Origin of the sequence: Paenibacillus glycanilyticus NBRC 16618 (assembly GCF_004000805.1) — a bacterium.
GTDB classification, from domain to species: Bacteria; Bacillota; Bacilli; order Paenibacillales; family Paenibacillaceae; genus Pristimantibacillus; species Pristimantibacillus glycanilyticus.
In genome coordinates this window covers 1-57,671 of the sequence record NZ_BILY01000009.1, presented here as the reverse complement: position 1 = coordinate 57,671, position 57,671 = coordinate 1, and the positions used below count along the sequence as shown (strand labels likewise).

Annotated in this window: 37 protein-coding genes (1 of these 37 running past the window's edge); 8 read left to right on the top strand and 29 right to left on the bottom strand. The window is 52.2% G+C overall.

What is annotated here, in order from left to right; all coding sequences use genetic code 11:
- Window positions 1–503 carry the beginning of an FAD-dependent oxidoreductase gene (locus PGL01S_RS09035; protein ID WP_127493672.1) on the bottom strand. Its footprint begins 871 nt before the window's first position, so only the first 503 of its 1,374 coding nucleotides appear in the window; its start codon is at window positions 501–503; its stop codon lies beyond the left edge, outside the window.
- A 260-nt stretch (window positions 504–763) separates the two neighbouring features.
- Here PGL01S_RS09035 and PGL01S_RS09030 point away from each other — a divergent pair, with 260 nt between their 5' ends.
- Window positions 764–1,222, top strand: coding sequence for a cupin domain-containing protein (locus tag PGL01S_RS09030; protein WP_127493670.1), 459 nt, complete (start codon window positions 764–766; stop codon window positions 1,220–1,222).
- A 488-nt stretch (window positions 1,223–1,710) separates the two neighbouring features.
- Here PGL01S_RS09030 and PGL01S_RS09025 read toward each other — a convergent pair whose 3' ends face one another.
- The 4 genes from PGL01S_RS09025 to PGL01S_RS09010 all read right to left on the bottom strand — a co-directional run bounded on the left by PGL01S_RS09025 (window position 1,711) and on the right by PGL01S_RS09010 (window position 22,881).
- The gene (locus PGL01S_RS09025) at window positions 1,711–5,241 is read right to left on the bottom strand and encodes a Tc toxin subunit A-related protein (protein ID WP_127493668.1); all 3,531 of its coding nucleotides are present in this window, start codon (window positions 5,239–5,241) and stop codon (window positions 1,711–1,713) included.
- Between the two features lie 218 nt (window positions 5,242–5,459).
- Complete coding sequence (locus tag PGL01S_RS09020; RefSeq protein ID WP_127493666.1) at window positions 5,460–13,043, bottom strand: neuraminidase-like domain-containing protein; 7,584 nt, start codon at window positions 13,041–13,043, stop codon at window positions 5,460–5,462.
- Window positions 13,044–13,506: 463 nt separating this feature from the next.
- Window positions 13,507–21,675 carry a SpvB/TcaC N-terminal domain-containing protein gene (locus PGL01S_RS09015; protein ID WP_218032361.1) on the bottom strand — a complete coding sequence of 2,723 codons (8,169 nt, stop codon included), beginning with the start codon at window positions 21,673–21,675 and terminating at the stop codon, window positions 13,507–13,509.
- 798 nt (window positions 21,676–22,473) lie between these two features.
- Window positions 22,474–22,881, bottom strand: a complete 408-nt coding sequence (locus tag PGL01S_RS09010) for a hypothetical protein (RefSeq protein ID WP_127493662.1) — start codon at window positions 22,879–22,881, stop codon at window positions 22,474–22,476.
- 323 nt (window positions 22,882–23,204) lie between these two features.
- Between PGL01S_RS09010 and PGL01S_RS09005 the strand changes: the two genes are divergently transcribed.
- From PGL01S_RS09005 to PGL01S_RS08995, 3 genes are all read left to right on the top strand, one after another.
- Window positions 23,205–24,089 carry a pirin family protein gene (locus PGL01S_RS09005; RefSeq protein ID WP_127493660.1) on the top strand — a complete coding sequence of 295 codons (885 nt, stop codon included), beginning with the start codon at window positions 23,205–23,207 and terminating at the stop codon, window positions 24,087–24,089.
- Between the two features lie 112 nt (window positions 24,090–24,201).
- Window positions 24,202–25,464, top strand: a complete 1,263-nt coding sequence (locus PGL01S_RS09000; RefSeq protein ID WP_244935550.1) for an oxalate decarboxylase family bicupin — start codon at window positions 24,202–24,204, stop codon at window positions 25,462–25,464.
- Between the two features lie 68 nt (window positions 25,465–25,532).
- The gene (locus tag PGL01S_RS08995; RefSeq protein WP_244935549.1) at window positions 25,533–26,243 is read left to right on the top strand and encodes a cupin domain-containing protein; all 711 of its coding nucleotides are present in this window, start codon (window positions 25,533–25,535) and stop codon (window positions 26,241–26,243) included.
- A gap of 70 nt (window positions 26,244–26,313) precedes the next feature.
- Here PGL01S_RS08995 and PGL01S_RS08990 read toward each other — a convergent pair whose 3' ends face one another.
- From PGL01S_RS08990 to PGL01S_RS08980, 3 genes are read right to left on the bottom strand one after another with little or no spacing between them, the layout of a single operon-like run.
- Entirely contained in the window at window positions 26,314–27,399 is a 1,086-nt protein-coding gene (locus PGL01S_RS08990) for an ABC transporter ATP-binding protein (protein WP_127493658.1), read from the bottom strand.
- Window positions 27,396–29,090, bottom strand: a complete 1,695-nt coding sequence (locus PGL01S_RS08985) for an ABC transporter permease (RefSeq protein ID WP_127493655.1) — start codon at window positions 29,088–29,090, stop codon at window positions 27,396–27,398. Before PGL01S_RS08985 ends, PGL01S_RS08990 begins: the two co-directional genes overlap by 4 nt.
- Entirely contained in the window at window positions 29,090–30,229 is a 1,140-nt protein-coding gene (locus PGL01S_RS08980) for an ABC transporter substrate-binding protein (RefSeq protein WP_127493653.1), read from the bottom strand. Before PGL01S_RS08980 ends, PGL01S_RS08985 begins: the two co-directional genes overlap by 1 nt.
- 168 nt (window positions 30,230–30,397) lie before the next feature.
- Between PGL01S_RS08980 and PGL01S_RS08975 the strand changes: the two genes are divergently transcribed.
- Window positions 30,398–31,285: a LysR family transcriptional regulator gene (locus tag PGL01S_RS08975; protein WP_127493651.1), complete on the top strand. Its 888-nt coding sequence runs from the start codon at window positions 30,398–30,400 to the stop codon at window positions 31,283–31,285.
- Between the two features lie 81 nt (window positions 31,286–31,366).
- Here the strand turns inward: PGL01S_RS08975 and PGL01S_RS08970 are convergent, their stop codons facing one another.
- The 5 genes from PGL01S_RS08970 to PGL01S_RS08950 form a co-directional block, all read right to left on the bottom strand.
- Entirely contained in the window at window positions 31,367–32,224 is an 858-nt protein-coding gene (locus PGL01S_RS08970; RefSeq protein WP_127493649.1) for a TolB family protein, read from the bottom strand.
- Between the two features lie 85 nt (window positions 32,225–32,309).
- Window positions 32,310–32,915: a pentapeptide repeat-containing protein gene (locus PGL01S_RS08965; RefSeq protein ID WP_127493647.1), complete on the bottom strand. Its 606-nt coding sequence runs from the start codon at window positions 32,913–32,915 to the stop codon at window positions 32,310–32,312.
- An 83-nt stretch (window positions 32,916–32,998) separates the two neighbouring features.
- Entirely contained in the window at window positions 32,999–34,111 is a 1,113-nt protein-coding gene (locus PGL01S_RS08960; RefSeq protein WP_127493645.1) for a GerAB/ArcD/ProY family transporter, read from the bottom strand.
- The gene (locus PGL01S_RS08955; RefSeq protein WP_127493643.1) at window positions 34,108–35,295 is read right to left on the bottom strand and encodes a Ger(x)C family spore germination protein; all 1,188 of its coding nucleotides are present in this window, start codon (window positions 35,293–35,295) and stop codon (window positions 34,108–34,110) included. Before PGL01S_RS08955 ends, PGL01S_RS08960 begins: the two co-directional genes overlap by 4 nt.
- A 2-nt stretch (window positions 35,296–35,297) precedes the next feature.
- Window positions 35,298–36,827: a spore germination protein gene (locus tag PGL01S_RS08950; RefSeq protein WP_244935548.1), complete on the bottom strand. Its 1,530-nt coding sequence runs from the start codon at window positions 36,825–36,827 to the stop codon at window positions 35,298–35,300.
- Between the two features lie 98 nt (window positions 36,828–36,925).
- Here PGL01S_RS08950 and PGL01S_RS30795 point away from each other — a divergent pair, with 98 nt between their 5' ends.
- A complete protein-coding gene (locus PGL01S_RS30795; RefSeq protein WP_164775418.1) occupies window positions 36,926–37,090 on the top strand; it encodes a hypothetical protein in 165 nt (54 codons plus the stop codon).
- Between the two features lie 153 nt (window positions 37,091–37,243).
- Here PGL01S_RS30795 and PGL01S_RS08945 read toward each other — a convergent pair whose 3' ends face one another.
- From PGL01S_RS08945 to PGL01S_RS08915, 8 genes are all read right to left on the bottom strand, one after another.
- Window positions 37,244–37,630 (bottom strand): GIY-YIG nuclease family protein, encoded by a 387-nt coding sequence (locus tag PGL01S_RS08945; RefSeq protein ID WP_127493641.1) that lies wholly within the window; start codon window positions 37,628–37,630, stop codon window positions 37,244–37,246.
- Window positions 37,631–37,814: 184 nt separating this feature from the next.
- A complete protein-coding gene (locus tag PGL01S_RS30790) occupies window positions 37,815–37,982 on the bottom strand; it encodes a hypothetical protein (protein ID WP_164775417.1) in 168 nt (55 codons plus the stop codon).
- Between the two features lie 160 nt (window positions 37,983–38,142).
- Window positions 38,143–38,598 (bottom strand): SRPBCC domain-containing protein, encoded by a 456-nt coding sequence (locus tag PGL01S_RS08940; RefSeq protein ID WP_127493639.1) that lies wholly within the window; start codon window positions 38,596–38,598, stop codon window positions 38,143–38,145.
- Between the two features lie 106 nt (window positions 38,599–38,704).
- Window positions 38,705–43,051, bottom strand: a complete 4,347-nt coding sequence (locus tag PGL01S_RS08935) for a pectate lyase-like domain-containing protein (protein WP_127493637.1) — start codon at window positions 43,049–43,051, stop codon at window positions 38,705–38,707.
- A 145-nt stretch (window positions 43,052–43,196) separates the two neighbouring features.
- A complete protein-coding gene (locus PGL01S_RS08930) occupies window positions 43,197–44,048 on the bottom strand; it encodes an NAD-dependent epimerase/dehydratase family protein (RefSeq protein WP_127493635.1) in 852 nt (283 codons plus the stop codon).
- Between the two features lie 30 nt (window positions 44,049–44,078).
- The gene (locus tag PGL01S_RS08925; protein WP_127493633.1) at window positions 44,079–45,191 is read right to left on the bottom strand and encodes an AbrB family transcriptional regulator; all 1,113 of its coding nucleotides are present in this window, start codon (window positions 45,189–45,191) and stop codon (window positions 44,079–44,081) included.
- Window positions 45,192–45,218: 27 nt separating this feature from the next.
- Window positions 45,219–45,869, bottom strand: coding sequence for an MBL fold metallo-hydrolase (locus tag PGL01S_RS08920; RefSeq protein ID WP_127493631.1), 651 nt, complete (start codon window positions 45,867–45,869; stop codon window positions 45,219–45,221).
- A gap of 192 nt (window positions 45,870–46,061) precedes the next feature.
- The gene (locus tag PGL01S_RS08915; RefSeq protein ID WP_127493629.1) at window positions 46,062–46,463 is read right to left on the bottom strand and encodes an Rrf2 family transcriptional regulator; all 402 of its coding nucleotides are present in this window, start codon (window positions 46,461–46,463) and stop codon (window positions 46,062–46,064) included.
- 142 nt (window positions 46,464–46,605) lie between these two features.
- Here PGL01S_RS08915 and pdxR point away from each other — a divergent pair, with 142 nt between their 5' ends.
- Window positions 46,606–48,039 (top strand): MocR-like pyridoxine biosynthesis transcription factor PdxR, encoded by a 1,434-nt coding sequence (pdxR, locus tag PGL01S_RS08910; protein ID WP_127493627.1) that lies wholly within the window; start codon window positions 46,606–46,608, stop codon window positions 48,037–48,039.
- Between the two features lie 170 nt (window positions 48,040–48,209).
- Here the strand turns inward: pdxR and PGL01S_RS31440 are convergent, their stop codons facing one another.
- The 8 genes from PGL01S_RS31440 to iolD all read right to left on the bottom strand — a co-directional run bounded on the left by PGL01S_RS31440 (window position 48,210) and on the right by iolD (window position 56,779).
- On the bottom strand, window positions 48,210–48,338 hold the full coding sequence (locus tag PGL01S_RS31440; RefSeq protein WP_265525124.1) for a hypothetical protein: 129 nt from the start codon (window positions 48,336–48,338) through the stop codon (window positions 48,210–48,212).
- 148 nt (window positions 48,339–48,486) lie between these two features.
- The gene (locus PGL01S_RS08905; protein WP_127493625.1) at window positions 48,487–49,494 is read right to left on the bottom strand and encodes a LacI family DNA-binding transcriptional regulator; all 1,008 of its coding nucleotides are present in this window, start codon (window positions 49,492–49,494) and stop codon (window positions 48,487–48,489) included.
- A 111-nt stretch (window positions 49,495–49,605) separates the two neighbouring features.
- Window positions 49,606–50,421, bottom strand: coding sequence for a 5-deoxy-glucuronate isomerase (gene iolB, locus PGL01S_RS08900; RefSeq protein WP_127493623.1), 816 nt, complete (start codon window positions 50,419–50,421; stop codon window positions 49,606–49,608).
- Between the two features lie 15 nt (window positions 50,422–50,436).
- On the bottom strand, window positions 50,437–51,477 hold the full coding sequence (iolG, locus tag PGL01S_RS08895) for an inositol 2-dehydrogenase (protein WP_127493621.1): 1,041 nt from the start codon (window positions 51,475–51,477) through the stop codon (window positions 50,437–50,439).
- A 24-nt stretch (window positions 51,478–51,501) separates the two neighbouring features.
- Window positions 51,502–52,947 (bottom strand): CoA-acylating methylmalonate-semialdehyde dehydrogenase, encoded by a 1,446-nt coding sequence (locus tag PGL01S_RS08890; RefSeq protein WP_127493619.1) that lies wholly within the window; start codon window positions 52,945–52,947, stop codon window positions 51,502–51,504.
- A 28-nt stretch (window positions 52,948–52,975) separates the two neighbouring features.
- Window positions 52,976–53,977, bottom strand: coding sequence for a 5-dehydro-2-deoxygluconokinase (gene iolC, locus PGL01S_RS08885; RefSeq protein WP_127493617.1), 1,002 nt, complete (start codon window positions 53,975–53,977; stop codon window positions 52,976–52,978).
- The gene (iolE, locus tag PGL01S_RS08880) at window positions 53,974–54,891 is read right to left on the bottom strand and encodes a myo-inosose-2 dehydratase (protein WP_127493615.1); all 918 of its coding nucleotides are present in this window, start codon (window positions 54,889–54,891) and stop codon (window positions 53,974–53,976) included. Before iolE ends, iolC begins: the two co-directional genes overlap by 4 nt.
- Before the next feature lie 22 nt (window positions 54,892–54,913).
- Window positions 54,914–56,779, bottom strand: coding sequence for a 3D-(3,5/4)-trihydroxycyclohexane-1,2-dione acylhydrolase (decyclizing) (iolD, locus tag PGL01S_RS08875; protein ID WP_127493612.1), 1,866 nt, complete (start codon window positions 56,777–56,779; stop codon window positions 54,914–54,916).
- Window positions 56,780–57,042: 263 nt separating this feature from the next.
- Here iolD and PGL01S_RS08870 point away from each other — a divergent pair, with 263 nt between their 5' ends.
- Entirely contained in the window at window positions 57,043–57,393 is a 351-nt protein-coding gene (locus PGL01S_RS08870) for a VOC family protein (protein ID WP_127493610.1), read from the top strand.
- Window positions 57,394–57,671 lie beyond the last annotated feature (278 nt).

The following is a 57,671-nucleotide window of genomic DNA, read 5'->3' as shown; positions in this document are numbered from 1 at the left end:
GCTGTCTGTTCCATTAATGAAGTACTAGTGTAAACATGTTTGCTTTCCTGGATCCCATCAATTTCGGGTATGACAGTAGTTGCTCCAGTATTAATGTAGATTTGCTCGCTGTGCAGCATCACATTGCCGGTCTCCGTTTGTACGGAGATTTCATGCTGAGATGCAAAAGAAGCTTTACCGGTAAAAAGTGTTACTGTTTGTTTCTTATCGAGGTTTTCGAAGTTTTTTTGCCGCATGGCAGCGATCAACTCCGTTTTTTTGTTAATGGCTGAACGGTATTCACTGGCTTGATCCTCGAAACTCGATAGTCTCTTCAACTGGGAAAGCTTTGAATGATGCACCAACGCCTTTGTCGGAATGCAGCCGATATTAATACAGGTGCCTCCGTACATCATCTTGGACTGTTCGATCACTGCAACTTTCTTGCCTCGATCAGCCAAAGCTGCGGCCAACGTTTTCCCGCCTTTTCCGAAACCAATAATAATTGCCTCGAAATGCTCCACATGAGTCCTCCTCTTTCTATTCGCTATCGAGTAATATTACCTCTATTCAATTGCTGCATTCACCATAAAGCATCATTATTTTCGGCTACTGCAATCCCGATGAAGGAATATGAAAGATTACATAAAAATTGTTTCTCGTAAAATAGATTACAGAACCGAAAGAACATTACGGCTATAATAACGAACATGAAAGGAAGCTTATATCGGGTCAGAACGAAATATAGCACAAAATACAATACACATTATGGAGGAATACAACTATGTCGACGTTTTTAGATGTTATGGGACCACGTATCAAACTTTTGACTGACTTAGCGGAAAATCGGGAGTACAGCCTTATGGAAGCGGAAGTTCCGCCAGGTGTGGTCGTTCCAGTTCATAGCCACGATGACCGCGAAACCTTTGTCGTTCTCAAGGGTCAACTCGAAGCTTTTACAAATGACAGCTGGCAAACCGTTCATGCTGGACAAACGGTCGATATTCCGGGCCACGTGAAGCACGCTTGGAGAAATTCCACGAATGAAACCGTCAAATTGCTGGTCGCCTCGACTGCGAAAATGGGAGATTTCTTCGTTGAAATCGGCCGTCCAGCTGATACGATTCAACCAGGTCCTCCTTCGCCGGAAGTTTTGCAACATTTTGTTCAAGTCGCTATCGCCTACGGCTACTGGCTTGGAACACCGGATGACAATGCAACAATTGGAATCAAATTGGGCTAAGCACACGAGCAGGCGAATTCTCGCTCAGATGCCGCTTTAGAATAAAAATAGCGATTGAACAGAAGTTTCCTGTTCAGTCGCTATTTTTTTGAGATTACTTTAGTTCTTAGAGGTCATATATTCAAGAGAGTCCACCTTATTAATTATCAGCATAAATTCACTCTTTTCATTTATATTCATGTCCAATCAATTAGATAAGCATACGCTGGTGGTGTGTGGCGTCATAATTACCGAGAAAACAGCAGCGGAAAATCTTGATTTATCAAGGGGCGTTTCCTTAATTAATGAGAAAAATTATTGGACACTTGATCGTAAGTGGGACGAATTTTCATAATTAATGATAATATCCGCAAAAAGCGCCCTTGTATTTTTATACACAAATTGCATACGAGTAATTAAAGCCCCATACAAACACAAAGAACATACAAAATAACCCCCGATGATCAGATCGAGGGTTATTTCACAAATCGCAGCATTGAATATGATTGTTAGGTCGAGGACCATGTCAGAGCAATCCACATGTCGGACATCGATTTTGTATTGAAATAGAGGCTCCAATCTCCAACAGGCGCTGCAGGCAAGCCGTCAGACAAAATTCCGCGATATAAACTCCCTTCTGCCACTAACATGCCCTTCTTCTTATCAGTATTCTTACTTCCATTTTCGAAAACTTCCACAATTGGGGGAAGCGGGTTCTCTGTTTTGCTACGCGCCAATATCTCGACTCTCTCGATTCTCTTATGGCGGTCCCTGCTCCAGAATGGGTAATGCTCGTCTTTGAAACGGATCTCCAATTCGAACCTCTTGGTGTCGCTTGGTTGTTGGCTTTGCAGATTTGCCCACGCTACCGGAAACTCATGACGCACGGAGAATAGACGAACCGAGCCCGGCGCCTGAGCAACTTCAGCCAGACTATTGAGGCTATTCTCGGCTTCTCTACGCAACGAACCGCCGCCCTCGCGAGCCGTATAGCGAAGGTGAAGAATCACATCGCTGATCGTGTCATATTCGAATTGGCGCAGTTTAGTCGGCAGTTCTAGCTCCCATTCGCTAATGGCGCCCATGTTCTCAAATGGAAGATAGCGCTCATCCCGGAGATTGGTCTCGAACATCCCGCTGTCGTTCTGGGCTGTGCTCGTGACAATGGCTTGCGTGCTGCCATAATAATCACTGAATCGGCTGTCTTCCGTGCCAAGCCGCGCATAGCCGTCTCCCACTCCGACTTCCTTGCGAATGGAGCTCTTGGTCAAAATCAATGAGCAATTCACGGAAGTGTAAGGGCCCGCCACGCAAGGAATGCTTATCGCCACGCTTTTTATCCGCCGGAAATAATGTCCAGGTCCGTCCATATCGAACAGGGCTTCAGGCAGTTGTATCGTCGTTCTCCCCGTCGTGCGCAGCTCAATGAGGGCCAGCGGATTCACCTGAATCAAACTGATGTGTTTGGTCAGCTCATACTCGCGCTTATTCAACTCGTGATAAGCCATCTCCATGCGCTTCAGGTCGAAATACAGCTTCTCGCCTGCAAGCAATCCTTCCTTGCCGGACATATAGCCATACTGCAAGAAAGTGAGATCGGGCTTACCCAATTCGTGCTGCAATGCGCATTCGGCTTTCTTCGCCACATCGAAAGCAAACTGGAATACCTGCGCATATAAACCGCGTACCTCGCGCTTTAACCAAGCGTAAAAGGCTTGAGTGGTTTTTTTGCCGTTCTTTTCGTTGGTTAGGAAATCTTCGATTTCCTGCGAATGCTTGATTTGCTGCTGGTGATTGCGCCACTCGCGCTCGGCGATATTTTCGCGAATTTGCGCGGCTCGTAATTGTTTGAAGATCTGATTGATCTCGCCGGCTGCCGTATTGCTTTGTTGAAGCCAATCTTGTTCTCGGCGGGCGTAATTACCTATTTTGGCCGCTCTTCCCGCTTGATAGTTCAAGTGATCGGACCATTCAAGGGCTAAATCAGCAGCAAGACGAGCCGTTCTGGAAAGATCCGTACCGCCCTTGGTGGCATGCCCCCCTAGTCCCCAAAAGTGGAAGTCTATATTGAAATCCGGTAACACGGACAGACCTTCCCCAAGCAGAATAGAGGCTTTTGCTATATCATGCCACATTCTTGAAGAACTAGATTTGTCCAATTCCTCAGCTTCATAGCTGCTCACAATCTTACCTCCTGATTCTCCCAAATCTTGCGCAATATCCACTTCATAAGTTCGGCCGACAACTTCCGGCTCGGAGCTCTTGAACTTAAACTTTTCGAAGCTGTCCGCATCCAGCGCATCCATACCCGGAATCGCGATTTCACTTTCCGGTTTGCCGAGCATGCGTTCATAATAGATGTAACGCTGAGCCGCGTTGAAGAGCGATGTCTCGAGACCTTCCCGGTTTTTGATCGTCTCCTGCCATTGCGCATATTTTACCGTTTCTGCTAGGCCCAGAATGACTTTTTCGTGCCTGGCGCGAAGGATCGACAGTGCCTCGTTATCCTCCTTCTCCATCGCAGAGAGCAAACTGTTACCCAGCGATTTGACTTCCTGGCATATCTCTCCTGCCTTTTGCACAAGTAATTGATAGCGCACCAACGGAAGCGGTTGGTTGATTCCCGCGATGACAGCTCCGATATCCAACCCTGCCGCAGCCGCCCTGGCCAGCAATGCCGGGTCGATTGGCGGCTCGAACAACGGCAGCTGGCGAAAGATGCCTTGCAAGTTCAAACTGTTGCGGATCTTAAATAAGCGGTCGGCGACCGTATCCCAATAGCTCATCATCTTGTCGTTACGCGGCACGCAGAAATGTAACGACGTCCCAATCGTGCTTAAAGTCGCAAATTGATCGATGGCGCCGCCCGTCATGGGAAGAGGGGCTAGATCAAACGGAATCTCGCTCTCCATCTTCTCCAGCGTGTTGCCGAATTCATCCCACTTGCCGCGCGCGGAGGCATAAGTTAGCGGTGCCAGAGACCCTTTCTTAGGCACGGCTTGCGGCCGATCGCCCAGAATCAACGCTGCCAGCACATAAATCTGCGTTGCCTCATTGATGGCTTCGCCGGTATCCTGCCGGAACAGGTCATCTCCCCAGGCGATTAAATTGTCCAAATAAGCCATTACAGCCTTATACATATAAGCTGTATGGCGGTACCGTGCGATGAGATGAGGCCGAAACGGAGAATCCTTCCAAGCCCCAATGCTATTGATCGTGTCATTCTGCAGCGCTGAGTCGGTTCCTGCGGATAGATTCACAAGTATTTCTTCAATCTGTTTGACCTCCGTGTACTGAAACGGCTGCACTTTCCAGAAGCGTTCCGGCGTCGCGCCGTCGCTGCTGTCCGTAGGATCAAAGATAAAGTGGAACCACCGCTGTGCTTCCTCGTAGCGCTGGTTCTTGCTTAGATGTATGGCAGCAGCGATCGGAATGTGGTAGAACAGCTCCCAGTTATAGACGGAATAAGCACCGCTCGAAGTAAAGTCAAGGTCTCTTACAGGGTAAGGCTGCTGCACCAGATCCGTAGGCGAATATTGCGTCTCGGTGAAAATCTCCCGATAGAGCTTCGGGCGCGGCTTGCCGCCCAACAGCTTGATGTTCGTCCCCACTGGCAATTCAACGATGCCGGGCTCGGTTAGCCGGCGCAGTTGCCCATCTTCGCCGATGATGAGAATGGCTTCCGGCAAGGCCACTTTTACCTTTTCGGACTCAAGGATAACGACATCGCCGATTTCAAGATCGGCGGCGGTCCCATTCTGGTGCACGACCCTTATGCCCCGTTGTTGATCAGTGGCAATGACGCTTCCGGGCAGCGTCGTCTTCAATCCGCCAACCAGCCTCACTTCAACACCGTCGGGAATCGCAACCGTTACGCTTCCTTGCAGCGTGATCGGTTCGATCTCCGTCGGTTGGCCCGGCCGCGGTAATTGCAAAGCCAGACCATTCGGCAAGGCAATCTGAAAGCTAAACGGCAGCGTCTGATACGTCCCGTCATTGTTCTTCACATAGTCGGTGTCGGCAGCCTGCAATCCTGCCACCGATCCCTCCATCAACCGCTTTGCCAATTCTCCGACATAGGGATGAAAATGAGGGTAAATATGATAGCGGAGAGTTCGAGATTTGGTAAGAATAAGGTGTTCGCCCATTGTGGTTTCTTCGACCTCGACAAAATTGTTAAGAGGCCCTAACAACTTGACGGCAGCTGAGTCCGCCAATCCGTGAAATGGAGCAGCCTTCACACGTTGGTTATTCAATATCATTTAGCACCTCTATTCCTCAGATTGATGCTGCCGCCGGCGCTGGTGATGACGTGGGATATTTGCTCCGTCTCTTGAATGCGGCCTTTGGCTCCGATGATGACATCGCCGAACTGCATGGCAATGTTGGGCTGAGTTTGCGCGTCTACATTGGGTTTAATGCTATACAGCGAAACGGATCTCATCAATTCGGGTCTAGGTTGAGGCTGCTTCACGAATACCTGGTTATATTTCGGCGGAATCACCGGGAAGAGATCGTGAGGCGGATGCAGAATAAAATCGTTCCAGCGCGGTCGCAGAGACTTCTCGGTATGGATATAGCCCTGCCACGTCTTGACCGTTGTCTCCGTCAAAGACGGCTCTACAAAAAACGTATGCCTATCGTCGGCATAAAAAACAGGACTGACTAGCGGCGCAAACTCCTCATTCGGCCAACTCATTGGATTACTAGCCTGTAATATCGTAAATTTGTCTATATTGGACATAATGGTGTGCGGCGCGCGCGGATCGGCTTGCGTGACGCCGTCTGTCGTTACCACTTGCTGTACGAATGATACCGCTAATGCTGTCTCCCCTTTGTAACGATTAAATGACGTCTCGTTAACCGAGTATGGTGAAGGAGCAGTCGACAAGCTAGTTGGTCCGAACTGGGGAACGCCGTTTTTGCTAGTCAATTTGAAGTCGTGTTCTAAACCGTTCAAATGAATTCGAACCGCATCTGTACCTGCATCCGAATCCTCCTCCTTTGACACGGTTACAAATACTTCGCTTGCAAGAAAGGGCTGAGAAGTGATCGTATTCCCAAAACCACTTGATTCCCGTACCGACCACTCGCCTTGAAAGTATTCGGACCAGCTCAGTTGAATATCGAGACTTCGATTAACCGCACCTTTGGAGACCGTTACGACGTTATTAATTAACGTTGTTAACGGAGTCTCGCCTAGCGGGCTCTTCTCGTTTATAGTCGGGCCTGTCGTAGACTCCTCTACCTTCTCCATGAAGGTTAGCCAGAACAAATGAAGTCGCTCTCTCCACACGACTGCAACAAGATGATCGCCGTCGATATCTGCCGTGACCGGCTCCCAAGGGGTCCACATGTGATGAGCGTAGCTTCGATAGAAATACTGTCGCGGCGACATATAGGTGCGTCCGATCACGTGAATAGTTGGTGGACCTAACGGCTTCTCCTCCACGTACATCGTTACAATTTCTAACCGCGCCAACTGGTCGAGCTTCTTCAGGTATACATAAAGCGCATCCTCGGCGAGCTGATTCGTCACATCGCCTTGCAACAGACTGCTCTCCAGCTCCTGAAACAAATGGGTTTTGTCGTCACGCCACTCCGGCTCAAGCCAGTTCTCGGGGTAAAGGAAAATCTTGCGGTTCGCCTCCCACAACCGATAGCGTTTCATCCAGCTCCAATGCTGCGCGTTCAGTACCGAAGGATGAACACTAGGCTCAAGGTTCAAGAAACAGCGCTGTATAAACGTCTGCACCGATGATATGGCCAGCCGAAGCCGCGAGGTTTGCACAACCGGCTCGGTTCCGGGATCGATCAAGAAGTATTCAAACAGCTTCTCGACGCTAACCAATTGCTCGTTCGTGTGCATGATGTAAGCGACCAGCGCATCGCGCTGACGTTGGCGCAACGGGTCGAAGATCGCTCGTGCGAATCGTTGCCATGTCTCCGGCTCGAAGCGAGCTTTTACCGTCCTACGAATATTCATGGCAACGGTTGCATCCGGCCGAGAGGTGAGCCATTTCTTCAATGTCGACACCGATATCCCGAACCTTTCGACGATTTGCAGCGCTTGCCACAAACGTCCCACCAACTCTTCGTCCGCGAATTGTACGGGTTCCTTCATCTTAAGTTCGGCTGCTGCCAGTTGCACTTCACTACCCTGTCTCCTTGTCAGAGTCGCGATACGTTCACATAACTCTTCTATCCTTGAGTCCTTCTCATTGTCTTCGCAACGCAATCGGGCATATTCGAAGATGGCGATGAGGTCATCACCTCCGCCTGCCAGTGCGCGCTTAAGCGAAGCATAATGTATCAAAGGCCTAAATCCGCTGAAACTCGCCACGGCCGCAGCGAAAGCTTGCTCATCCTGATCTTCCTCACCTGAATCTTCCCTAGCCCTTTGTTTCTCCGTTGGCAACAGACGCCAATTCACGCCGCCAAAGTCCGACGGATTCGTCAGAATGTGGCGAACCTCCCTCTCGCTCAAGCCGAGCCCTAGCACGAGCTGCAGTGCTTTGGCTGTCATGGTGTATGCACGCTCCGCTCCAATACACACTGCCTTCGGGATCGTGACCACAAGCTTACTCAATTGCGCTTTAGGCGTGGTCTCACCTTTGATTAACAATTGGAAAGAACCTTTTTGCAAGTTGGTGGCTGTCAAATGGAAGTCATAAAGCACACCTGGCTTCAAGTTAATAATCGCGAACAGCTCCTCGCCATCTTCCGAAGCAATGCCGCCTTGCGTAAACGCAACGGTTGTCTGGTCAATAGAAAGCTCAACTTTGGCAGCCTTCATGCCCAATTTGGCATAGAAACGGTACTCTCCTTCCTGCGGGACTTCGATAAAGCCCTCCCATACCACTTCCTGGCGTTCGTCGTCGTCCAAGAGTTCAATGTTCCCGATGGTTTGGATCAGATCCTCAGTATCAGAAGGGTTAAGCTTCACACTAAAGCCTCGCTGGCTTAGGCCTTCAAGTATGGACAGAATCGACTTATCGGTTGCATTAGGTAAAGCAAGAAAATTCTCGTTCGTCATCAGTGTTTCGATCAACGTTGGATCGCCGCCGGTCTGCAACGTCATCGCTTGCACGATTGCCTTGCGAGTAAGTTTCGCTTGAAGGAGAGGAAGTATGGTCGCCAATATCTGCTGGCGTTTCGCATCTCGCGATAAATTTACCGTGTCACCATAGAGCTCATTGAATTTCAGTGGTCCATCGAAGTTCTTGCTGAAGAAGACCTCGAATTGAGCACTTGAGTTTATCGAGATCTCATCGAGCAGCTCCGAATACATTTGACGCGCAGCAATGGAATCTTGTTCACCCGGTAACGGTTCCGGGATCGCGGCAAGCAATGCGGTTTTATCAGCAGCGGTCAGAACACCTGTATACGTTACCTTCTGTTGTTGTCGTATGTCGTCATATGAAACATTCACGCCGTTATTCCCATAAATAGCAGGGTCGAGGCGATGCGTTGGGAGCACGTGTTCTTTCGTCGCGCTATACACTGCTTTGTCTAGCAACTGCTCAACGACATCGGGAGCAAAAGCCATCCCCATCTTCTGACGAAGCTCGTCATCGCTCACGCTAGCCGCGTTATCAGGTACGGCGAAGTCGGCAGCAATGGCACGCAGCTGCGCCGCCGATAGCCTGATCCAATCCTTGGAGCTGCCGTCTTCGCGATAGCTGCCGTTCGGATCCATCCGATGCCGGAACAGGTAATTCAGGTCGCTGACTGTGAATGCACTGCCCTTGACTTCCTGCACGAGGCGTACGAAATCAAGCGTTTGCTCGAGCGGATAATCGTCCTCGATGCTGCTCAGCGCATTCGGACTGAGCGGATGAAACGGATTCAATCCGCTAAGCGCCTTTAAGATAATCAATTCGCTGATGGACAACTTCAATGCTTTGGCCAACAGACCATAGCGATAAAGCGTAGAAATGTTGGTTAGCAGTAGTTTGGCTTTATGGATATCTCTCTCTTCATCCTTGTTGCTATCTTTCAGGATCAGGGCAATCTCATCTGCCGTTACGTTCAACGCGGCTTGTATCGCAGGTAAATGATCTGCAAGAAATAATTTCGGGTCGCTTAGATAGTTGTCCAATGGGTCGTCAAATACAGCATCTTCTTTCAGGATGTTGCGAGTTAAGAACAGCTGCGCGTACAACGAGTTTTTACCCTTCGTCGGCATTCGCTCCGACCACAGCATCAGCAGCTTGATTCGCGAATCTTTGCCTGTTTGAAGCCGTTCCGACAGTTCTTTGAGATGCGCCAAATAAACGAGTGCGGTTTGCATCGCATTTCCCAATTTAACATCGGTGATTTCTTCGTTGACGGGAAGATGACAAAAAGTGGTTAGTGCAAGATCAGTCTCCTCCATCGTCCAGCCCAGCCGCTTCCATAACCGAACGAATACATTCAATTTGAGGAAGAACGAGGCATCCACTTCTGAACCGTCCGCATATCTCAGCTCTTGCTGATCTAACCTGCCGGAGTTATCCAGATCTTTTAAAACAACGATTTGCTCGAAATCCCCTGCTTCCCTTGAATGTTGCAACCAAAGTGCGACGTCAGAGTGAGGCCCGAACTTTTCGGTGAGCTCTGTCAGACACCGCTCAAACTCTTCTTCTTCCTCAGGTTTAAGCGGCTCATATTCAGGATGCTTCTTGTAGCGAAACACTTCTTGCAAATCAAGTCCCAGCTTGCGCAGCGTGACCAGAGTGTGCAGTCTCGGGTTTACAAACTCGGTCTGCACAAGCTCAATGAGCTCCTTATAGGTTACATCCAGTCTGCGAGAAAGCATTTTGGCCGATTTTAGTATAGCGATGGCTTCTATTCCGTTCTCCACGTCGTAACCGTATAATCTGGGCCAGCTTGCTATATTCGGAGCGGTATACAGGGCATATTCATCGGGAGTCAATCCAAGATATTCGCTGAAGATATGTACGCGATAGTAGGCTTCTTTCGGTTCTTCCACAGGCACGAACAATTCATGGCTCGGCCGAAATGAATCCAATACTTTCCAAAATGGCGTCTCGAAATAGTCGCAGAAGCGGCGTACCGTCTCCAACCACAAATCAAACGGCAACGACAGCGGATAGATAGCGTCTTTTAATGTTTCGTAGGCCAGGGGGATGATGTTCTGAGGTTCCGCAATCAATTCGGCTGAGGTGGCTTCCCCGGTATCGCGCACCGCTTTGGCATCTATTTGACGATTGGCAACGTAGTATTCCAAAATTTCATTTACGAGATCGATATAGGGCATTGCAGTGTTGGTATTCTCGCAAGTCAAAGGCAGATACGGGATATCCGGGCGGCGCTTAATGAGAGCTTCATATGGCTTTAGATAATTGTAGTTGGCATATGTTTTGCCGTTATGATTCTTCTCCCAATCCTTCAAGGTATGCTCCCAATCTTGTTCGGAGGGATCAACGAAGCGCAACAAGTCGACCAAATACGCGGCAGGACTTAGAACAGAGCGGCAATGCTCGCATTCGCAATAATCCATTGAATCGAAGAGCGATTCCATCGTCGGATAATCTTTCAGCAGCAACTTCAAGTCACTCTTGGCGTTCTCATGGCGTTCCGTTGCGCCAGTGATCGCCGTAATCGTTGGTGCACTGTCCACCTTCTTGGCAAGCGTGTAAATATTAAACGTAGATGAAGTAATTTGTACGCTCTTATCCCAAACAACATCCGTTACGGCTTGCGAACCGAAATCTTGAGCGTACCGTTCGATAAATGCAGCTTTCGGAATTGAGGCAACCTGCCTGGCCGAAGTGAAGCCGAGTTCGAGCAATTTCGCCATTGCATCGTCGCTCGGAGTCATCTGGTAAACGCGCGTCAACAGCTTGACCCCGTCCTCGGCAAGTCGTTTATTGTCCTTGGTGAACCCATCAAACAAAGATTCCCCATGATGCTGAAGGAATTGTTCCACCGGCGTTCGTCCAAGCTGAAATCCCTTGTTCGCCGCATTTTTCAATAAAGATTGAACAGGTTCCTTCATATCATCATGCTGCGGACCCAGACTCAAATCATTCTTCTCCAGCATCCGTTGGATGACATGAGTGGGAAAGCTCTGACGCACCTTGCGCGCAAGGTCGCCGGCGTATGCGTCGCGGCGGTCGTTAAGTTCCTTCTGACCATAAGCGGTCGGGATCAGTCCAGCAAGCTTCTCGGGGATGACGACGCCATCCTCGCTAGCCATGCTATCTAGCCTCGTACTCCATTCTTTTGGCATATATAAATCATTCTGGGCCAAATGCGCCAAGTTCTCTTGCGAGCCGATTTCATTCATCAGAGACTCGGTAAGCGGAGCGTTATTCAAAGTCAAATAGGCCAGTTTGCCTTGCAATTGCAAATCGGCGATAGGGATGCTTTTATTCTTGGCTTCCCTCCATAATTGTTCGTCGTCGCCATCATACTTCATCAACAGCTTCTCAAACTCGTCCTTGTGCGTCTGTTCCAGATTCAATTTGTCCAGCATATCACCAATGCTTGATAATGCGCCCGGAACGATCATCTTACGCCGTGCGGCAAGGGCAAAGGCTTCGAACGATCGGGCTGCTAGGGTGATTTGATCCATATTAAGGGTGATCACACCTGCTTCATGGGCTCGCGTCAAGGCAGTTGCGAATGCCTCCGGCGTAACCATGGCAAGCGCTTCGGGATCATCAGGCAACCCGGCGCGGATTGCGCCATAGAGTGCATCGTGCCGAATACCCGTTATCGTGCTGAGCTTGGCGGCAGACGCGGCTCTAGCGATTAAACGCGCGTCCCAATTGGTGGATTCATTGAGCATCGACAAATCATAGTTGTTTCCTTTCTCTTGCGCCCGAGCGAGCTTGCCAGGGTCTTCGCCGATGATTTTCCCAAGATCGCCCGTCATCAATAAAAATTCGTTGGTCTGAGATTTAATGAAGGAAGGCGCAACAAGGTTGAGCACTTCATATCGGTCTGCGTTAAACTTCGGAATGGAGAGCCGAACTTCTTGAAGATCTGAGTCAACGGTCCTCACTTCGATATGTGCGGCCGAATTGTCCAAGTCATAGGGCAAAACATAGAAGCCTTGATCATCTGTCTCGATCTCGCCGAGCAAAGTCTCGTCCTCGCCGAAGCCTTTGTTCACGATGCGCAGCGTAATCTTCGCAGCGGGCAAGCCGTTTTCCAGAAAGATACGTCCCTCAACTCGTCTCGGAAGAACGGTGCCCCCGACAGCAGTGAGAAGAGCGTTTCGCGTCCCGTCATCCAATACGCCTGTCTGGGCAAGGTCAAATTTAGCTTGCAGCTGCAGCAGCACATCGCGCGTGCCGACGCCGAAGATACCGCTCTCCGTCTCGCCCGCCGGAAGCGTAGCACCTAGGCTCACCAATTTGGCATGAAGGTCTCTGACCGCTTCGCCTTGCATGTTGAGCGAGAGCCGAGCGGCTGCTCTCCCAAGCGAACCGATCTTCTCGTCAATACTCGCCAGATGGTCTGTTCCGGCGTTGATCGAGTTCAATGTTTGAACTTGCGCCTTCAGCGCATCAGCCAATTGAGCCAATCCTTCATTCAATACTCCTAGCTCCTGCAGGATTTCATTGATAGCAGCAGCTGTCGTCTCATCCACGACTCCGCTGTCTGCCAGGTGCCGCTCCTCTTGAAAGATGCTGACCAGCTTAATTGTGCCATCTTTATATACTTGATCAACGCGCTCTTGCTGCATCATTGCAGCTAGCTCTTGCCTGAAACTGTCATTACCAGACATAATAATAGCTTTATCCAGGAATAGCTGCAGCGCGTCTTGCAGATCGCCGACCTCCGGGCTTCGGTCTCCTGGTTTTAGGGGAAAAATAATTTTGTTCATGGAGGGCCTCCTTTTGATACTTTACATTTGAGCTAATCGACTAGGTACACCATCCTGGAATAGTTACTTTTCTTACATCTTACTCAGCGGTAAAGTCGTCATAGCGATACTCTCCACCCGATAATACGTATTGGAAGTAATGAAAAACGCGATCAGTTTGTCCAAGTAGCCCCTTACCGACTTGAACATGTAGGTGCTGCAGTTCGACAGTGAAAACTGTCGCCGATTGCGGATGGCGAGGTTGACGGCGAAGAGATACGTCCTGCCCGCCACGTCCGCGCGTCGATACCGAAACGTTAGTCCTTCCCTTCGTTAGTCGCACCTAACCTCGTTCAAACCGATTTAGGCTGAGTTGATCCTGCGAGCTAAACTTTTTTCGCCACTTCCGTGCCCAGGTGCGTGTTGGGGTTCCTTCGTCACCCCAACGTACACTCGCAATGACCTACGCTTCTCAGGTGACTAACTATCGCCCATGACGACGGGCTGCGTCCTCGAACTTGGCTCTCTCCGACCAAGGTAATGTCGGCAACGGAAGTTTTAGCGGATCAATGCCGAAAGCATGCTTCAGTAATAGCGCTTGCGGCGAATACTTAAGTGAGAGTTCGACAGGCGTGAAGACAGCATCCACCAGTACGGCATGCGTCTCCTCTGGGGTTTCGGCGGTTGCCATTTGACCGAGCAACAGCGCATCGCCGGCGGCACTTAGAACCTTCATGCCGCTTGGCATCCGGCTCTCCAGTGCTGCCTTGGGCTTTGCTTCGGGCACGGTAGGTGCTCGGCCCTCCGTCTCCGCGACTACTTTAGTGGTGTCCGGTTTGGCTGCAACGTCCGTCGGCTCGGTATTTGACCTGGCAGCAGTCGTTGCCGTATCTACATTAGGAGTCAAGGTGTTGGGATTCCAATTGAGCTTTTCTAGTGCTGCTCTGACTTCACGAGCAGCCTGCGTGGTGCCAGCCTTGATCATGTTACGCACCTCGCCATTGATTGCGTTCTTGAGTGCTACGGGCTCCAAAGGACTTCCGGCGAATCTCTTCGTTGCTTCAGCAAATACCTCCCGCATTTCCTTGATGTCGCCGAACCGGCGCGTGAACAATGCCGAGGGGTCGTCCGCCAGTGAGATAGGGCCGCGAACTTCCTGGGCACCCACCTCGGTGCGTGTCCATTTGGTGATCCGATTCTCAGTCGACAACCTGAATGTTCGATTTTCGACATCAGTTGCACGACGGAACTTCTCCTCAATGGAAATTCCCTTCTCGCCTACGGCGAGTGGTTCGTCAATGTCGATGGTCACCGGCTCGGACATGGTCGCATCCTTCCCAGCTGCCCAAGCCTTCTTCCAGGGAGATCGCTGAATCGTTTTGAAGGTCACACTTTCTCCTTCGAAGTCCATCGATAATTCTCCGCCGGGCGGTTCCTTGTTTTGCTTTCCATTCGGATCTACGTAGGTGATAGGCGCACAGTGCGCATATGCGTAGGAGTCGACGCCATCGGTGACACCCAGGGGATCCGGTGCATTCCAACGTCCTAACCACGCCGCATAATACCTCGCCCCGTGGTAGTACAATCCACTCTCCTCATCCCGCTCCTTCCCCGTATACCGATACCGCTTCGCCGTCTCCGTCATGCTGCGTACCGCCTGATAGGTCGAACTGCCGTAAGGTGCGTATTCCTCGTAGGAAATGATCTGCGCCTGCTCGTCCAGCTCCAGGCTGCTTGATCCGAGATGGTTGCCGAACTGGTAGCGGATCAGTCGCTGCGGCACGTCCTGCTCATCGCCCAGCGTGCGCATTTCCACCAGCACGATACGTTGCTTATCGTCCATCACGTGCAGCGTCACGCGCTCCAGTTTCAGAGTGCGCGCGGGGGCCACTCCTTGGTAGCTGCGAAACACTTCGAACCCACCGAGGTAGATGCGCTCGTCCTTGATGCCGCCGTTGTTGGCCAGCTCCGTCACCTTGCGCACGCGCTGCCCTGAGGCGTCATAGACGTACCAGGTGCGCTCGCCGTGGCGCTCGACGCCGTCCGCGTCCTTGTCATTGACCTTCTGTCGCTGTGTCATCTGCAACTGGTCCCGGTAGTCCCACTGCATCGTCTGCAGTTGCGGCATGCCCAGCATGTTGCCGTGGACGTCGTGGCTGTAGCGTTCCGACGCGGCGTTGCCGACGGTGGTACGGCTCAGCCGGTTGCTCTGCTTGACGGGGTCGATCAGGCTGGCTTCGCCGTAGGTATAGGCGCGCGCCCAGTCCGCCATGGCGGCGTTGTCTCGCGCGTGCTGCATCTGCAGGAAGTTGCCGACCGCGTCATATACATAGCGTTCGGTATAGCGGCCCATCGCATTCCGGTCGTTAGGCGCGAAGCCGCCGGCTGGATTAGCACTGAGGATGCCGACGCGCCCGGCATCCTTATAAGTGTGCGAGATCGGCGTGCCGCCTTGGCCGAGGTGCTCGCGCCCGGTGGCTTGGATCAGACGATAGAGCGCGTCGTACGTGTAGTCGTTGCTCGGCTCGACGCGCTGGTTCTTGAAGTAGATGGCCTGCTGCGCGTCGTCGTGGATGTGGGTGATGTTGCCAGCGGGGTCGTAGGTGTAGTGCAGGTTCTGCACCTGCTTGCCGGGCCAGGCGGGGTTACCGGCCAGCGGGTCGTCGCCGGGGAAGTCCGCTAGTTTGCGCCTGGTCAGCAATTGGGTTAGGCGGAAGGTGTGTGGGTCGTATCTGTAGAAGGTGCTGGCTCCGTTTAGGTAATCGATGCATAGGCGTTGGCCTTTGGCGTCGTAGTCGATGTTGGCGACGCCGATCGACGACGGCGCCTCCACGGCCGGATCGAGCAGTTTGTCAGGCTGCGCCGCGCGTTCCAGCCAGATATTCACCCCCTCTAGCAGATTTGCCTCGTTGAACATCGGCTGGATGACATTGAACTTACCACGCCCCAGACTGCTCCGCGGCGCGACGGACTGGATCGGGCGATTGAGCGCGTCGTACCGGGTACAGCCTTCGAAAGTTTCGGCATCGAGATTCGGCCGGGGATTCCGAGACCAGTCCGGAATGGCTTTGTAGTCGCTGACCACTTGGCGCGTACTGCACAGCAGATTGCCTTTGAAGTCGTAGGCCTCGCTCGGCTTGCCGGCGGCGTCGAGTCTTGCATTGGTGGCGACGCCAGCCGAATCGGAATGTTGATAGACGCGGGTGCGCAGGTTGAGGCGCTGCGCTTCTGCTTCCTGGGCCGGCGTGGCCCCTGGCGGCGGTTCGCCGTATTCGATGCTATCAACCAGCAGACCAGCCTCGTTCGGCGGATTCAGCGTGCGCGGGTCTGAGCTCGGTCTCAGCGGTTCAGGGTCGCTGAAGGTGCCGCGCACGTACTGCTCGATCGGGCGACGCAGCGCGTCGTAGCCCGTGGTGAAGTTATGGCCTCGGCTGTCCCAGGCGCGGATAGGCTTTCCGGCAACGTCGTTGAGCATCCAACGCGCGCCGGCTTCCATGCTGAGCTGGTGGACGCGATTGCCAAGCATGTCGTAGGCGTACTGCATGACGACGCGCTGCTCCAGTGCCCCCAAGGGCAGGTTGGCCGGGTCGGGCAGCTTGCGTTCGTCGAACACCTTGCGCTGGTTGCCTTCGATGTCCAGCTCGACGCGGGTTCGGAATTCCTCGTCGGGGTTGTTGTGGAGCAAGTGGCCTTCGCAGATCACCCGGTTGCGCGCCACGATCAGGAAAGGTCGACCCAAGGCGTCGAAATGGGCGGTAGCAGGTGTGTCGGCGTGGCTGGCGGCGCGCTCAGCGGCCTTGGTTTCGTTCTTGCGATTCTCGGCGGCCGGGTAGCGGTTTGCAAAGGCTGCTGCATGGGCAGGCAGGGTTCTCAGCTCGTGCCAAGTAGGCAGGTACTCGGCATCCGGCAGTCGGCCGAAGTAGCCGGCGATGTCAGCATCGCGTAGTGGGTTGTCGGCACGCACCGGCAGAAGCACCGTGTCGTTGACGTCATAGGTCGTTTGCTGCCACGGATCGAAGACCACCTTCTCCCAGGTGTGGTTGGGATGCAGCGTTGCGACGACCCGCTCGGCTGGGTCGTAGAACATCACCGGGCTGGCGCCGACCTGCACGCCGAACTCGAAGCGGTGATCGCTGTAGAAGTTGCCATCTGGCCGTTGCCGCTTGCTGAAGAAGGGCTCGTACCGGCGGACCGGCTTGCCCTTGTTGTTGAAGATGGTCCAGCCGCTGCTGACCCAGCGCAGGTTAACGACGGGCGAAGCGGGGTCGTTGACGTCGAACGGGCCGGGGCCGGGTTCGGCCTGGATCTTCTTCTGGATTTCGCGGCCGAAGCCATCGGAGTAGCTAAAGCTGATCTGCAGCTTGCTCTTGGCCCCCTGGCCCAGATCGCTGACATGGGTTTCGCGCGCGATTGTGGCCGCGAATGGTGGCTCGCCCAAGCGCATGTAGCGCGTCAAGTCATAGACGACGCGCGTCGTCGCGTTGGCGAGCAACTCGTGCGCGGCCTGAGTTGCTACGCTGGCGTTCGGATCGGGTGATGCTTCAACCGGATTGTCGACGAAGGCATCGAGCAGTGCCTGCAGCGGCTCGGGAGAGAACAAGGCATCGATCCGGTCGCCCTGGCGCGGATTGTCGTCCGTGGGCTTACCCATCACGGCGGTGCCGACCACCATGCCCAGCGTGTCGAAGGCCACTTCGGTCTGGTTGCGGTTGGGATCGCTGACTAGGCGCGGCTGCAGCACGCGGTAGTCGTTGGTGTCCACCGTTACGCGGTTGCCAAGCGCGTCTCGGGTTTCGACCATTAACAAGTCGTGGGCGTCGAAGGCAACCACGGCGTTGTGTCCGAAAGGATCGCGGTAGCGGCGTGGTTGAAAGAAATGACCGCGCGCTTCGGCCAATTCAACAGGGGCTGCCACATCGTCCGGGTGACAGAACGACCGGCCCGAAGGGATCCACCAGTGGCCATCGCCGTCCAGGTCGACGTAACCACCCTGGTTGCCGGCCTTGCCGCCGAGGATCGTTGCCCGGGCCGCGGGCGGCAGCAGAGATTCGTCGGGTTGCGCTTGGCGCGGGCGCTTGAACACCTGATCTATCAGCCCTGGTGTGAAGGCGAGCTTGTAGCTTTCGCCGGGAAGGGCGAGCGGCTCAAGCGCCTTTAGTGTGAGCAGCGCACCTGTATCGCCCTTGCTGGTCCCGCAGTCATCAGGTCGGTAGAGCGTGCGCAGGCGCTCTATCAGGCGTTTGCGTTGCTTGCCGACCGGTGCTGTGTCTTCGTACTGAATCTCCTGCAAGGCGGTCAGCCGTTGGAATCCATCTTTCTCCCACTCATCGAAGGTGAAGCGACCGGGATCGTCGGGCGGTGTGAAGCCGCAGAGTTCATAAGTGAGCGCCTCAGCCGGTAGAGGTGCACGATAGTCATCGGTGTGTTTCGCGAGTTCGGGGTCACCCGTCGCGCCGATCGGATGGGTAACCGCATTTTCGGTGTAGCTGAGCAAGGTGCTGGTCTGCCTTGCGCGGTCCCACTCGTCGATTAGCGGCGATTGGCGCCGCCCATAACCTATGGCCAGTGACCGAAGCACATTGCCAAAAGTGTCCACCTGCAGCGTCATCGCGTGCTGCACGCGTGGATCGGCTGAGTTGCGCTCGTAGTGGTAGTTAATCGCCTCGCGCGCGTGGGTGAAGAAGACGGCATGGCGATTCGAGCCACGCGGCTGCACTTGGCGGATGGTGAAGTTCTGCTCGGCCACGGTGTAGGGGTGGCCATGGGGGTAGTCGGTGTCCGCATCGAGGCCGTCGAGCGCATAGACCTCCTGGCGCAGCATCATGCCCTTGAGGGACCGCACCGCTTCACGCTCCTCCTCAGTGCGCAGTCCCAATGGAAGAATCGTGTCTGGCAGCAGGCGCTTTTTGGCCTCTTCGTCGTTGTCAAGCCAGGCTGGCTCGCGGTAATACTCACCTCGGTCCGAGTGATTCAGCAATCCGGCGAAGTAGTTGGAGACTCGGTCAGCCCCGCAATAGATCCCGGTGTGGAACCAGGTTCTGGTCAGCACCGGCGGCACATGCGAGACACCGTCGATGTTGGCCGCCGGCGTCTCCCCGTCTGCAAGGGCTGCGAACTGTTCCGTGTCCCACTGCTCCACCAAGCCGAATCCACGGAACTCGCGCTCCTCACCGTCGAAGTAGCCATGGTGGTAGGCGTAGCGGGTGACGAAACGGTTGCGGCTGATATGGTCGAAGGTTTCGACACGCTCGACGACGTGCACCGGGAAAGGCAGCTTCGTGATCCATGGCTTACCATCTCGTTTATCCTGTAGGTAAAACTTGGTCGATGGCGCATACTTAACCTGCGTCTCTGCGCCCAGGTTATTGATTGTCGTCTCCAACAGGTGCGGCTTCCGTCCGCCCATCAGGTCAACATATCGAAGCGGGCAGTGAGCTTCCCCGGGCAACGGAGATGACCAAACCAAACAGGCCGTGCCGTTGCCGAGAAGATCCAAGGTTTGCACCGAGGCGATGTTATCGGGCACAGGGAAGCTTGGGATTAGGGTCGGAACGCTCCAGCTATTGCCGGATTGGTTAAAATACAGGCGCACACCTTCGCGATGAAGATAGATCAAATCCGTCGTGCCCGTACCGTCTATGTCGGCAAGCCGAATGCGGCGGGGATCAAATTGATCGGCGTGGTCGAGCATTAATTCGATATCCTCCGAATCGTAATCCATTGTGACTTTCGCGCCAAAGCGGCCATACCCTAGATTCGGCCAATAGCATATTTCGCTGTTGCGAATACGGACGATATCGCTGAGTCCATCGCCTGACATATCCGAGAGATAGATCGACTGTTCCCCATCGGCAAAAACGATATGCGGTCCCTTCTCTTCGTCCCATGATTTGCTGACCCGCTGCGCTTCATCAAAGCCGTTTTCACCGAGCGAAGGGTACCACACAAACGCGTCATGTTCGCTGATTAGGATATCGGCGTGACCGTCGCCGTCGATGTCGATGAACTTGAGATTAGGATCGTCCCAATTCACGTTGGGCAGAGAGGCGAACGGTATGAACGGATTCCAGTGACCGTCCATGGTTCTTTCATAAAATCCCGGAGTCGGACCGGCAAATTGTACGACATCCGGACGACCGTCGCCTGCCAGATCGAGAAATTGGAATCGATCAGCCAATGCTACCGCAGGCTTGAATGATACAAGTTCTGTCAGACCGAACTTCGCCTCGATCGGTCCATCCACCAAGGTGATCGGACTCAGATTTCGTTTGAAGTACCATGCACTCCCATACTCGGCCAACAAACCAGACAGTCCGTCACCGTCGAGATCGATCCACTGATAGTTGGCGCCGTCAATGCCAATCGGCATATTGTCTAGGCTCTCGCCGTGCAGTTCTTTCAGTTCGGACTGAATGTCAGCATCTTTGTAAAAGAACTCCAATGGAGGCATCTGCGCGGTGAAATAGTTTCCGTCATCTGTAAGGTTATAGCTGCGCTGGATCACTTCGACTAGCTTGGAATAAATGGGAGTACGTGAATTTGCAGCGTCTTTCTCATACTCATAGGTGAAATCTGTTGAACGAATAAGGCCGTCGTACCCTTTCTGTGCGTTCGGCTCATGTGGATCGTCGTCTGGGATATGATGGAACATTAACACACGCTGGCACAATCGATATGTACGAATTTCAAATGTGGAACGGTACGAAGAAAACGGGTCGTTCCGAAGATTCCATTCGCCAGTCTCCTCAGGAGTAGGTTTAGCCTCATCATGTTCACCATAATCGAATACGGCTTCGAAATACCAATCCCCAGGCGGTTCCGGCCATGGCTCGTTTTCCATTAGTTCAGGTAGATAAGGCTTATGATTACCGTACAAAATACGCTTGAGGTACTTATTGACGGTACGCCGTTTGTCATCTCCATCCCCGCGGTTCACTTCGTGAGCTTTCGAGAAGTCAACTTTTTCCGCATTCTCAGCTTTGTACTGGTAATTGATTACATTGCCCTTATCGTCGTGGCTCAGGCAGACCAGCCAGCTGAAGATGCGCTCTGGATGCTCTGGATAGGCGATTCTCGAATCTTCGCTTTTTCCGTACCAGGTAGTGATGTTGTCTTTCGAGATGGAACGCCAAAAGATTTCTTTGGGATCGGAGACGTTCGTCCAAAGTTCGATGCGGGCAAACAAACCTTCAATGCGAGGACGATACCGGCGAATATCATATTCTGTACCATTTACAGTCCGTGGCGGTAGTTCCTCGGGAATCCAGTTTCCCGACGCATCCTGCGTGGACACGGGTACCAGATCTTCGGCGCCTGAGAGGATAAAGACATCTGAATCTTGAGCATCCAGATAGCGAGGCAAACCTTTATCCGTTTTACGCGTGATCGCGGGCAAAGAAAGATTCCATCCCAACCCGAAAACCCCATTGCCTGCGCCTGAATCATATGACAAAGAAAGCTGTGGACCAAATCCGGATCTCCCTGGGCTCGTAGCGATTGGGACACTCATAGATCCTGTGCCTGTGACGGGATTTGCGGCGAACTTTTCGCCCATTCCGCGGATCGCACCTCCTCCCTTTGGTAGTGAGATGGTTGGAGCTTTCAATATTGCGTCTTCCTTGCTGGGAGCAGTTGTACTTTCCGGCTTCGACAATGTGTTCAACCTCCTATCTTTGTAACAATACATAATGTATCTAACGATACAAGGTAATATCTCGAAGCTGCGTAAAGCATAAAGCAGCTATACGAGAACAGTAGTAGTAGGCTCACCTCTATTATTCTGCTAATTGTATATTTTTACCAATATGCTTAAATGCCTATTTTCAGGTTTGTTTTTGCTTGATATCTAGTCAAAATAGGGGGTAATTCCTACTATATAATCTTTGTGTATGCGTATGTCGATGGCGTCTAGGTCTGGTTTTTTTCCATTCTGCAAGCATGTTCATGGTAATGTTGACCGCTAACTCGCTAGCGGCTACGACGTCGGCAAGGGCTCCCTGCTTCATCACGCCAATAAAATCTTCATTATCTATGAAAGGAACGGTGTAGTTGGTTTAAATCCAGAATACCTTCCGTTTCGTTGATCAAGGAATAGGAGTTGATTTTGCCAAACTCGCCCTCTAGCATCTTTCTCGTAAGGAAAATATCTCCTACCCCTTGAAGAAGTGCAAAATAATTATTCGCGTAGAAGTGCGTATCGTTTACATCCTGGTCTTTGTTTCCTTTTATTTGGAAATGCTCCCATTTGTCTTTGATCCTGGAATAGAACTTCGCGCCGGAAACTATGCCAAGGATGCCATCCGCAGGTATTCTACCCTCGCTTTTCACGAATACCAGGGTAACTGGAACACTCTTCATCAAAAAATGCAAGTAAACGAACAGAAATGGTATTGAAATATGTTATTCACGATAAGATGCATGGATTTATGAGTGCCCCTGCGAGATTGAGCAACTAGGCTAGTGAGTGTTTCATAACCTCTTTATATCCAGTGATTTGACTCGCCATATCGAATTTAATCAAATATTCATAATAGGACTTGCTGACAGAAACGTTTAACTCGATCTCGACGTCTTTGAATTTGAATCTCTTGATTTTATCGATAATATTCGGAAAGAATGCAAATACCAATATTACCGCGGACGCCCACACCATTATGAGCGCTGAAGAGGAATTCGTAGGCGATTCTGTCAAATAGATGAATCCGTACCATACGACAGCTAGAATAATCCCGGCATAGAGAAGACGCTTTCCGCCCTGTCGAAGCGGATAAAGCAGCGTAATGAAGCGGATTAAGGCACTTTTGATTTCTTTAAACAAGTGTTGCGAACCGCCGGCAATACTCTTGAGCAGCTGTTTCAATTGAGTAGTACCTCCCTCAACATCGATTATTATCGCGGGGCTATATCAACTTCTCACCAACTTTCCAGAATTGTCGTCATTTATCAAAACAGACAATACATGAGTATGCATGGTTATACATTGTCACCGTTTTCTCATCAATTCTGAAGTTTTCTTCTCATTAATTTAGAATCTCTTCTCAAAAATTATGACTTCACACAGCTGGTACGAATTTCTCCGTGTCACACCCTCCCCTTTACACACTTACTTTTTTATAGTACAATATCTTTAAATTAAGATAATTATTCATCGACAAAATTCACATAGAAGGAGTTGCTTCAATCATGACAACAACATTACGGGCAGTAGAAGGCGTATATCAAGGGGCTCCGATCCATATGGTCGGCGACGGCTTCCGGGTATCGAATTATTTCCCTGGCGGCACGAACTTCGGCGAGCGCTTTAGTCCCTTCATTCTGATGGATTACAATGCGCCGTTTGTTTTCCCGCCAAGCAATGAGGTGAAAGGCGTTGGCGCCCACCCGCACCGCGGATTCGAGACGGTGACCATCTCTTATGACGGTTACGTCGAGCATCATGACAACAAAGGCCACCACGGAATTATCGGTCCCGGCGATGTGCAATGGATGACGGCGGGCTCCGGTCTGCTGCACAAGGAATATCATGAGAAAAGCTTCTCCCGCCGCGGCGGACTATTCCACGTCATTCAGCTGTGGATTAACCTTCCCCGCGCGCACAAAATGCATGCGCCAAAATATCAGGAGCTGCTAAAAGCGGATATGGGGTATTCGGAGCTTCCTGACGGCGGCGGTACGGTTCGCGTCATTGCGGGCAGCTTCAACGGCGTAACCGGTCCTGCTCAAACCTTTACGCCGGTTAATCTGTTTGACATTTCTTTTAAAGCGGGAGGTCTAGCAAGCTTTGAGCTCCCGACTTCTTACAATACGGCGGCGATGGTGCTTAAAGGCAATGCCCTCATTAACGGAGAGCGAAAAGCCGCTGAAGGTGATTTTGTCCTTTTCTCCAATACCGCAGGAGCCATTCAGATTGAGGGTCAGACCGACGATACGCTTGTGATCGTTCTAAGCGGTGAACCGATCGATGAACCGGTCTTCCAGCAAGGACCGTTTGTCATGAACAGCCGACAAGAAGTATTTCAAGCGTTTGTCGACTTCCAGGATGGCAAAATGGGACCAGCCGATTTCTAAAACGCATGACAGCCGGGCGGATTGCCCGGCTTTTTTTCTGCCAGCCTGCCTCATAATAACCAACCCTTCCGTCATAAGCATGCTTGAAGAGCTTATTTTAGGAGGGAAAGGAATGAACGACTCCAACGCAGGCATTAACAATGCCAATGCTTCCAATAATAAACCTGCTGAATCAAACGTATCTCCTGAGGCGAATAGCGGGAAAAGCGAATCGTTTGCCGTTCCTCAGCCTTATCGGCCAATCGATTGCGCGGGAGGCCCTGACTTAGGTCCGCGGGACATTATGCGGGATTTGGAAAATCCCGATATGCTTCGACCTCCGATAACCGACAACGGACTGGTGCCGAATCTGAAATTCTCGTTCTCCGATACGCATATGCAGCTCAATCAGGGCGGCTGGTCCCGCGAGATCACGCAGCGCGAGATGCCGATTGCCACAACTCTCGCCGGCGTAAACATGTATTTGACGCCCGGCGGTGTCCGCGAGCTGCATTGGCATCAACAATCCGAGTGGGCTTATATGATATGGGGAAGCGCTAGGATCACATCCGTCGACCAGGACGGACGTAATTTCATCGCGAACGTTGAAGCAGGCGATTTATGGTTTTTTCCGGCAGGACTGCCCCATTCCATACAAGGGCTTGAGCATGGCTGCGAGTTTTTGCTTGTTTTTGACGACGGCAAATTTTCCGACCTGAATACGCTGTCGATCTCCGACTGGTTCGCCCACACGCCAAAAGAGGTATTATGCGCCAACTTTGGCGTATCGGAATCGGCCTTTGATTCCATCCCTACGGATCAGCTTTACATTTTCCAGGATGAAGTACCCGGCTCGATCGAAAGTCAGCAGGTTCACTCGCCTTACGGCACGGTGCCTCAGAGCTTCAAATACCGCCTCCTTGCCCAGACGCCCATCGTAACGCCCGGCGGTACGGTACGGATTGCAGACTCCACCAACTTTCATGCCGCCAAAACGATAGCCGCAGCGCTTGTCGAGATCAAACCCGGAGCTATGCGGGAGCTGCATTGGCATCCAAACAATGACGAATGGCAATATTATTTAACCGGACAAGGACGGATGACCGTTTTTGCCGGGAACGGTGCCGCAAGAACGTTTGATTACCGGGCGGGAGATGTCGGTTACGTGCCGTTTGCTTATGGGCATTACATTCAGAATACCGGCGATGAGTCCTTATGGTTTCTGGAGATGTTCAAGAGCGACCGGTTTATGGACGTATCCCTTAACCAATGGATGGCGCTTACGCCAAGAGATTTGATAAGGGATAATCTGCATGTTGGCCCCGAGCTTCTGAATGCGCTGCGCAAGGAGAAGTGGCCGGTCGTGAAATACCCGGGCAAATCCTATTTGAAATAGGCGAACGTCGTTCCGGGCGAATGCATAGGATATCCCATTAGTCTAGAGTCTGGAAAGGCGGAGAGCTAGTGGCGGTATCCTATATGGACTTCACTTCCCCTAACGTGCAGTTCTGGTATGACGTGAACACAAACACAACGTTCAAGAAAGACAATCGCAACTTCATCAATACCTTGTCGATTGCACAATTAAATACGCTAGGCAACGTTTCATTGCTGGATATTTACCTCAGCCGTTCGAATGTAGTTGAGCCGCATATTCATCAGAACGCTACCGAGCTGGTCTATTGCATTTCCGGTTCGGCCGTTGTATCCATTATTAACCCGTTTACAAAAAAGCTGCTGAACTTCCCGATAGAGCCCGGTCAAGTCGCGAACGTGCCGCAAGGCTGGCCGCATTACGAAATCGCTACGGTAGATAACACCCATCTACTTGCGATCTTTGACGCACCTGTGCCGGAGTTTATCGGATATTCCGATATGCTGCGCCTGACGCCTCCCGGGGTTCTCGCCCATACTTACTGTCTGAACGAGCAAATGGTCAAGGAAACGCTGGCACCCATTACGGATACGACAGTCATCGGTCCACCGGCCAATTGTCAGCCGCAGCAAATGCAGCGCGAGCCGGAGGCCCAGCTGCCCTATGCTCCCTATCCCAATGAACCGCAGGGCTATGGCCCACACGGTCCCTTTGGACCCCAGTTTTATCCGCAGCAACAGCAGCAATATCCGCAACCCTTCAGCTATCTCCAGCAGCCCAACCCGCCTTATTTCTTCTAACCCGCACTTGTGGTGCTAATTAGACCAAAAAGAGACAACCGCATGGACGGTTGTCTCTTTTTGAATGCCTTTATGCCGATTGCTGCGGATACACGAACGCGTCGGAAGCGCTGATATGCAGATTGCCTTCCTCTCCCGCATCCAGGTATTCGTCGTGTAGGAAGGAGATCGGCTGTCCGTCGGATGTCTTCGCAAGCACGCGCCAGCGTTTCCCTTCGAATACGCTATGCAGCACCTGGACGGGCAGCTGGTTCGCCGAAGCCGTTGGCACGGACCTCCACTCGGCGGAATCCGGACGGAACAGCAGATCAACCAGATCTGTTCGTTGTACCCCGGGAGAGCCTGGTGACGTGCCTACTATTTCTTGTCCCGCGATCCGTACGGTTGTATGCTCCCCCTCCCTGACCAGCTTGCTTTTCAGGCGATTGCCCGCTCCAAGCAGCATGGCTGCGGACAAGGTTGCGGGACGGTCGTAGCAAATTTGCGGCCGGTCAATCTGGTCAACGGCGCCAGCCCGCATAATAATAAGACGATCGGCCATGGCAAAGGCTTCATCGGGATCATGCGTCACATGGAATACGGTTGTGCCGAGCTGACGGAACAAATAAGCCATCTCCGAGCGCATCTCGATGCGGAGCCGCATGTCCAGATTGGAGAGCGGCTCGTCAAGCAGCAGCAGATCCGGCTTGGTTGCCAGCGCACGCGCGATAGCTACCCGCTGTTGTTGTCCGCCGGACAATTGCGGCGGAAGCCTATCCTCCAGCCCCTCCAGATGCAGGAGTGCTACAAGCTCCGCGATTTGTTCGCGGATGGCCGCTGCCGCTACCTTTTGCCTGCGGAGGCCGTAAGCGATATTGTCATAGATCGTCATATGCGGCCATAACGCGTAATCCTGGAATACCATGTTGATGCCGCGTTTCTCAGGCGGAACCAGCCGGGATACCGACGCAACCGTTGCGCCGCGCAGGCGGATCTCGCCTTCGTCCGGCTGCTGGAGGCCGGCAATCAGCTGGAGCAGCGTGGATTTGCCGCACCCGGACGGTCCTAGCACGCTGATAATCTCCCCTTGGCTCACCGAGAAGTTAATATCCCGCAGCGCGGTATGGGAACCAAACGATTTGCCCAGCCGTTTAACTTCCAGTATCGTATTCGTCATGATTTTACCCGCTTTCTTGAAGGTTTAATAAGCAATTCCATTACGGCAATGATCGAGATGACAATTCCCCCGCCGGTCAGCGTTGCCGCCGCCGCATATCCAAACTTGAGATCCTCGAATGCCTTGTTAATGACAACCGGAAGCGTCATAAAGTTAGGCGGATACAGAATGGACGAGATAGCCAGATCAAATACGCTTGCTCCAAAGGCAGCCAGACCCGCGTATAGGAGAGCCCCTTTTATTAGAGGCATCAGAATCGTGGTAACCCTCTGGCCGAACGATGCTCCCTGCATCTGCGCCGCCGATAGTAGCTGTCTTGGCACCTTCGCCATCGCTCCGACCACTACGCGCGTAATAACCGGAATCACGCCGGCTACGCTAGCCAGAATCAGAATCCAAGGCGTTCCGTACAGCAGAAGTCCAATCTTTTCGAGCCATGCCTGATTCCAGATGAAGATATACCCGATCCCCAGCACGATTCCGGGTACGGCGAGCGATATCAGCGAGATGACATCAATGGTTTTGCGCAGCTTGAATTGCGAATACGTCAGAACGTACGCGACAAGGAACCCAACAAACAGGCCGATAACGGCTGCTACGGCCGCAATCTCCAGCGAATGGACAAGTCCTTCCAGCAACGTGCGGTTATTACCGGCAAATAAAGCTTTATAATGTTCGAACGTCAACTCGCGCCCTTTGCCGGCGGTCGAGCTGCCCGAAATAGACATCAGCAGGTTGGAGCCGAACGGAATACCGATTACGACGGCAAGAAACACGATATTGCCAATAACGAGATAAATCCCGCCCTTACGCGGTTTCTTCGGTTCTGAGCGCGTTGCTCTCGAAGACAGGAAATCATAACGCGACTTGCGCATGGCATACAGCTGTACGCTCATCGCCAGGGCAATGAGAAGCACGAGATAGAACGATAACGCCCCGGCCATATCGAACCGGATCGGCGACGTGTATAACGCTGAATAAATCGAATAAGGCAAGGTTGGAAAACGGAAAATGGTCGCGATAGACGCCGGGAGACCAAAGTCGCCTACCGTATCCATAAAGACAAGCATGGCTCCGGAACAAATGGCCGGAAGCAGGAGCGGCGCTTGGATCGTACGCCATACCGTCCAGCTGGACCCGCCCGACAACCGCGCGGCTTCGCTCAGCCGGTCTACCTTCCACTCGAGCGCGGAATAGACGGTTAAATAAGCAAGCGGGAATTTGCTGAGCGTCATGACGGCAATAAGCCCGATTGGCTGAAAAATAAACGAATGCAGGCTATGCCAGCCCAGCCACTTGGCGGCAAGTCCGTCTGCAGAGGCAAACATGACCCAGCCCTGCGCCAAAATAAAGGATGGCGTAATAATCAGAATCCATACGGCAAAGTCAAGCAGCTTGGCGCCGCGGAAGGCCCAGTTCGATCTGGCCATCGCGATGGCCGTACCGATCATTGTGGCTAGCACCGTGGTTCCAATGCCAAGAATGACCGAATTTTTCAGGGAAACATACCAAAGCGGCCGCCGGAATACATCCAGCAAAAGCGATAAATCGCCAAGCTCGAAATGACCAAAAAATACTCCAGGCAGGAGTACCTGAATAACGACGGCAATAAGCGGCAGCAGAATAAGAAGAAACAGGACGGCCAGCACGAGCCAGCCAGTCCGGTTTCCTTGTGATTGAAGTCGCAGCATTATTTCACCGCGTTATCCGCGAACCATTGTTTAATTTCGCCTTCATGCTCGCCCGCCCAGCCAGCCTCCGCTACAAGCAGCTTTGCGTCTGCCGCACGGTCGGCTTTTGCGTTAACGCCCTTTACCGATGGCTCGAAATAACTCTCGTCGCCTTTATCGATAAGCGCCTGCTGGGTTGCCGGATCAAGAAGGAATTCAATGAATGCTTTTGCCGCTTCCTGATGCTTGGACTCTTTTTGAATCGCTGCCACGCGTACCGATGCAGGCGCGCCTTCTGCCGGCCAGACAATATCAACCTGTTCGCCGGAATTTTTCAGCGTATACGCATTGCTTTCTTGAAGAGCTGCCGCTTTGATCTCGCCGTCGGTCAGCGCTTTAGCGACGTTAGGATTTTTCGGATACACATGAACGCCGTTCTTCAGAAGCCCTTCGAAGTAGCTTTTGCCTTGATCCATGCCTTTGGATTGGAAGAACCACGCTACGAACGGATAGGCAGGTGCCGCTACTGCCGGATCGGCCATGCCTACTACGCCTTTATATTTCGCGTCAAGCAGGTCATCCCATGTTTTGGGAGCGCTGTTTGCGTCAAATGCTTTCGTGTTATAGACGATAACGGATGCGGCATGCGCGCCCGTAGGGAAGTAGGTGTTGTTCGCCGGAACGACCGTCTTCGCGAAATCCGTCAATCCATCCAGATTGCTTGGTGTCCAGTTGTCGAGCAGCTGTCCGTTTTTTCCCATTTGGTCGATGGTTGGCATCGAGTCCATCCATACGACGTCCCAATGCGGGTTGCCTTTTTCCGCTTCGATACGGGAAGCGATCTCGGCGCCGTTGCCGGAAACGATCTCCAGCTTATAGCCTGTCTTCTCTTCGAACATTGGTTTTACGATATCGTCGAAATCATTCAAATATACAACGAGAGGCTCATCCTTGCTTGCATCCGCCGCGGACGGACTAGCCGCTGCATCCGCTGATGGCTCCGTGCTTGCTTCCGTTGTTGCGGAGGCATTTGTTGCGCCGTTGCCCGTTGCTGCCGTATTAGCCTCGTTATTGCCGTTATTTCCGCACGCCGAAAGTGCTGCTGTTACCGCCAAGACGCTGACAAGCATAAGACCCTTCATTTTATATCCGTTTGCCATTTCTCTTACCCCTCCAATGTCTTTTTCTTTCATTCTCAGATTAACGACGGATTGTAAATGGAAGATTAAGTGAATGATAAAGTTATATTAAATAACATCTATCCATATTGATAGCTTCATCGAAATTATCTATAGTATGACAAGAAGAGTTAAGGAGATGAGCCTAAGATGAATATTCAGCAGCTTCGCGTATTTGCCCATGCCGCACGCCTGTCTACCTTAACCGAGGTTGCAGCCGAGCTGCAGCTTAAACAGCCAACGGTAAGCTTTCATTTGAAAAAACTCGAGGAGTCGCTAGGCGTTGAGCTGTTCTATAAGCATCCCCGGCAGCTGCGCCTGACGGATGCGGGACAAACCTTGCTGCCTTATGCCAAGCGGATATGCGCGTTATTGGATGAGTCCAGCCAGTTGATGAAGGAGCACCGGGAGCAGGGCCGGGGGCATCTGAAGATAGGGGCAAGCTATACGCCCGCTACCTATTTCCTCCCACCCTATTTAGCTGCCTTTCAAGCTAAATACGACAAGGTTATGCCGCAAATGACGGTAAAGCAGGCAGGTACCGTTATCAATCTGTTGAGAGAATTCGAGGTTGATGTCGCGGTTGTATCGCTGATCGTCCGCCCCTTCGACGATCTCGAGATTATTCCGCTGGCGGATGACGATTTGAAGCTGGTGCTGCCTTATAATCATCCGCTTGCCCACAAAGAAACCATCCTTGTTGAAGATTTAAAGAATGAATCCTTCCTTCTGCATGAACACGGCTCTACTTCCAGAGAGTTGTCCGAGCTATGGGCTAGGGATAACGGCCTGGAATGGAGGGTTATCATGGAGCTTGGGGCGATCGAGACGATCAAGGAATCCGTCAAGCACGGGATTGGCATTGGCATGCTGCCTTGGCGGAGCGTGACAAGAGAGGTGCAGGCGAAGGAGCTGGTGCTTCGCGAGCTGCCGGGAAACGTGCAGCAGCGCCATATTTGCCTGGCCTTCCGAAAGGCCGATATTATGGCTTTCCATGTCCGCTCCTTCATCCAGTTTATGAAGCATTCCTGCCTATAGAGGACTTGCTGAAGACAGGAAAAAGCCGCTCTATCGCCCCCTTTCAAAAGGCAGGCGTAGAGCGGCTTTTATAATTCCGTATTAGGATTCCAAACGATAGCTGACAAAAGCAAGCTTCCGGCTGTCCGGCGACCAGGAATTGACGTTAATCGTCCCTTGTCCGCCAAACAACTTAACAAGCGTCCGGTATTCTCCGCCATTGCTGTCCATCAGACGGAGCTCCACATGCTTGTTGGCCGGATGATCTCCCGGTGCCACATCCCCCTTACGGTAGGTGATATAAGCAACCTGCTTGCCGTCCGGCGACACATGAGGGAACCAGCTGTTGCTCTCGTCGAACGTCATTTGCGTCTGCTCGCTGCCGTCGGCCTTCATTCGCCACACCTGCATAAGGCCCGTTCTGACGGAGTTGAACCAGATATAGCCGCCATCCGGCGAATATTCGGGACCGTCATCGAGTCCCGGCGTATTCGTGAGCTGCGTCTCTTCGCCGCCGATTGCCGGTATCGTATAAATGTCGTACTGTCCGTTTCTCTCCGCGCAATAAGCAAGAGTTCGGCCATCCGGCGACCAGCCGTGCAGATAGCTTGGTCCCATCGGAGTGACAAGAACGGGATCTCCTCCCTCCAGCGGGAACGTATAAATACGGGATTGTCCGTCTTCTCTCGTATGATGGCTGACCGCAAGACGGGTATTATCCGGTGACAATACGTGGTCGTTATTGCAATGCACGGCGAAGGAGGACGGGATCTCCGTGCTGGTCCCTTGTTCAATATTAAAGCTGTATATCCGGCCCTTGCTGTTATAAATAAGCGTCTTGCCGTCGCTTGTCCAGTTCGGCGCCTCAATCAGATAATCGAAAGACGCCAGGACGCTCCGCTCGCCGGATTCTATATCCACTGTTTCCAGAAAGCTCGTAATGCCCGAAGATTCCGCCATTTCCGCTTCTCCCCTTATGTATGATGAAATGATGACAGGATAAGTGCTAACCACTCTATCCTAGCAGATTTTTAATGCGCTTTCATCATTCTACCTTAGCGCCTAGCGACCTGAGCAGCACAATCGCTTGTATGGTATCCATCCGGGCTCCCTTAAGATTAACCGTCTTCCAAGGTACGCCTTCAAGCTCGGCCCCCCGCAAGTCCGCGCCGCTTAAGTTCGTTTGCGTCAAGTTTGCCCTTGTCAGATCGCATTTGCGAAGATCGGATTTCTCGAGCGAAGCTCCCATCAAATCGGCTTCCACGAAGCGGATATCCCTCAGATTTTGCTTGTCCAGCTTTACATGCCTGAGGTTCGTATAGGACCAGTCGCCTTTAACAATCGTTATTCCGCTCAGCTCGGCACGCGTAAAGTCGGAGCCGGTCATTTTGCAGGCCGTGAACTTTGCGACAAACAGATTTGCTCCTTCCAACAAGCAATTCGTAAACGCCGACTCGGTATGCACGGAAGCATTAAGCGCGGCGCCATGGAAATCGCATTCCTCGAACTTGCAGCCCGTCGTAATAGCTTCCTCCAACCGAGCGCCGATAAACTTGCATTTTATGAATGCGCAGCGCGTCAACTCGGCTTCCCTGAAATCTTCCCCGCTGAAATCAACGCCTTCAAACTGCCGATCGGTATAAGTCTGCATGGCTCTTCCCCTCTTCCCACGTCAAGCTCCGATAATATCCTAAATTCGATTGTAGGTGAACAAGGATAGAGTAGCAAGCTTAACTACGTCGCGGGCTTCGCCTTCTGAAGCTTTTTACCGAACAGCAGCCTCAGGAGAAGCAGTAGCACCGGCAGCCCAAAAGCAATCGGAAGCGCTACTCTCGGCCAATAAAACTCAAGGTATTTAAGCGCCCAGAAATGATCGTCCACCACCCAATAACCAAAGGCGCCAAGGATGAGGCATACCGGTATAATCATCGGCTTATTGCTTTTTAAGGCGAATACCCGGCTCGCGCAGACCGACGTCGCGTATACGCAGAACATCACTTCGAACAAGGCGGAGATGGAATAAAGGGCAATCATGATCATCTCGTACCTCTGCAGAAAATTGCCGATATGCGCATTACGGGCCAGCTTCATGCAGGAAAGCGTATATTGGGCGGTAACTTCTCCCGAAAGCACGGCGCCCTCCAGAATAGCCCAAATGACAATGATCAACCCGCTTGTCACAATCCCGATAATGCCCAGCTTGGCGCCGTATTTCTTCACATCCTTCACATGAGGGTAGATCAAGGCCGCAAGCATTGTCGCCATAGCCCAATCCGCGTCGAAGTGCAGGCTTGCCGCCGCCGTTTGCGGTAGACCGCTTTCAAGCACCGGAAGCAGATTGCGCATATCAAACTCATGAGTAGAGCCGATGATGATCAGCCCGTTCAGGAAAAAGATAAAGAGCAGCCCAACCAAGGCAATTCTAGCAATAACTTCAAGGCCGTAATAGCAGCCAAGCGCTCCGACTAGCAAAGAGGCGATAATAAATAGCGAAATAGGTGCCTCCGGCAGAAAATATTCCTGCAGATGATAGACGTAGGTAATCATAATCGGTCCAAAGGCAGCCAGGTAAAATACGAAAATGACCAGAGCAACCAGGGCGGCGAACCACTTTCCCAGCATGGCGCTGCCAAGCGAGATAAAATCCCGGTCAGGGGTTTTCCTGAGGGCCAGATAGGTGATATACATGATGACTATCCCTTGCAGCATCCCGATGAACGTAGCGATCCACATATCCGAGCCGATCACCCGGGCAAGCTCGCCCTGCGTCACGCCAATCGCTTTTACGAATATGAGATTAACGATCATCGCGATAAACATCCCGTTGGATATTCTGAAGGTTTTCATTTGATCCCGTCCCCCGCTGCTTTGACAACTGCCGATTTCACATCCACGTTTGTCTCGATTTCGAATTTCGCTTCGGCAAATATTTGATTCCAGTCCTTGCCTACACGCTTCCATTCCTGAGGGTATTTATTCCGAAAGATATCGCCTAGCTTCAGAAAGTCGGAATGGTGCTGCTTCTGTGCTTTGTCCAGCACATTCTCGATCCGCTGCTTCATCAATTTCTCCAGGCTGGCGTCTGCTGCATCCCTCAATTGTTCTACTGGAACATTACATCCGCTCTCCACGATATCCGCGGCTGACTTTAGACGGATTTGAAACCTGGGCTTCTCATTTTCATAAAACGATTTCACGGACATATGCGCATTTTTGAACTCCAGCGTCAACCGCCTGTTCTCATTGTTCGGACAGTTTATGACCTCAATCCCGCTCTCCAGCTTCTCGAGAAAAAACAAGGCAGCGCGTGCTTCCTTTGGCGTCAGCCAACCGATCATTTTATCCTCCCGGAATACCGCTGCCCCGGCCAATTCGACTTGTTTGAGCGATCCGTGCTCTTCCGGCTTTTTATTCGAGATCCCCCTTGGCTGCAGCTGCAGTCTTGCGACAACCGGCTGGGCAGAAGTGCTGAGCAAAGCCTCCTCCAGATTCATCATATTGCTGCCCGGCGCCAGTCCGACAACCTGGTTGTTGCGGAACAGCTTGTCTACCGCTTCCCCCGGCACAACCTCAATCCCAGTAATGGTTGAAATCAATTCATCTGGCTTATCGGACGTGACAGCAACCCACGTATTCATTCGAAGCTCGTGATTACGCGTAAAGAAATCAACCATGTCTCGAATTCCTTGCCGGGCATAGCTTTCGCTCAATACGATCATGAAGTTATGAGCCCAGTAGACTCTGCGGGACGAGAAGCGGCCTAAGTTGCGGATAGCGTCAAAGATCGTATTCCCTTCCGCCGAGATTGAATAAATCGGCTGCCCGGTGCCGCCGGCGGGAGCGCCGGTTTGTCCGCGGGCGTCTGCTGGACGGATAATCTGGGCGGACAGCTTTACCGTCCCCGGCTTGTTTCCCGTATCGATTCCAACGGCGGTTACAATAGCCAACTCGTTAATTTGCCTTAATCCCACGCAGGAGCTTTCAAGCAGTAGCATGGAGCTGAACAACAAAATCAGAAGAAACGTTCTCATATTTATTCACCCTTTTGCAGAGGCGTTGCGGGCATCTGATTATCCCCCATGCGGTCAACATCCTGGGCAAATCCAGGACGCTCATCCAGCATCCACATCGGAAGTCTCAGCATCGTATCCCGCTGATCGGTAGGACGGTAAGGACTTGCCGGCGCCAAGTACGATTCGCCGAACGAACGGATGGATAACGCATGAAGGAGAAGCGCGAAAAACATCGTCGAAAAACCAAGCAAGCCAAGGAATCCCGATGCGATCATCAGCGGGAAACGGAACATCCGAATCGCAAGCGACGAGGAATAGCTTGGAATGGCAAAGGAGGAAATCCCCGTTATCGCAACAATAATAACCATAAACGGCGACACAAGACCCGCTTGTACGGCAGCCTGGCCGATAATGAGCGAGCCTACGATGCTGACCGCTTGACCAATCGGCTTGGGCATTCTTAAGCCCGCTTCACGCATCAGCTCGAAAGCAAGCTCCATAATAAGCGCTTCTAACAGTACCGGGAACGGTACGACCTCCCGTCCGGACGCAATCGTCAAGGCCAGCGAGGTTGGGATCATCTCGTGATGGAACGAAACCAGCATTACGTATACGGAGGGCAGCATGAGGCTTATCAAGAAAGCAAAATATCTTACAATACGAAAAAAGGTTCCTACCCAATAACGGTTATAGTAATCGTCGGGCGCCTGAATGTACTGCCAGAAGAAGGTCGGGACAATTAGAACAACCGGCGTATTGTCGATAAAGATCGCCACCCTGCCTTCAAGCAGCGCGGAAGCGACCTTGTCCGGCCGCTCCGTGCTTTGTACCGTGTTGAACATGGACAGCGGCGCATCCTCGATTAGCTCCTCGATATAGCCGCTCTCCATAACAGAATCGATCTTAATCCGATTCAGACGGCTTTTGACCTCGTCAACCAGCCCTTCTTTGACAAGATCGGAAATGTAGGCGATGTTTACATCCGTCTGAGACCTGGTGCCGATGACCATCGATTCGAAACGCAGCATCGGATCTTTAATCCGCCTCCGTACATGAGCCGTATTCGTACGAATGCTTTCCATAAAGCCATCCCGCGGCCCGCGCACGTTATTTTCAGAGGAAGGCTCTTCTACTCCGCGATCCTTCCATCCCCTCGTGCTGACAAGCAGCGCCTGATCAAGTCCTTCGACAACAACCAGCGTATCGCCCGAGAGAATCCCGTTAATGCCTTCTCTCACATTCGGGCAGTCCTTAACGGTGGCGTTAAACAACAAGCTTGTCCGGATAGATTCGGCCGTTGCGAGCTCCGCCGGTTCACGGTTTAATTGGCTGCCGGTCACGACAAGCGCCCGGACGATGGCCTCTACAAGCGTTGTATCCGCAAGCCCGTCCATAAAGCATAAAAGTCCCGGTGAGCCGGCTTTGCCGCATAGCAGAAAATCACGCTTTTGAACATCAGCGCTATTACCCAGTATCTGATCAAGTACAGCCGCATTTTCCTTCACGGATGGCTTGAAGGCTCCTTTAAGCAATTCCTGTATAGAGGACAAAGTCCCTCACCTCTTCCCTTAAGGTGGTATAGGCTTAACCGCGATCGATCACAATAACTGGTAAACATTGGTTTACATATCATGCTAGGAGCTGGCTTATGAATTTCTATCATTCCTGGATCTATCAGAAGATGTTAAATACCGAATGGTTCCTGTGGCTGATCTTCGGTTCCCTGCTTGCACTGAATTTCCTGTCCCCGGTTATCGTCTGGTACGTGATTAGAAGAAATGCCAAGAACCGCCGCAGCAGCAAGCAGAATTGATTTAGAACGAAAATTGGAAATAATGTGAAAAATACACCGCTAGTATGCATCCCTGCTGCTTGTTTTATTCGCACGGAATGCAAAAACAACCCGCAGCCTCCAAAGGAAGTCGCGGGTTGTTCCGTATATTATCGAATGACAGGTTGTTACGATTTAATTCGCGCGCGGCCGGCGGTTATAGCCTTTTTCTTCATAGGGCTGAAGCTTCTCGATCCAAAGCTCGAGTAGAGCATCCACTTCCGCCTGATATTTTTTCAGCTCGGAACGGTCCGTCACATTCTCTTCGCGCGGCTTGATCGAATCCAGCTCTTCAAAAACAAAGCAGCTTCCCCCGTATTTGTTCCAATCCTGCTGCAATTCGAATACGGTGTTCATGTTTGTCTGCTGCATGAAGGCGAGCCGGTTCTTTGCTCCATCCAAATCCATTGAGCCAAGTACCAGAATTTTCCCGTTCTCCGTATTCCGAATCTGATAAACACCCATTCTCCGGAAGGTCTGGGCGTAAGCCGTCCCTAGCTCGCGCTTGCGCTGTTTCTCCATTTGCTCATCATCTCCTTCATACTTATTTACTAATTTACTAAATAAGTAACGTAGTCAAGATTAGCATACGTTGCAGTTAGGCGTCAACCGCTGCAATGAACCACGCAACCGATAAACAAACCCGGACATAACAAACAAGGCTAGACAATCCTGTCTAGCCTTGCAAAGATAACAAAAAATTCGATTAAGCGGTCAGCTTGATGATTCTAAGCGACGCGCTGACGATAGGCTGGTCGGCTACGCCGCCAAACGGAGGGTATTGGATGACCGCACTAATATTGATTGCGGTCTGAGTGCTGGTCGCAGGGATAAGCGCCCGAAGCTCGACCACATCATTGGCAGCTAGACGCATTATAGCCGTTGCCCCTACGTCATTGACTTGCTGACCGTCGGTTACAACTAGCCCCGAGGTGGTTGCGGGATGCAAGGTGCCGTTAATAAAAATTCCGAACGCTTGTGGGACAAGAGCCGCATGGCGTATGCGCTTGTCATGCTTGCCTCAAAAAAGGCGATTACCGCGATTCCGCAAAACGCTTAATCCCATCCATATAATCGGATTCGGGATAAGTGGCCTTGGCATGCTCATAGCCGGCATTGCCAGCCGTCCAGTCACAGGTAAGAATCAATCGCGTTGTCTCGCCTTCAGGCAAAATACGGAAGTGCATATCGCAATAATTTGTCTCATGATGAGGATCGTAAGCCGGTGCGGCATGCTGTTCATAAGCAAATTCATGGTTGGGTTCATAGCTGCGTACAAAACCGTAAACATGCAGCGTGTTGTCTCCGTCCGCCCCTTGCCCGCGGAATTCAATTCGCGCTCCCGGCTCAAAAGTGGATTGCATCGTGCAGCCGAATAAGGTTGCCTGAGTCCCCTCTGAAGTGGCAACCGCTGCCCATACATCCTCTGGTGCAGCCTGAATAACAATATCAAACGTAAGCTGATTACGACCTGCCGTAATTTCGGCCATTCTTTTCACATCCCATCATCTATTAATCTACGCGATTAAGCATACCATGTTTAATATGGAAATTAATACTAGAAAACCACGCAGGTGGACGTGGTTTTCTAGCTGCCTATTGCTCCAGAAGCCTGAGCAGCAGCACAACAGCCTCCGCGCGCGTAGCCGTTCCGTTTGGCACAAACAGATTGTCTCCGCGCCCGTTAAGGATTCCTGCTTGCTTTAACGCTTCTATCGCTTGTTTCGACCATGCCGGAATAGCCTCATCATCGCTGAATCCCGTAGTCCCGGCGGAAGCTGCCGGCAATTGGAGGATACGCGCAATGATAACCGCCATCTCCGCACGGGTAATGGCAGCGTCCGGACGGAAGGTTCCGTCGGCATAGCCGTTTATCATACCGGCATTGACGGCGATTGCAATCGAATCTTCGGCCCATTCCTGAATGGTTGCTCCGTCGGTAAACGCCACTTCCTTGCTTGAGACCGGAAGCTGCAGTGCCTTCACGAGCATAACGACAAACTCGGCACGCGTAACGGTATTGTCCGGACGGAACGTACCGTCCGCATAGCCGTTCACTATCTTTTTCTCCGCAGCTTGCTTGATCAGTTCCTCCGCCCAATGCCCCTGAAGATCCTTAAAGACCGGAGCCGGAACTGCTATGCGGGTAACGGTCACTTTATACGTTTTTGTATTGCCATTCTCCGCTGCTACCGTCCACTCCAGCACGTTAGCTCCAAGCGTTAGATGAACGGAGCTTTGCGATGCCGGAACCTGGCCGTTTACTTTGAGCCCTATTCTTGACTTGGAATCCGATACAGTCGCGCTTATCTCTACTTGATCAGCTTCCGTATCAGCCGTATAGTCGGTAGTAGACTGGCTGAAAGCTGGAGACAACCTGATGGCTTGCCCTTTGGCGGACAGGCTGATGGCTTTCAAATTGGCATCACTGGATAGCGATGGACCGCTGATCACCGGAGGCGGAGCTACTACCCGCACCGTACGGCTAACTTCGTCGGCGGCATTGCCGGCATCATCAGTCGCGTTATAGTGAATCGTATAGACGCCAACGGTATTTACATCTACAACATCGCCTGTTGTAACAACGTTATTTAAGTTTCCTTGTCTGCTGTCCGTTGCCGTTGCTCCTTGATCTTGATAAGCCGTGCCTCTCGTGATCTGAATTTCCGCATCGCCGTTTATCGTAATCACCGGCTTCACCGTATCTATCGTCCAAGTGTACGATGCGGCTTCGCCTGTTACTTGGCCATTCCCGGCATGAACTTGCAAGGTATGTGGTCCGTCGGCAAGCTCCGATAATACGAGAGGTGAAGCCGACGCTGTCCAGTCCGAATCATCCAAGCTGTATTCAAAAGTCGCATTCTCCTCGTTGCTTATAAAGCTGAAAGAAGCCGAGCTGCTGTTCGAAAGGGCATTAGGCGCGCCGGTAATCGTAGCGGAAGGTCCTTCCGACACGACCGGCTCCAGCACGCGGACCGTACGGGTTACGGTAACGGCGGCATTGCCGGCGGCATCGGATACATTATATTGAACCGTATAGTCTCCTGCCGTTGTTGGATCAACCGTTCCCGTAACCGTAATCTGCCCGGTTAAATCCCCGTCATGATTATCCGTAGCAGCTGCTCCGGGATCGGTGTAAGCCGTTCCCTTCTCCAATTGAATAACCGGGTCGCCGTTTATCGTAATCACCGGCTTCACCGTATCAATCACCCACGTATACGGGACGGGCGTTTCGTCCGTATTGCCAAAAATATCTACCGCGCGAACATACAGCGTATGAGAGCCGTCCGCAAGCTTCGAAAAAGTAACCGGCGAAGTACAAGCTGCGTAATATTCACCGTTGTTATCCAGGCTGCACTCAAAGGTTGATCCGTCTTCATTGCTGCCGAACGTAAACGACGGGGTACTGTCGCCCGATACGGCTGCCGGTGAAGAAACAATTGCGGTATCCGGCGCAGTTGTGTCCACCTGCGTATTCTGATATACGCCGTATACGTTAAATTCATTGATGGACCACCAGCTGCCGGATGTACCGGTCTGAACCAATTTGATATAGCGGACGCCCGCGGCCGTGACATTAATGGTTGTTGCACCGCTTGCTCCATTGCCGCTGGCTGCGTTGCTTCCCCAATTCGTGCCGTCCGCGGATACGTATACTTCATAGCTCTTGGCATAATCGGACCCGCTCGATTCCGTTACAATCTTCGTAATATCCGCTGCCGTTTTCATATCCACGATGATATACTGGCCGTTTGCCATCGGAACTCCCGCACTCCAACGGGTTCCTGCTCCATCGAACATATTGGCCGGAGCATCTCCGCTGGAAGGCGACGATTCCGCCGTCCAGCCTGTGCGGTCAAGCGCGCCGCCGGATATTTCCGGCGTTACGGCCGTTGCCGGGCTGCTGGCTGCCGAACGGTTGCCGCTTCCGTCTTTTGCTACGATTTTATACGTATAGCCGGTCGACGCCTTTAATCCCGTACTGTTGTATGCGGTAGCAATCGTAGATCCGATCAGCGTGTTGTTCCGGTATATCTCATAACCCTCAACGCCAACGTTATCGGTCGAAGCCGTCCAGCTGAGGTTAATCTGACTGCTGGATACCGGCGTTGCGATCAAGCCAGTTGGAGCGGTTGGCGCTTCCGCGTCGCCCCCCACGAACAATTTCATCGTTTGTCTCATGTTGCTGCTGGAGGTTACGCTTCCGCCGTTGCCGTTGACTATATGCGTAATCTCGCTGCCTGCGGTTCCGTTCAGCCAAATCGTCGTCAGATTATGCAATTTGATGCCCGGATTAGCCGGTGCTTCAATCGCGTTCTCCAGCTTAACCGCCGCATCCCGGAAATACGAATAAATGCCAAGCCCCCACGCTTCATGGCTGGTTACTTGATCGCCGATTTTGTAAGAGGCGTAACCGTTAACCGTTCCGTTATGGCTCATCCAGGATTGTTGATCCGGAACATCGTAGGGGATTTCCGATTGATAGAAATATAACCGTCCGCCGTTGCCGTTCCAGACCGTTTGATATTCATTATGATGCTCGTTAAATAGACCGTAGATGGTAACGTCGTCCCCATTAACGACAAGACCGTTCTTCGAGACATTGGATGTCCACGCTGCTCCGGCTCCGTGGTCGGCGCGCCAGATCCAGAAGTGATCGCCGATGACATCGTTGCTGTTAATTTCGAGGGCCGTGTCATTGCTGCCATTCACATGACCGCCGGTGCGGAAGAACACATCGGAGAGCAAGATCGGATTGGCCGAGTGATCGGCTGCGCTGCCCGGTTCACCTACCTTCAGTAGCGTAGAGGAGGTTTGCTCGCCTGCCTCGATAACAAGTCCGGATACGTTAACTCCGTCCACATCGTCAATAACAATGACGTCCTGCCCGTTATCCGGGATCAATGTCGGCAGTCCGATGCCGTATACAACGGTATTCGGGTTAGTTACGTGAATCGTGTCGCTTAAATGATAAATGCCAGGGGTGAAGAACAGGTTTTTCCCATCCTCCAAAGCGGCGTTAATAGCTGCCGAAGTAGCCGAGTCTGGCTTCGCGATATAGAAATCATCGATGGAGATCGACTGCCCCGGCGTCTGGCCGTTCGCCCAGCTGACGCCTTGCGTATTCGTCTCGAGCGAAGGAACAAACACTTGGTAGTGTCCTTGGTTATCGACGTAAAGATAAGGCTTTTCTTTCACAACCGGCGTTTTATCGATGACTGTATAAGGAGGATCCGGGAAATCGCCGGAAGGCGCGTTTTTATCCCCGACGAACACCATGTTCCATACGCCGTTCGACCAGCTGTTCCATTCGCTGTTGCGGGAGAACCATTGCTGCTGGGAAGCCGGAATAATATTGGCGTCGATCTTAGAATCCGCCAGATATCCGCCGCTAGCCCAGCCCGCATCCCAGGATGCCGTAAAATCAAACAGATGCATATCCTTGCTTACGACATGCACGCGGCGCATCGGGGCCGCCTGTGAGACGGCGTATCTGACGGTTGCATTCGGATCTGCCGGAGCGATCTTCACGTTCTCGATGGAACGCCAGAAGTTTCGGGTAGCATTGCCGTTATCCCATTTGGCATCGACGTTTAGAGGGCCCGTTATCGTAACATCATCCGGGTTCTGACCAAGACCCGCTACGGATGTGTTGAAGCCGACATTCATATTGACGTTGTAGGCACCCGGCTTGAAGAGCAGCGCATAACGTTCGTCGCCGAATTCGTTTCTTTCCTGATTGCCGTATACGGCGCTGGTAACGCTTTCAATATCGGGTTTGGACATAGATGGATCGAAGACATACACATTAGGACCAAAAATCGTGGAGTTAGCGGGGGAACTCGGAATGGCAGCATGCGTGACTGCGGGATAGACGGTGTTAAGACTGATGGCAAGCGCCAACGCGGAAACGGCGGCCGTCACCTTCTTCATCTTCTTCATAATTGCCTCTTTACCTCCCAAATCTTATTGGATGGAAGTCTAGGTGGCAGGTCTAGCTAAATAATAACGCTTTCATTTCCAGATGAAGGAGGGGTGAACTTTAGAATATTGGTGTTGTAAAATTAAGGACTTGATACATAATGTCTCAAGTCCTTAACAATTGATCCCGCCAAGACGGGTATTTAGGCGTCCATCCGTATTGCAGCTTAGCCATATCGTTCGAGGCTCCCCGCTCGCCGCGGTTCATGCCATCCTGCGTAACCGGCTCCGGCGCGCCAAGCGACTTGGCATATAACGGCAGCCAGATCTTCCCCTCCGCCGGTTCATCATCCACGATGTTTACGGGACCAGCCGGCCAATCCAGCGCCTGAAGGGCAGCGCGGGCCGCGTCCTCGACATGAAGGAACGAGGTTCGGCCGTCGGTTGCCGGTACCTTACCCTGCTTCACCTGCCCGGCAAACATCCCGCTCTCATGGTCATAAAACGTACCCGGCCCATACAAGGCCCCATACCGCAAAATAACGGAATGCGGCATTTCCGCTGCTGCCCGCTCCATCGCAATGACACCGTCAACCGAGATTTTTCGCGGCAGCGGCGCTTCCGCATCCAGACGATCCTTTTCGGTTGCGACCGATTCGCCGGGCTCGTAAGCCCACGAAATACTCTGCACAATCATTCTCGGCACCCCGGCAGCCAAGGCTGCATCAACCAGGTTACGAGTCCCCTCTATGCGGATTCTCGCATTATCCGCCAGATTCCATTCGCTTAGAGCGGTCAGCTGATGAATCACAACATCCGGACGGTAATCCTTAAGCAGCTCAAACATTCTGTCCCGGTCGTATACATCGGCAACAACGGCTGCTACTCCTGCTTGCTCGATTTGCTTGAGCTTGGAAGAGCTTCTGCTTAATCCCATTACCTCGTGTCCCGCTTCGGTCAGCAAAGGCAGCAGCAATCGTCCGACAACGCCGGCAGCTCCGGCAACCATAATTTTCAAAACGCTTCATTCTCCCTTCAACTACGGATTTTATTGCGGCTGCTCCGTGCGCGGGCTTTTAAGCTTGATCCGCAATAACAGTCGCAGCAGCGGCGATACCGCAAAGTAAATAAAGAATGTACGGAACAATTGATAACCGGATACCATCGACAGATCCGCATTGATCTCATGGGCCAATATCCCCATCTGATCCATCCCACCCGGCGCAAGACTAAGTAAAGCGGTAGACCGCGATACCGGATGAAGCAAGGTCATGAGCTCGCTAAGCGCCCAAGCGCAGAGCATTAACACCAATCCGCTTACTATGGCAAAAGAAAACGTCCTTACCTTCCGCTGGAGCTTGCCCGGCTTAAGCAGCAGCCCGACATACGTGCCGATCATCAGCTGCGATGCGCTTATTAACGTAGACGGAAGGGACGGCCCGTGCAGCCCGATTCCTTGGAGAATAGCTGTAGAAATCGCGGGTCCAAGCAGAAAAGCGGTCGGAAATTTGATCCGGTTGCCCGCAATCGCACAAATGACGCATACCGGCGCAAAAATCAGTATGTTCGGGAATAGAGCTGCCCAGTTTTCATGCTTGGCCGCGATCGGCACGGCTGCAGCCGCCGCGTCATGCACTTGTCCGAAGATCGGACTGAACACGAGTAACGGAATCCCAATGACAATAATCATCAGCCGGACGACCTGCGTCACTGTAACAACGGTCAAATTTACGCCTTTCGTCTCCTCGGCAAGCGCCAGTACCTGCGACAAACCGCCGGGTATGCTGCCAAGCAAAGCGGTCATGAAGTCCGTATCCGAAAGCCTCGATACCGCAAAGGCAATTCCCCCGCATAATAGCAGCAAAATAACGGTCATCAGGCACATCGTCGGCAGCTGCGCCCCCATCTCTTTCAGGGCCGTTCCCGTCATGGACAGACCGATGGTATACCCGACAATCATCATGCCGGAATTGCGAATTTGGCGAGGCCATCTATATTTGCCTTTCCATACGTTTGATCCGATTAACACCGCAATCATAGGCCCCAGCAGCCACGGTATCGGGGTATTCAGTAGGTAAAATATGATCCCGCCGCCAACGGCGGTTACGAGAGTTATCAAAAATTTAAATCCGTTTGATTCCGATATTGCTTGCCTGCCCATCGTTACAATCCTTCCTTCCCTTACCCTTTAATCATACAGGAAAGTAACGATGCCTGCATAATCCTTCAGCGATTCTTTTTTCACGTCAAGCTCCTTCACTTCCCGGCTTGGCTTGCCGGCTGCCGAGATGAAATTCTCCACTTTATCGAACAAAAGCTTGCCGGGCAGTCCAAGCGCCTTGGTCCGGTAATGCATCGGAATCGTAATGGCAGGATCGAGCTGGTTCATAACCGACGCGGCATCCGCACCGTTTAAGGTCATCTTTCCGCCAGCCGGAACCATTAGAATATCCACCTTTCCGATTTGAGCGATTTGTTCCGCTGTCAGCAGATGTCCCAGGTCACCGCAATGACATACCGTCAGGTCCCCAGCCTTAATCACAAAAACGATATTAGGGCCTCTTTTCTTGCCGCCTACTTTGTCATGGAAGGTCGGGATACCTGAGATGGACACCTCCTTTTTCCCGTATCCTCTTGGCTGATTAACCAGCATATATTCGCCGGAAGCCACCTGAATCTGGTTATGGTCCTTATGATCATGCGTGACGATAACGATGTCGGACTCGATATTTTTGGGCATCCTGTAGCCAAGGAGGCGTCCGTAAGGATCGATTAAGATCCGCGTGCCTTCGTCTGTCGTCAGCAAGAATGAAGATTGGCCATACCATTTGATTTTCATAAAAAATCCCCCTTTGAATATGTGCGTATTTTTGCACATTTTGGAACAAGGTGAAACGGCTATCGCCTTCCTTGGCGTAGCGCGTTTCAATCCGGAGAATTCTAAGTCATGTTTATAAGATAAATCTTATAAATTCTTAGAATTTGAGAAAACCTCTGTCGAGGCTGCTCTTGAATGGATGAACGACTATTTCTAGTCCAATAAATCGGATATCGTATAGTTGCCCAGCACAAAATAAACCTGGACGGAAATGTCCGCCATGATTTGCTTGAAAGATTCGTTTACTTTTTTGCCGAAATGATGATTCCCGGTTGTGTCCAGCATGCGGTCCCACGGAGGCTCCTCTTCATGCACGGTCTTATACACCTCGCGGAGCGTAACAAGCTCCGGACGTTTGGCCAGCTGGTAGCCGCCGGTACGCCCTTGTTTCACTTCAATGATGCCGCCCTCCACGAGCTGCGACAGAATCTTGCGCAAAGCGGTTGGCTCGCAATGAATCCGCTCTGCAATTTCGCTGCTTGTCAGCAGCTCTGTCTGGGAAGCCAATACGATTAAGGCCTGTACGCCAAATCCAAACCGTTTCAATTGTGCCATAGCTGCCGGACCGTTTCCTCCTTCGCAATAATATGTGCTAATTTTAGCACACTTTAATCGGCATGACAAAATCAACGTCCCTGCCTCAGATTTAGACGGATGGCTCTTCCGTATAGTATTGTAGTGGTTAGAGGTGAACAGCATGTGGAGACCGGACAGAACGGATAAAAAACCGTTGTATCAACAAATCGCGGACTATCTGGAGCAAAGAATTTCGTTAGGGGAGCTGCCTCCCGGCAGCCACTTGCCTTCTGAACGCAAGCTGGCCGAGCAATTGGGCGTTAACCGGAGCACCATTGTCCAAGCCTATGAGAATCTTCGCGCTTCCGGAATGATCGAAAGCCTGACGGGAAGCGGCACCCGCGTCTGCGGGCATCTATGGGGCATGGATCCCGCGCCGAATTGGAGCCGCTACGTGGAAGGCGGTTCGTTCCTGCCTAACTTTCCATTCATGCGCAGGATTCGGGAAGCGGTTCAAAGCGGAGAGCCGTTTATTAACTTCGCAAACGGAGAATTAGCCCCGGAGCTATCGCCTAACGAAGAGATTGCGTCGATTATGCGGAACCAGCCGTTTCATGAGCCGCTCGGATACGGAGATCCTCAAGGCTATGTCCCGCTCCGCTCGGCAATAACCGGCTTTCTCCAAGAGCTGCGCGGGATTCGGGCCACCGATGATTCCATTCTGGTTACCTCGGGCTCTCAGCAATCCTTGTATCTCATTACGCAATGCCTGCTGAATCCGGGGGATGCCATCGCGATCGAAAATCCGTCGTATTGCTACTCCCTGCCCATGTTCCAATCGGCGGGAATCCGCTTGTTCGGATTAACGGTTAACGAAGATGGGGTTGATCCGGAGGAAATACGGGCTCTTTACAAGCAGCACCGGATCCGCATGGTATTTCTCAATCCGAATTTCCAGAACCCGACCGGAATGGTCATGAGCGCCCAGCGGAGAGAAGAGGTCTTGAGTTGCTGCGAGCAGCTCGGAATACCTATCGTTGAAGATGATCCGTTCAGCTTGACCTCCTACGATGACGCCGCTCCTCCGCCTATCAAGGCCATGGACCGGAACGGGAGCGTCTTATATATCGGTTCCTTATCGAAGGTAGCGGCTTCCGGCCTTCGGATAGGCTGGATGGCAGCGCCTCATACCGTTATCCAGCGTCTGTCGGATGCACGGCAGCAGATGGATTTTGGCCTTAGCTTGTTCCCGCAGTGGATAGCCGCGCATTTGCTCGAGTCCGCTTCGCTTGCTCCGCATCTGGAACGACTGAGGGATTCGCTTCGTTTGCGTCGGGACATGATGGCGGAGGCGCTGCATCGGAGGCTTGGGAGCGAGGTCTCCTTCCATTTGCCCCAAGGCGGGTTAAATCTCTGGTGTAAAATCAACCGAAAAATCAAAGATTACCACCTGCTTAATAACGGAATCAAGCATGGCGTATTATTCATTCCGGGCAGCGTATTTGGCACAGAGCCGGGGTTTGTCCGATTATCCTATGCCCGTTCTTCCGTCAACGAAATTGTGACGGGGATTGATAAATTTGCCGCAGCCTTGAGAGAGACGATGTCCAATTGAGAAAACCTCTGTCGAGGCCTCTCGAAGATGAGCGACCGCGTTTATAGGTAGGTTTTATCGCCAAATCGAATTTCAGTTTTCAACTGTTATCAAAACTTAGATTTTCTATTGTGGTAAAAAAGACGTATGCCATGTCCTCATTCCGGACACAATGCATACGTCTTTTTCTTTTAATGAGCCTTCTGTTCCGCTTCCAGAAGCTCCTCGCCGTGTACAGCCATACGTCCGAATAATACAATAAGAAACGGACCGGAGATAAACGCCGCCGTCAGAAATATAAAGGAGATTAGTTCCTTCAATGCGTACCACCCTTTGCTTTATGATGTTAGTGACCTCATCATAAAGTCCGGGCATGCTTCTGTAACCAGCCAATTTTGCGTAACTTAAGCCATCCAATCCGGCCAGAAACAAATATAAAATGCCTCCCGGCTTACAGGAGGCATTTCATCAGCTGTTTGCTTTTGCCGTCGATTGACGAATATTGATTTCCGGCCGCAGCACGATTCTTTTTTTGACCGGCTCGGTTTCGTCCAGATTGGAGATCATCAATTGGAACGCCTGCTTCGCCATGCTGGCAATCGGCTGTGCTACCGTAGTAAGAGGCGGATCTACGACAGCCGCCAGGATTGTATCGTCAAAGCCTACAATCGACAGCTCCTCGGGCACCTTGATCCCGAGACTCCTCGCTTCCTGCATCGCTCCGATTGCAAGCACGTCGTTACAGCAGAATATCGCGGTTGGACGGTCCCCGCGGCCCAGCAGCTCGCCGGCTCCGCGGCGTCCTTCCTCGACCATGTAATCGCAGATGACGAGATTGCGATCGTCGAATGAAATCCGATGGTCCTGCAGCCCTTGCTTGAAGCCGCGGATCCTTTCCCGGGCGCTGCTTACCTTCAATTGCTCGGACAAGATGGCGATCCGGGTATGACCCATTTCGATCAAATGCTGCGCAGCCATCAACCCGCCAACATAGTCGTCGGCTACAACCGTATCTACTTCCAAAGCTGACGCTTCACGCGATATCATCACAATCGGAATTTTTCTGGCCTGCAGGTTGGTCAGGATGTCCAGGTTGTCTACCCCGGTTCCAATCAGGATGCCGTCGACGTTCTTTTGTTCCAGAAGGGCGATATAACGTTCCACCCTCTCGTCTTTATTGTCCGTGCTGCACATGATCACGCTATATCCCAATTGATGCGCCTGATCCTCGATAGCCCGCGCAATTTCGGAGAAGAACGGGTTGGATATATCCGGTATAAGCAATCCCAGCGTATAGGTCTTCTTCCCCATCAGGGCGGAAGCATTTACGTTAGGCTGGTAGTTCATCTGCTCCATAATTTTAAAGATTTGTTCCCGTCTTTTCTTGCTGACATTGCCTTTTCCGTTAATGGCATTGGAGACAGTGGCAATCGAGACCCCTGCTTCTTTGGCCACATCGTATATGGTTGCTTTCATGCCGAATCCCTCTGAAAAGTAAGATGGGGGATAGATGACCTATCCCCATGATTTCCTATTATGAGTGTTTCTATCAGCAGTTGCAACCGCTCGGAGCGCCAATTGCCGGGCTTACTTGGCCGTAGAGTTCAAGATCCATTGATGATCGGGATCATTGTGGAATTTCCATATACGCCGCGGTCCCGCCATGACATTCAGGTAATAGACTTCATAGCCGGGAGGTGCCGCAACCGGATGATAGCCTCGCGGAACAAGCACGGCCTCGCCGTTCTTCACGACCAGCGTCTCATCCAGATCCCTTTCATCCGTATAGACCCGCTGAATCGCGTAACCTTGCCCGGGATCTACCTTGAAATAATAGGTTTCCTCCAGAAACGATTCCTCCGGAAGATTATCCCGGTCATGCTTATGAGGCGGATAGCTGGACCAGTGGCCGCTTGGCGTAAACACTTCTACTACAAGCAGGCTGTCGGCCGGCTCCTGCTCCGGCAAAATATTTTGGACGAGACGTTCGATATTGCCGGAGCCCCGTACTTCCGTCCCTACCTGTTCAGGCGCGATCAAACGCGCTTCATGGTTTCCTTGGCCAGGCGCGGAGCAGACGGCAATCTCCAATTCCGTAAGAGCCTCGATTCCGTATGATTGACCATTAGGGACATAGACCGAATACGGCGGGATTTTCTCGAAAACACTCATCCGTCGGCCGATTTCGCTCCATTCCTTGCCGGCAGCCTTTACGTTCGCCAGCCCGCTCAGCAGAACAAGGCATACTTCTTTGTCTTCCGTTTGTCTCTCGACGGTCTGGCCCTTCTGCAATTTCAGAACCTCGAAACCGACGTAGGTCCATCCGGCCGATTCAGGCGTAATGGACAGGACGGAGCCGTCCGGACCCGCTGCGCTCTCTGGAGTGACGATAAGCTTGGACATGTTCGTATACCTCCGTTATAGTATGGCAGACTGCAACAGCAATTCGTCCAGCTCTGCCAGCTTGATCGATCGGTTCAGCTTGCAGGACAGCTTCGCGGCAAGCGCAATCCGTTCCGCCTGCAATCCGTCTTCTCCGGTTACCGGCAGTGCCGTGCCGTGAACTAGACTGTCGATAAACTGCTTCGACTCATCCGCGTAAGCGCCCATATAACGCTCCAGGAAGAAATGCAGCGGTTTGTCGGAAATAATTCCTTCCGCCGTGCTCACAACAGCCGTATTCGGATGGTCGTTGGCAATCGCCACGCTGCCCTTGGAGCCAAACACTTCAACGCGTTGATCGTAGCCGTACACCGCCTGGCGGCTGTTGTCGATAACGCCAAGAGCGCCGTTCGCGAACTTCAGAGTAACGATGGCGGTATCGATATCTCCGCATTCTTCGAATACCGGATCAACGAGAACGCTGCCTTGCGCGAATACTTCCACAACCTCGCTGCCGGATACGAAGCGCGCGATATCGAAATCGTGAATGGCCATGTCCATAAACAATCCGCCGGAAACTTTAATGTATTCCTTGGACGGCGGGTTCGGATCGCGGGATGTGATCTTCACGATATGCAAATCCCCGATGGTTCCCGCTTCCACATGCTCTCTTACCCGTTTGAAGTTATGATCGAAGCGGCGGTTGAATCCGATTTGAAGCTTAACTCCGGCTTCCTTCACCGCTTTTATCGCTTCAGCCGTTTCCAAGACGGACATGCTGACCGGCTTCTCGCAGAAAATATGCTTGCCGGCTTGCGCTGCCTGCTTGATCAGCGGCACATGCGTATCGGTGGAGGAGCAGATAAAGATGGCATCGATATCCGGATGCCCGATAATGGCGTCTGAATCTTTGGTCAGAAGGCCAATCCCTTTTGCCTCCGCCCACGCTTCCAGCTCAGGTCCGGCGAAGAGATCGCTGACGCCAACGATCTCAACCTCCGGATGCTTAAGCAGATTTTCCGCATGTATTTTTCCGATTCGGCCAGCGCCGATGATGCCGATTTTCACTTTTGACATCGAGTAAACCTCCCGTATGATCGATTACCAGCGTGTTGTAACCATTTTCTTGCGCGTGAAGAACTCGACGCCGTCGGTGCCGTTCGCGTGCAGGTCGCCGTAGAACGATTTCTTCCAGCCCGAGAACGGGAAGAAGGCCATTGGAGCCGGAACGCCCAGGTTAACGCCAAGCATGCCCGCATCGATCGTTTCGCGGAATTGGCGCATCGACGCCCCGCTTTGGGTGAACAGGCAGGCGCCATTCGCGAATTCGGAACGGTTAGCCAGCTCGATCGCTTCGTCCAGCGTGTCTACGCGCACAATCGACAGGACCGGAGCGAAAATTTCGTCTTCCCAAATTTTCATCTCGCTTTGCACCTTGTCGAAGATGGTAGGGCCAACAAAGTAGCCTTGACCATCCGAAGCTGCATCCTTCCGGCCGTCGCGGATCAGCAGAGCGCCTTCCTTCTCGCCGATGTCGATATATTTAAGCGTACGTTCCTTGTGAGGTCCGCGAATAACAGGACCAAGGAATACGCCGTCCTCCATGCCGTTGCCGATCGTAATGTTGTCGGCAGCTTCCTTAAGCTTGCCGACAAGCGTGTCGCCAACCTCGCCTACGGCCACAACGACGGAGCACGCCATGCAGCGCTCGCCCGCGGAGCCAAAGGCTGCGTTTACGATTTCTTTTACCGTCAGATTCAGATCTGCATCCGGCATAACGATCGAATGGTTTTTCGCGCCGGCAAGCGCCTGTACGCGTTTCCCGTGCGCCGAAGCCGTTTTGTACACATACTCGGCTACCGGCTGGGAGCCCACGAACGAAATCGCCTTAATCGTAGGATGCTCCAGCATGCCGTTAACGACATCGTGAGCGCCGTGAACGATATTAAACACGCCTTCGGGAAGTCCCGCTTCCTGCAGCAGCTCGGCCAGACGGTTAGCCAGAAGCGGCGTACGCTCCGATGGCTTCAGAACAAAGGTATTGCCGCAAGCAATCGCAAGCGGGAACATCCAGCAAGGCACCATCATCGGGAAGTTGAACGGCGTAATACCGCCAACAACGCCAATCGGATAACGGTACATGCCGGATTCCAGGTTGGTTGCGATATCCGGGAGCTGCTTGCCCATCATCAGGTTTGGAGCGCCGGCGGCAAACTCCACGCATTCGATCCCACGCTGTACTTCGCCGTAGGCTTCGTTGTAGCTTTTGCCGTTCTCCAGCGTTACCAGCTTCGCAAGCTCATCCCAGCTGTCGACCAGAAGCTGCTGATATTTGAAAAGAATACGCGCTCTCTTCGGCACCGGCGTGCGGCTCCAAGTTTTGAATGCTTCGGCAGCCGTGCGTACGGCCAGATCAACGTCTTCTTTCGTAGACAAAGGAACGTTTGCGAGAACTTCTTCGGTAGCCGGGTTGTAGACTGGCTCGCTTTGCGTTGCTGCAGCTTCTACCCATTGACCGCCAATCCAGTTTTTTAATTGTTGTGTCATAGGAGCACCTCTTCCTTGTATTTGCGAATTAGACTACAATTTCACCGCGTTCGCAGCGGGCGATATAATCATGAACCTGCTCTGCTCTTGGCATGGCATCCGAGCAGCTGTGGCTGGAAATAACGATACACGCGGACGCGCTGCCGAACTCCATGCTTTTCTCGAGCGTCCAGCCCTGCATAACGCCGTACAGGAAACCAGCCGCATAGGAGTCGCCGGCGCCAAAGGTCTTGATCACCTTGGCCGGGAACGACTTGGCACGGTGGCTTGCCCCGTCCTTCGTATAAGCGATGGAGCCTTCTTTGCCGTGCTTGATAATGACGATCTGAGCGGAATGATTGAACCATCTCGATGCCGTGCTGTGATCGTTATGCTCCTGCTCGAAGCATTCCATCATATCGAACTCTTCCCGCGTTCCGAGGATAATGTCGCATTTCTCGGCGGCAAGATTATAATAAACGGCCGTTTCCTCTTGCGATTTCCATGTATAAGGGCGGTAATCCAGATCAAAGGCAATAACCGTGCCATGCTTCTTCGCGTATTGAAGCGCTTGGAACACCGCTTCGCGCGAAGGGCTTTGGGCAAGCGCCGTTCCGGAAATAAGAAGCAGCTTGGATTTCGCGATCAGCTCCTCATCCACTTCGCCTGGCGTAAGCAGCAGATCGGCCACGTTGTCGCGGTACATCAGGATGCTGCAGTCGGTTGGACTCTTAATCTCGGTAAAAGCAAGTCCGGTCACCGCGCCCGTGTAGTCGTTTACGACATTGCTTGTATCAATCCGGTTCTTCTTCAGATAATCGCGGATAAAGCGGCCCATTTGATCATTGGCGATTTTGCCGATAAAAGCGGTCTTTAGATCGAACCGCGACATGCCAATCGTAATATTGGCCGGAGATCCGCCCACATATTTCGTGAATGTACTTGTCTCTTCCATTGGACGGTTAATTTCGTTCGCGTTCAGATCGATGCAGAGACGGCCGATTGCCGTGAAGTCGAGAGACCGGTCAGCTGGAAACTTGATGTCGTTCATTGGGATTCCCCCGCTTTCGTAGGAAGTAGCGACTCCAGATAAGTGATGGCTTTGGACGCGAATTCGTATGCCGGAGATTTGGCAGGATCCTGTTCCCCCTCAAGCATTGCCCAGCCGTTATAACCGCGGGCCAGCAGCTCCTCCACAACCGGGCGGAAATCAAGATCGCCGGTTCCCGGAACCGTAAATACGCCTTTGCGGATACAAGTGATAAAATCGGCCTTTTCCGCGCGCGCCTCATCCAGCACATGTTGTCTTACATCCTTCAGATGAATGTAGGCGATCCGGTTATAATGCTTGCGAAGCACCTCAAGCGGATTGGCTCCGCCATAGTAGGCATGCCCGGTATCAAACAGCAGGTACACGAGGTCCGGGTCGGTCAGCTCCATTAGACGGTCGATTTCTTCCGGGCTTTCCACGGCCGTTCCGCCATGATGATGGTAGGTCAGCTTAAGGCCATGCTGCTTGGCCAGCGCTCCGGCTGCATTCAGCCCTTCGGCAAGACTCTTCCAGCCTGCTTCGTCAAGCGGAATAACTTCCTTCTCGTGAGGCGTGCGGCGTGGATCGAAATGCAGCGAACCGCCAACCTCGCAAGTACTGATCACCGTACTGCCCATTTCCTTGAGGAATTTGACATGCTGCTCGTAAGCCGCAAGCTCTTCCTCCCGGTAAGCCGGATCCGAGAACAGCACGGATTTCCATTGGGATACCAGCTGCAGGTTTCTTTTCGCCAGCTCCTGCTTCAGAACTTCAATATCAGTCGGATACTTGCGTCCCATCTCGGTACCGGTCAGGCCTAACCGCTGCATATCGTCCATAATTTGCTCGTATGTTGTGTCGGCACCATGCTCCTTCACGTCTTCTCCGACCCAGTTGATCGGATGGGCGCCAATCTTGAACGGCAATGTCTTCATCAGCCTCAGCTCCCTTAGCGTCTTATATCATTCTTGCGGCGCGGATCCGCTGTTTCATGTCCACATGCGCGTCCAGCACTTTATTGCTGACCGATACTTCCGGTACGCCAACGTTCCACCAGGATTCGTAACCGGCTGTATTGGTACCCGGCACGACGGGAATTTCGATCAAGGTCGTTACCGTCTCTTGCTTGGCTTGAAGGAGAGCTGCCTTTAGCTCCTCCGCGGAATTCGCCTTATAGGCTTTGGCCCCTAAGCTGCGGGCATGGGCTGCAAAGTCAATTGGCATATAGCTGCCGGTAAGACGTCCCGAAGCCTTGTCGCGGTAGCGGAATTCGTTGCCGAAGCCTTCGCTTCCGTGGCCGCGCTGCAGGTTATGAATACACTGGAAACCATGGTTATCGAATAACAAGATCGTGATTTTGACGCCTTCCTGCAGGCTTGTAATCAATTCGGAATGAAGCATGAAGTAGCTTCCGTCCCCAACAATTGCATAGACCTCCCGTTCACCGGCAGTTGCCAGTGCCGCTCCGAAAGCTCCGCTCACCTCATAGCCCATGCACGAAAAACCGTATTCCATATGGTACGTTTTCGGTTCGGCCGGTCTCCACAAGCGGTGCAGATCACCCGGCAGGCTGCCTGCCGCGCAAACAATAACGGAGCTTGGATCAATCGCGTTCTGAATAACGCCAAGCGCATGGGTCTGGGCAAGTCCTTGCTCATGCTCCAAGGCGTATAACCGGTCTACCTCGGCATCCCAGGTCTTCTTCAGATCCGCAACTTCATGGTCACCGTAAGCGGTTTGGTAACCGGATGCTTCAAGAGCCTCTGCAAGCTGCTTAAGTCCCAGCTTGGCATCGCCGGTCAAGGCAGCGCCGCCCCATTTGGCGGAATCCAGCGGACTCACGTTAATATTTATAAATTGAACATCATCCGCAAAAGCCGATTTGGAAGATGTGGTAAAGTCGGAATACCTTGTTCCCACCCCGATGATGACATCCGCTTGCTTCGCCAGCAGGTTAGCGGCCAGCGTTCCCGTTACTCCAACGCCGCCAACATTGAGCGGATGATTCCATGGGAGTACGCTTTTCCCGGCTTGCGTCTCCGCTACCGGAATGCCGTACGTCTCCGCCAAGTCTTGAAGCTCGCTCACGGCCGATGCGTACAATACGCCTCCGCCGGCAATAATAAGCGGCTTCTTCTTGCCCTTAAGCAGCTCTGCCGCGCGTTGCACCGCACCCTCGGCAGGCGGGCGGCGGTCGATATAATGAATGCGCTTACTAAAAAACGCTTCCGGGTAATCATAAGCTTCTGCCTGAACATCCTGCGGCATAGCCAAGGTCACGGCCCCCGTCTCTGCCGGGTCCGTCAACACGCGCATCGCTTGGAGCGCTGCCGGCATGAGCTGCTCAGGCCGTACGATACGGTCCCAATATTTGCTGACTGGCTTGAAAGCATCCGTAGCGGATACCGTATAATCGGAAGCGACTTCCAGCTGCTGAAGCACCGGATCCGGCTGGCGGGAAGCAAAGTTGTCTCCGGGCAAGAGCAGTACGGGTATGCGGTTCACGGTAGCGGTTCCGGCGGCGGTTACCATATTCAGCGCGCCAGGTCCGATGGAAGAGGTGCAGGCATAAATTTGCAGGCGGTTCTTCTGCTTGGCAAAGGCCGCGGCCGCATGCACCATGCCTTGCTCGTTTTTACCCTGGATCAAAGTCAGACTGCCGGGGCTATACTCCAGCGCCTCGCCGATCCCCGTTACGTTGCCGTGTCCAAAAATCCCCATGACGCCTTGAACGAACTTGATCTCCTCGCCATCGACTGAAACATACTGCGCATCGAGGAACCGAACCAAAGCCTGGGCCATCGTCAATCGGATAGTAGTCATAGTACCTCCCGTTTAGTTAATCGCTTAATTAGACATAAAATAAGTAATTAAAAGACTTTATTCGACAATATAAAACAAAGTTAAGTAAAATTAGTTAAGCGCTTAACTCCATTATACATACCGCCTTGTATTTTTCAATTCCTTTTTGAAAGAAAATTTGATGATCGGCTTCAAAACCAGTGGATTATGTTCTGATCAAGGAAGAATGAACGGACAGATGTCGAATGTATTTTATATTGATGCTTATATCCGGGAGGTCTGAAATGAAGGTCAAACGAATCGTCGCCAATATCCATGCAAAGGATGCCGCAGCGGCAAAATGCTTTTACCAGGATGTGCTTGGTCTTGATTTATTGATGGATCATGGTTGGATTAGAACCTATGGTTTACATGAGGAGATGAGCATTCAGATTAGTTTCGCTTCGCAGGGCGGCTCGGGAACGCCAACGCCCGATCTATCGATTGAAGTCGATGATCTTGATGCTGCATTGGATGGCATGAAGAGGGCTGGATTTCCTATAGAATATGGTCCTGTTAATGAACCTTGGGGCGTTCGGCGATTCTATGTCCGCGATCCGTTCGGGAAGCTTATTAACATTCTTGCTCATGAATAAAAGGCAGGGACGATAATGTTGCGCCTTTAAGGCCGTGAGTTGTTTCTTATGATGTAAGGTTAGGATACCATGGTACCGCCGCTCCATTTTGTCGCCGTACGCTGGATTTCCTCCAGTGAACTCAGCAAAATGAGGAACTATTTGGAGCTACGTTGGAATCACCCCATCAAAAAAGCCAAAAATGAGCTGAATGATCAAAATTGAGCTAATTCTATTGAAGATAATCCAACGTAGAACGTCAGCTCCACTAGAAACACCTCATATTACTGTATTAAATC

Excerpts from the sequence above, each read along its gene's own strand:
- PGL01S_RS08970 (WP_127493649.1), bottom strand. The coding sequence starts at position 32,224 with ATGGCGGAATCTTCGGGCATTACGAGCTTTCTGGAAACAGTGGATATA.
- PGL01S_RS08920 (WP_127493631.1), bottom strand. The coding sequence starts at position 45,869 with ATGAAAATCAAATGGTATGGCCAATCTTCATTCTTGCTGACGACAGAC.
- PGL01S_RS08945 (WP_127493641.1), bottom strand. The coding sequence starts at position 37,630 with ATGGAGAAACAGCGCAAGCGCGAGCTAGGGACGGCTTACGCCCAGACC.
- iolG (WP_127493621.1), bottom strand. The coding sequence starts at position 51,477 with ATGTCAAAAGTGAAAATCGGCATCATCGGCGCTGGCCGAATCGGAAAA.
- PGL01S_RS08870 (WP_127493610.1), top strand. The coding sequence starts at position 57,043 with ATGAAGGTCAAACGAATCGTCGCCAATATCCATGCAAAGGATGCCGCA.
- PGL01S_RS08990 (WP_127493658.1), bottom strand. The coding sequence starts at position 27,399 with ATGACGAATACGATACTGGAAGTTAAACGGCTGGGCAAATCGTTTGGT.
- PGL01S_RS08940 (WP_127493639.1), bottom strand. The coding sequence starts at position 38,598 with ATGGCCGAAATTACGGCAGGTCGTAATCAGCTTACGTTTGATATTGTT.
- PGL01S_RS08905 (WP_127493625.1), bottom strand. The coding sequence starts at position 49,494 with ATGAAAGCAACCATATACGATGTGGCCAAAGAAGCAGGGGTCTCGATT.
- PGL01S_RS08980 (WP_127493653.1), bottom strand. The coding sequence starts at position 30,229 with ATGGCAAACGGATATAAAATGAAGGGTCTTATGCTTGTCAGCGTCTTG.
- PGL01S_RS08935 (WP_127493637.1), bottom strand. The coding sequence starts at position 43,051 with ATGAAGAAGATGAAGAAGGTGACGGCCGCCGTTTCCGCGTTGGCGCTT.
- iolB (WP_127493623.1), bottom strand. The coding sequence starts at position 50,421 with ATGTCCAAGCTTATCGTCACTCCAGAGAGCGCAGCGGGTCCGGACGGC.
- pdxR (WP_127493627.1), top strand. The coding sequence starts at position 46,606 with ATGTGGAGACCGGACAGAACGGATAAAAAACCGTTGTATCAACAAATC.
- PGL01S_RS30795 (WP_164775418.1), top strand. The coding sequence starts at position 36,926 with ATGAATTTCTATCATTCCTGGATCTATCAGAAGATGTTAAATACCGAA.
- PGL01S_RS09005 (WP_127493660.1), top strand. The coding sequence starts at position 23,205 with ATGACAACAACATTACGGGCAGTAGAAGGCGTATATCAAGGGGCTCCG.
- PGL01S_RS08965 (WP_127493647.1), bottom strand. The coding sequence starts at position 32,915 with ATGCAGACTTATACCGATCGGCAGTTTGAAGGCGTTGATTTCAGCGGG.
- PGL01S_RS09030 (WP_127493670.1), top strand. The coding sequence starts at position 764 with ATGTCGACGTTTTTAGATGTTATGGGACCACGTATCAAACTTTTGACT.
- PGL01S_RS08960 (WP_127493645.1), bottom strand. The coding sequence starts at position 34,111 with ATGAAAACCTTCAGAATATCCAACGGGATGTTTATCGCGATGATCGTT.
- iolE (WP_127493615.1), bottom strand. The coding sequence starts at position 54,891 with ATGAAGACATTGCCGTTCAAGATTGGCGCCCATCCGATCAACTGGGTC.
- PGL01S_RS08925 (WP_127493633.1), bottom strand. The coding sequence starts at position 45,191 with ATGGGCAGGCAAGCAATATCGGAATCAAACGGATTTAAATTTTTGATA.
- PGL01S_RS08975 (WP_127493651.1), top strand. The coding sequence starts at position 30,398 with ATGAATATTCAGCAGCTTCGCGTATTTGCCCATGCCGCACGCCTGTCT.
- PGL01S_RS08955 (WP_127493643.1), bottom strand. The coding sequence starts at position 35,295 with ATGAGAACGTTTCTTCTGATTTTGTTGTTCAGCTCCATGCTACTGCTT.
- iolD (WP_127493612.1), bottom strand. The coding sequence starts at position 56,779 with ATGACTACTATCCGATTGACGATGGCCCAGGCTTTGGTTCGGTTCCTC.
- PGL01S_RS09020 (WP_127493666.1), bottom strand. The coding sequence starts at position 13,043 with ATGAACAAAATTATTTTTCCCCTAAAACCAGGAGACCGAAGCCCGGAG.
- PGL01S_RS30790 (WP_164775417.1), bottom strand. The coding sequence starts at position 37,982 with ATGCGTCTAGCTGCCAATGATGTGGTCGAGCTTCGGGCGCTTATCCCT.
- PGL01S_RS08985 (WP_127493655.1), bottom strand. The coding sequence starts at position 29,090 with ATGCTGCGACTTCAATCACAAGGAAACCGGACTGGCTGGCTCGTGCTG.
- PGL01S_RS08890 (WP_127493619.1), bottom strand. The coding sequence starts at position 52,947 with ATGACACAACAATTAAAAAACTGGATTGGCGGTCAATGGGTAGAAGCT.
- PGL01S_RS09000 (WP_244935550.1), top strand. The coding sequence starts at position 24,202 with ATGAACGACTCCAACGCAGGCATTAACAATGCCAATGCTTCCAATAAT.
- iolC (WP_127493617.1), bottom strand. The coding sequence starts at position 53,977 with ATGAACGACATCAAGTTTCCAGCTGACCGGTCTCTCGACTTCACGGCA.
- PGL01S_RS08915 (WP_127493629.1), bottom strand. The coding sequence starts at position 46,463 with ATGGCACAATTGAAACGGTTTGGATTTGGCGTACAGGCCTTAATCGTA.